Source organism: Nonomuraea sp. NPDC050394 (assembly GCF_044459065.1).
GTDB lineage: Bacteria > Actinomycetota > Actinomycetes > Streptosporangiales > Streptosporangiaceae > Nonomuraea.
On record NZ_JBITIO010000015.1, the window covers coordinates 111948 to 169618 of the forward strand.

55 protein-coding genes and 1 tRNA gene (1 of these 56 only partly in view) are annotated in these 57671 nt (G+C 68.1%); 30 read left to right on the forward strand and 26 right to left on the reverse strand.

The window, feature by feature from the left end; translation table 11 throughout:
- On the forward strand, window positions 1-78 hold the 3' portion of the coding sequence (locus tag ACIBKY_RS42530) for an Lrp/AsnC family transcriptional regulator (RefSeq protein ID WP_379613090.1). It extends 360 nt beyond the left edge of the window; only the last 78 of its 438 coding nucleotides appear in the window; the start codon falls outside the window, past its left edge; the stop codon is at window positions 76-78.
- Window positions 79-87: 9 nt separating this feature from the next.
- Window positions 88-573: a redox-sensitive transcriptional activator SoxR gene (gene soxR / locus ACIBKY_RS42535; protein ID WP_379613089.1), complete on the forward strand. Its 486-nt coding sequence runs from the start codon at window positions 88-90 to the stop codon at window positions 571-573.
- Here soxR and ACIBKY_RS42540 read toward each other — a convergent pair.
- From ACIBKY_RS42540 to dnaB, 3 genes are all read right to left on the reverse strand, one after another.
- Complete coding sequence (locus ACIBKY_RS42540) at window positions 570-1016, reverse strand: universal stress protein (RefSeq protein WP_397106215.1); 447 nt, start codon at window positions 1014-1016, stop codon at window positions 570-572. The two genes, soxR and ACIBKY_RS42540, sit on opposite strands and share 4 nt — an antisense overlap.
- A 78-nt stretch (window positions 1017-1094) precedes the next feature.
- Window positions 1095-2087: a small ribosomal subunit Rsm22 family protein gene (locus ACIBKY_RS42545; RefSeq protein ID WP_397106217.1), complete on the reverse strand. Its 993-nt coding sequence runs from the start codon at window positions 2085-2087 to the stop codon at window positions 1095-1097.
- Window positions 2088-2213: 126 nt separating this feature from the next.
- Complete coding sequence (dnaB, locus tag ACIBKY_RS42550; RefSeq protein ID WP_379613086.1) at window positions 2214-3572, reverse strand: replicative DNA helicase; 1359 nt, start codon at window positions 3570-3572, stop codon at window positions 2214-2216.
- Between the two features lie 286 nt (window positions 3573-3858).
- Between dnaB and ACIBKY_RS42555 the strand changes: the two genes are divergently transcribed.
- Together ACIBKY_RS42555 and ACIBKY_RS42560 are read left to right on the forward strand one after the other, a co-directional pair.
- Window positions 3859-5160 carry an MATE family efflux transporter gene (locus ACIBKY_RS42555; RefSeq protein WP_397106219.1) on the forward strand — a complete coding sequence of 434 codons (1302 nt, stop codon included), beginning with the start codon at window positions 3859-3861 and terminating at the stop codon, window positions 5158-5160.
- A gap of 38 nt (window positions 5161-5198) precedes the next feature.
- Window positions 5199-6698 carry an APC family permease gene (locus ACIBKY_RS42560; protein WP_397106221.1) on the forward strand — a complete coding sequence of 500 codons (1500 nt, stop codon included), beginning with the start codon at window positions 5199-5201 and terminating at the stop codon, window positions 6696-6698.
- Window positions 6699-6704: 6 nt separating this feature from the next.
- Here the strand turns inward: ACIBKY_RS42560 and ACIBKY_RS42565 are convergent, their stop codons facing one another.
- The 7 genes from ACIBKY_RS42565 to rpsF form a co-directional block, all read right to left on the reverse strand.
- Window positions 6705-7448, reverse strand: coding sequence for an amino acid ABC transporter ATP-binding protein (locus ACIBKY_RS42565; protein ID WP_397106223.1), 744 nt, complete (start codon window positions 7446-7448; stop codon window positions 6705-6707).
- Window positions 7445-8287, reverse strand: a complete 843-nt coding sequence (locus ACIBKY_RS42570) for an amino acid ABC transporter permease (protein WP_397106225.1) — start codon at window positions 8285-8287, stop codon at window positions 7445-7447. Before ACIBKY_RS42570 ends, ACIBKY_RS42565 begins: the two co-directional genes overlap by 4 nt.
- Window positions 8284-9147 (reverse strand): ABC transporter substrate-binding protein, encoded by an 864-nt coding sequence (locus tag ACIBKY_RS42575; protein ID WP_397106227.1) that lies wholly within the window; start codon window positions 9145-9147, stop codon window positions 8284-8286. Before ACIBKY_RS42575 ends, ACIBKY_RS42570 begins: the two co-directional genes overlap by 4 nt.
- 579 nt (window positions 9148-9726) lie before the next feature.
- Window positions 9727-10173, reverse strand: coding sequence for a 50S ribosomal protein L9 (gene rplI, locus ACIBKY_RS42580; protein ID WP_397106229.1), 447 nt, complete (start codon window positions 10171-10173; stop codon window positions 9727-9729).
- 16 nt (window positions 10174-10189) lie between these two features.
- On the reverse strand, window positions 10190-10426 hold the full coding sequence (gene rpsR, locus ACIBKY_RS42585) for a 30S ribosomal protein S18 (RefSeq protein ID WP_020543048.1): 237 nt from the start codon (window positions 10424-10426) through the stop codon (window positions 10190-10192).
- Between the two features lie 63 nt (window positions 10427-10489).
- Entirely contained in the window at window positions 10490-11038 is a 549-nt protein-coding gene (locus ACIBKY_RS42590) for a single-stranded DNA-binding protein (RefSeq protein WP_397106231.1), read from the reverse strand.
- 81 nt (window positions 11039-11119) lie between these two features.
- Window positions 11120-11410, reverse strand: coding sequence for a 30S ribosomal protein S6 (gene rpsF / locus ACIBKY_RS42595; RefSeq protein WP_184959149.1), 291 nt, complete (start codon window positions 11408-11410; stop codon window positions 11120-11122).
- 186 nt (window positions 11411-11596) lie between these two features.
- Here rpsF and ACIBKY_RS42600 point away from each other — a divergent pair, with 186 nt between their 5' ends.
- Window positions 11597-11899 carry a hypothetical protein gene (locus ACIBKY_RS42600; RefSeq protein ID WP_184959148.1) on the forward strand — a complete coding sequence of 101 codons (303 nt, stop codon included), beginning with the start codon at window positions 11597-11599 and terminating at the stop codon, window positions 11897-11899.
- Between the two features lie 35 nt (window positions 11900-11934).
- Here the strand turns inward: ACIBKY_RS42600 and ACIBKY_RS42605 are convergent, their stop codons facing one another.
- Window positions 11935-12096, reverse strand: coding sequence for a hypothetical protein (locus tag ACIBKY_RS42605; RefSeq protein ID WP_397106233.1), 162 nt, complete (start codon window positions 12094-12096; stop codon window positions 11935-11937).
- Between the two features lie 95 nt (window positions 12097-12191).
- On the opposite strand from ACIBKY_RS42605, the gene ACIBKY_RS42610 reads away from it, so the two are divergent.
- Window positions 12192-12938 (forward strand): deoxyribonuclease IV, encoded by a 747-nt coding sequence (locus ACIBKY_RS42610; protein WP_397106235.1) that lies wholly within the window; start codon window positions 12192-12194, stop codon window positions 12936-12938.
- Between the two features lie 57 nt (window positions 12939-12995).
- Here the strand turns inward: ACIBKY_RS42610 and ACIBKY_RS42615 are convergent, their stop codons facing one another.
- From ACIBKY_RS42615 to ACIBKY_RS42625, 3 genes are read right to left on the reverse strand one after another with little or no spacing between them, the layout of a single operon-like run.
- Entirely contained in the window at window positions 12996-14054 is a 1059-nt protein-coding gene (locus ACIBKY_RS42615) for a mannosyltransferase family protein (protein WP_397106237.1), read from the reverse strand.
- Window positions 14051-15355 carry a glycosyltransferase family 87 protein gene (locus tag ACIBKY_RS42620; protein ID WP_397106239.1) on the reverse strand — a complete coding sequence of 435 codons (1305 nt, stop codon included), beginning with the start codon at window positions 15353-15355 and terminating at the stop codon, window positions 14051-14053. Before ACIBKY_RS42620 ends, ACIBKY_RS42615 begins: the two co-directional genes overlap by 4 nt.
- On the reverse strand, window positions 15352-17664 hold the full coding sequence (locus ACIBKY_RS42625; protein WP_397106241.1) for a transglycosylase domain-containing protein: 2313 nt from the start codon (window positions 17662-17664) through the stop codon (window positions 15352-15354). The genes ACIBKY_RS42620 and ACIBKY_RS42625 overlap by 4 nt, the downstream gene beginning before the upstream one ends.
- Window positions 17665-17784: 120 nt before the next feature.
- On the opposite strand from ACIBKY_RS42625, the gene ACIBKY_RS42630 reads away from it, so the two are divergent.
- Entirely contained in the window at window positions 17785-18015 is a 231-nt protein-coding gene (locus ACIBKY_RS42630; protein WP_397106243.1) for a hypothetical protein, read from the forward strand.
- Window positions 18016-18145: 130 nt separating this feature from the next.
- On the opposite strand, the gene ACIBKY_RS42635 is transcribed toward ACIBKY_RS42630, so the two are convergent.
- Window positions 18146-18586: a DUF5318 family protein gene (locus tag ACIBKY_RS42635; RefSeq protein WP_397106245.1), complete on the reverse strand. Its 441-nt coding sequence runs from the start codon at window positions 18584-18586 to the stop codon at window positions 18146-18148.
- A gap of 80 nt (window positions 18587-18666) precedes the next feature.
- On the opposite strand from ACIBKY_RS42635, the gene ACIBKY_RS42640 reads away from it, so the two are divergent.
- Window positions 18667-19233, forward strand: a complete 567-nt coding sequence (locus ACIBKY_RS42640) for a helix-turn-helix transcriptional regulator (protein ID WP_379613071.1) — start codon at window positions 18667-18669, stop codon at window positions 19231-19233.
- Window positions 19234-19246: 13 nt separating this feature from the next.
- A complete protein-coding gene (locus tag ACIBKY_RS42645) occupies window positions 19247-20326 on the forward strand; it encodes an inositol-3-phosphate synthase (RefSeq protein ID WP_379613070.1) in 1080 nt (359 codons plus the stop codon).
- 1 nt (window position 20327) lies between these two features.
- On the opposite strand, the gene idi is transcribed toward ACIBKY_RS42645, so the two are convergent.
- A complete protein-coding gene (idi, locus tag ACIBKY_RS42650) occupies window positions 20328-20939 on the reverse strand; it encodes an isopentenyl-diphosphate Delta-isomerase (RefSeq protein ID WP_397106247.1) in 612 nt (203 codons plus the stop codon).
- Window positions 20940-21025: 86 nt separating this feature from the next.
- On the opposite strand from idi, the gene ACIBKY_RS42655 reads away from it, so the two are divergent.
- Complete coding sequence (locus ACIBKY_RS42655; protein ID WP_397106249.1) at window positions 21026-22315, forward strand: MFS transporter; 1290 nt, start codon at window positions 21026-21028, stop codon at window positions 22313-22315.
- Between the two features lie 19 nt (window positions 22316-22334).
- Here the strand turns inward: ACIBKY_RS42655 and ACIBKY_RS42660 are convergent, their stop codons facing one another.
- The gene (locus ACIBKY_RS42660) at window positions 22335-23741 is read right to left on the reverse strand and encodes a CCA tRNA nucleotidyltransferase (protein WP_397106251.1); all 1407 of its coding nucleotides are present in this window, start codon (window positions 23739-23741) and stop codon (window positions 22335-22337) included.
- 112 nt (window positions 23742-23853) lie between these two features.
- Here ACIBKY_RS42660 and ACIBKY_RS42665 point away from each other — a divergent pair, with 112 nt between their 5' ends.
- The 8 genes from ACIBKY_RS42665 to trxA all read left to right on the forward strand — a co-directional run bounded on the left by ACIBKY_RS42665 (window position 23854) and on the right by trxA (window position 32659).
- Complete coding sequence (locus tag ACIBKY_RS42665; RefSeq protein WP_397106253.1) at window positions 23854-24375, forward strand: aminoacyl-tRNA deacylase; 522 nt, start codon at window positions 23854-23856, stop codon at window positions 24373-24375.
- 47 nt (window positions 24376-24422) lie between these two features.
- On the forward strand, window positions 24423-26516 hold the full coding sequence (locus tag ACIBKY_RS42670) for a DUF6049 family protein (RefSeq protein WP_397106255.1): 2094 nt from the start codon (window positions 24423-24425) through the stop codon (window positions 26514-26516).
- A complete protein-coding gene (gene murJ / locus ACIBKY_RS42675) occupies window positions 26513-28108 on the forward strand; it encodes a murein biosynthesis integral membrane protein MurJ (protein WP_397106257.1) in 1596 nt (531 codons plus the stop codon). Before ACIBKY_RS42670 ends, murJ begins: the two co-directional genes overlap by 4 nt.
- 228 nt (window positions 28109-28336) lie before the next feature.
- A complete protein-coding gene (locus ACIBKY_RS42680) occupies window positions 28337-29779 on the forward strand; it encodes a protein kinase family protein (protein WP_397106259.1) in 1443 nt (480 codons plus the stop codon).
- 14 nt (window positions 29780-29793) lie between these two features.
- On the forward strand, window positions 29794-30420 hold the full coding sequence (sigM, locus tag ACIBKY_RS42685) for an RNA polymerase sigma factor SigM (protein WP_379613062.1): 627 nt from the start codon (window positions 29794-29796) through the stop codon (window positions 30418-30420).
- Complete coding sequence (locus tag ACIBKY_RS42690) at window positions 30410-31276, forward strand: anti-sigma factor family protein (protein ID WP_397106261.1); 867 nt, start codon at window positions 30410-30412, stop codon at window positions 31274-31276. The genes sigM and ACIBKY_RS42690 overlap by 11 nt, the downstream gene beginning before the upstream one ends.
- 124 nt (window positions 31277-31400) lie before the next feature.
- Window positions 31401-32333 (forward strand): thioredoxin-disulfide reductase, encoded by a 933-nt coding sequence (trxB, locus tag ACIBKY_RS42695; RefSeq protein ID WP_397106496.1) that lies wholly within the window; start codon window positions 31401-31403, stop codon window positions 32331-32333.
- An 11-nt stretch (window positions 32334-32344) separates the two neighbouring features.
- On the forward strand, window positions 32345-32659 hold the full coding sequence (gene trxA, locus ACIBKY_RS42700; RefSeq protein WP_184959129.1) for a thioredoxin: 315 nt from the start codon (window positions 32345-32347) through the stop codon (window positions 32657-32659).
- A 65-nt stretch (window positions 32660-32724) separates the two neighbouring features.
- On the opposite strand, the gene ACIBKY_RS42705 is transcribed toward trxA, so the two are convergent.
- A complete protein-coding gene (locus tag ACIBKY_RS42705) occupies window positions 32725-33342 on the reverse strand; it encodes a GNAT family N-acetyltransferase (RefSeq protein WP_379613058.1) in 618 nt (205 codons plus the stop codon).
- A 248-nt stretch (window positions 33343-33590) separates the two neighbouring features.
- Here ACIBKY_RS42705 and ACIBKY_RS42710 point away from each other — a divergent pair, with 248 nt between their 5' ends.
- The 3 genes from ACIBKY_RS42710 (at window position 33591) to ACIBKY_RS42720 (ending at window position 38162) form a co-directional block, all read left to right on the forward strand.
- A complete protein-coding gene (locus ACIBKY_RS42710) occupies window positions 33591-34823 on the forward strand; it encodes a PLP-dependent aminotransferase family protein (RefSeq protein ID WP_397106498.1) in 1233 nt (410 codons plus the stop codon).
- Window positions 34824-35513: 690 nt separating this feature from the next.
- Window positions 35514-36473 carry a D-alanine--D-alanine ligase gene (locus tag ACIBKY_RS42715; RefSeq protein ID WP_397106263.1) on the forward strand — a complete coding sequence of 320 codons (960 nt, stop codon included), beginning with the start codon at window positions 35514-35516 and terminating at the stop codon, window positions 36471-36473.
- Window positions 36474-37115: 642 nt separating this feature from the next.
- Window positions 37116-38162, forward strand: a complete 1047-nt coding sequence (locus ACIBKY_RS42720; protein ID WP_397106265.1) for a threonine aldolase family protein — start codon at window positions 37116-37118, stop codon at window positions 38160-38162.
- Window positions 38163-38595: 433 nt separating this feature from the next.
- On the opposite strand, the gene ACIBKY_RS42725 is transcribed toward ACIBKY_RS42720, so the two are convergent.
- The 8 genes from ACIBKY_RS42725 to rpmH form a co-directional block, all read right to left on the reverse strand.
- Window positions 38596-39555: a ParB/RepB/Spo0J family partition protein gene (locus ACIBKY_RS42725; RefSeq protein WP_379613055.1), complete on the reverse strand. Its 960-nt coding sequence runs from the start codon at window positions 39553-39555 to the stop codon at window positions 38596-38598.
- A 712-nt stretch (window positions 39556-40267) separates the two neighbouring features.
- Complete coding sequence (locus ACIBKY_RS42730; RefSeq protein ID WP_397106500.1) at window positions 40268-41203, reverse strand: ParA family protein; 936 nt, start codon at window positions 41201-41203, stop codon at window positions 40268-40270.
- 137 nt (window positions 41204-41340) lie between these two features.
- Complete coding sequence (rsmG, locus tag ACIBKY_RS42735; RefSeq protein ID WP_397106267.1) at window positions 41341-42012, reverse strand: 16S rRNA (guanine(527)-N(7))-methyltransferase RsmG; 672 nt, start codon at window positions 42010-42012, stop codon at window positions 41341-41343.
- A gap of 634 nt (window positions 42013-42646) precedes the next feature.
- The gene (locus ACIBKY_RS42740) at window positions 42647-43138 is read right to left on the reverse strand and encodes a R3H domain-containing nucleic acid-binding protein (protein ID WP_184959121.1); all 492 of its coding nucleotides are present in this window, start codon (window positions 43136-43138) and stop codon (window positions 42647-42649) included.
- Window positions 43139-43158: 20 nt separating this feature from the next.
- On the reverse strand, window positions 43159-44088 hold the full coding sequence (gene yidC, locus ACIBKY_RS42745; RefSeq protein ID WP_397106269.1) for a membrane protein insertase YidC: 930 nt from the start codon (window positions 44086-44088) through the stop codon (window positions 43159-43161).
- Window positions 44089-44092: 4 nt separating this feature from the next.
- Window positions 44093-44371 carry a membrane protein insertion efficiency factor YidD gene (gene yidD / locus ACIBKY_RS42750; protein ID WP_397106271.1) on the reverse strand — a complete coding sequence of 93 codons (279 nt, stop codon included), beginning with the start codon at window positions 44369-44371 and terminating at the stop codon, window positions 44093-44095.
- Window positions 44368-44730: a ribonuclease P protein component gene (gene rnpA / locus ACIBKY_RS42755; RefSeq protein WP_184959118.1), complete on the reverse strand. Its 363-nt coding sequence runs from the start codon at window positions 44728-44730 to the stop codon at window positions 44368-44370. The genes yidD and rnpA overlap by 4 nt, the downstream gene beginning before the upstream one ends.
- A gap of 65 nt (window positions 44731-44795) precedes the next feature.
- Window positions 44796-44933, reverse strand: coding sequence for a 50S ribosomal protein L34 (gene rpmH / locus ACIBKY_RS42760; protein WP_043614899.1), 138 nt, complete (start codon window positions 44931-44933; stop codon window positions 44796-44798).
- Window positions 44934-45374: 441 nt separating this feature from the next.
- Between rpmH and dnaA the strand changes: the two genes are divergently transcribed.
- The 9 genes from dnaA to ACIBKY_RS42805 all read left to right on the forward strand — a co-directional run bounded on the left by dnaA (window position 45375) and on the right by ACIBKY_RS42805 (window position 56973).
- Complete coding sequence (dnaA, locus tag ACIBKY_RS42765; protein WP_397106273.1) at window positions 45375-46913, forward strand: chromosomal replication initiator protein DnaA; 1539 nt, start codon at window positions 45375-45377, stop codon at window positions 46911-46913.
- Between the two features lie 522 nt (window positions 46914-47435).
- The gene (gene dnaN, locus ACIBKY_RS42770) at window positions 47436-48575 is read left to right on the forward strand and encodes a DNA polymerase III subunit beta (RefSeq protein WP_397106275.1); all 1140 of its coding nucleotides are present in this window, start codon (window positions 47436-47438) and stop codon (window positions 48573-48575) included.
- A gap of 33 nt (window positions 48576-48608) precedes the next feature.
- Window positions 48609-49550 carry a phosphogluconate dehydrogenase (NAD(+)-dependent, decarboxylating) gene (gene gnd / locus ACIBKY_RS42775; RefSeq protein ID WP_397106277.1) on the forward strand — a complete coding sequence of 314 codons (942 nt, stop codon included), beginning with the start codon at window positions 48609-48611 and terminating at the stop codon, window positions 49548-49550.
- 62 nt (window positions 49551-49612) lie between these two features.
- Window positions 49613-50845, forward strand: coding sequence for a DNA replication/repair protein RecF (gene recF / locus ACIBKY_RS42780; protein ID WP_397106279.1), 1233 nt, complete (start codon window positions 49613-49615; stop codon window positions 50843-50845).
- The gene (locus ACIBKY_RS42785; RefSeq protein WP_379613047.1) at window positions 50835-51335 is read left to right on the forward strand and encodes a DUF721 domain-containing protein; all 501 of its coding nucleotides are present in this window, start codon (window positions 50835-50837) and stop codon (window positions 51333-51335) included. The genes recF and ACIBKY_RS42785 overlap by 11 nt, the downstream gene beginning before the upstream one ends.
- Window positions 51336-51637: 302 nt before the next feature.
- Window positions 51638-53581, forward strand: a complete 1944-nt coding sequence (gene gyrB, locus ACIBKY_RS42790; RefSeq protein WP_397106282.1) for a DNA topoisomerase (ATP-hydrolyzing) subunit B — start codon at window positions 51638-51640, stop codon at window positions 53579-53581.
- 21 nt (window positions 53582-53602) lie between these two features.
- Window positions 53603-56104, forward strand: coding sequence for a DNA gyrase subunit A (gyrA, locus tag ACIBKY_RS42795; protein ID WP_397106284.1), 2502 nt, complete (start codon window positions 53603-53605; stop codon window positions 56102-56104).
- Window positions 56105-56107: 3 nt separating this feature from the next.
- On the forward strand, window positions 56108-56761 hold the full coding sequence (locus ACIBKY_RS42800) for a DUF3566 domain-containing protein (protein WP_397106286.1): 654 nt from the start codon (window positions 56108-56110) through the stop codon (window positions 56759-56761).
- A 138-nt stretch (window positions 56762-56899) separates the two neighbouring features.
- Window positions 56900-56973 (forward strand) — tRNA-Ile (locus ACIBKY_RS42805).
- The last annotated feature ends 698 nt before the right edge of the window (window positions 56974-57671 follow it).

Sequence of the window (57671 nt, forward strand, 5' to 3'; positions counted from 1 at the left end):
GACATCGACGGCGTCACCGGCACCCAGACCATCGTCGTGCTGGAGACCCTCTTCGATCGCCCGACACAGGTGACATAGGCTGCGCAGATGAGCAAGGCGCCGTGGAATTCAAAGGAGCTCACCGTCGGCCAGCTGTCCGAGCGCAGCGGGGTCGCGGTCTCCGCGCTGCACTTCTACGAGGCCAAGGGCCTGATCGACAGCCGCCGCACCACCGGCAACCAGCGCCGCTACTCGCGCGACACCCTGCGCAGGGTCGCCTTCATCCGGCTGGCTCAGCGCATCGGCATCCCGCTCAAGACCATCAAGGACGCCCTCGCCCAGCTCCCCGAGGAGCGCACGCCCAACCGCGAGGACTGGGCCAAGCTCTCCGCCGCGTGGCGCACCGAGCTCGACGACCGCATCGAGCAGCTCCAGCGGCTGCGCGACGACCTGACCGACTGCATCGGCTGCGGGTGCCTGTCGCTCGACCGGTGCGTCCTGGCCAACCCCTTCGACCGCCTGGGCGACGAAGGGCCGGGAGCCAGGCGCATCGACACCCGGCTCTCCCCGGCCTCCAACTGCGCGGCCTGCTAGCTCTTGGCCGGTGGCACGATGAGCGTCGGGCGGTGCGCGTGGTGCAGCACGTGGTTGGACACGCTGCCCAGCAACACCGAGCGCACCCCGGCCAGACCCCGCGAACCGGTCACGATGAGCGAGGCGTCGATCTCGTCGGCCACGTCCACGACGGTCTTCCAGATCGACTCGCGGTCGGCCACCGCGCGCGCCGTCACGTCGCTCAGACCGGCCTTCACGGCCAGCTCCGCACCCTCCTTGGCCTGCTGCTCGGCCAGTTCCTTCCACTCCTCGCCCTGGTCGGAAATCAGCGCGGGCCCGGCGATGGGGTGCCGCTTCAGCTGCACGAGCAGCGGCTCCCACACCGTGATCACGACGGTCGACTCGTGGGCGAGGTGCTTGCCGGCGAACTCGATGGCCGCCTTCGCGTCGGCAGAACCGTCATAGGCGATCAAGATGGTCATGGCTTCTTCCCTTCGCTGTAGTCATCTGCTAAAGCACCGCGAAGATCAGCCCGATTCCGCCGCCGCGTGTCTACTGGGTCACACCGGCGGCCACGCCTCGCCCCACGCGGTGTCGCGGGCCGCGCGGTAGAGCTCGCCGTCGCGCTTGGAGACGTTCTGGTTGGTGATGCCGTCGCCACACAACGTCAGCGTCACCAGCCCTTTGCGGGTACGCGGGTGGCGCAGCACCCGCGCTCCCGGCGGCGTGACCGGCGCCGGGGTCGCCACGACATAGGAGAACTTCTCGTCCTCGAAGCCCAGCGAGCCCGCCTTGAGCCGCCGGTGCAGGCTCTCGCGCGGCAGCCGGGCGGCGAAATGGCACCAGTCGCCGGGCGCGAGCGGGCACGCCCGATCATGGGGACAGGGAGCCGCGATGTTCATGCCCAGCTCGACCAGGAGATCACGGACGGCCAGCACCCGCGCGAACCCGTCCGGCGAACCCGGCTCGACCACGGCCAGCATCCCGGCCCGCCCGGCCAGCCGCCTGATCAGCGGCAGCCGGGCCGCCTCCGGCAACTCCCCCAGCACGTACGACACGGTCACCAGGTCGGCCGGCTCCATGGTGGCGTCCTTGGCGTCCTTGGCTTCCTTGGCTTCCTTGGCCAGATCGGCCTGGCGCCAGGTGGCCTGCCGTACCGCGGGATGGGCGGAACGGGCGGCCAGCGCCCGGCCGAGACCCGCGGCCGCGCGGTCGCGCTCAAGGACGGTCACCTCGCCCAGCTCAGGCCAGCAGTCGGCGGCCGCCCAGACCGCCGCGCCGGTGCCACCCCCGACATCCAGATGGGTACGCGGGCCGAAACCCGGCGCCACGGCCGCCGCCTGGGCCAGGGCGGACCGGACGGCGGCGAAGGTCGCCGGCATGCGGACCGCCGCGTAGGCGGCCACGTCGGTCGCCGACCGCAGCGCGGGCCGGTCGATGGGACGGTGGTAGCGCGCCGTGAGCTCGGCGGCCGAGGCGGCCAGGTCGTGCTCACGGTGGGACTCGAGCTCTTCGGTCAGGGCGTGCCTGAGCTCGGCAGGCAGGGCATACAAAAGGAGACTCCTCGGCTGGAGAAGGGACGCTGGGGCCGGATGACGTCCTTGACCTGCATGGGCACCTCCTGGGGTCGCCAGGCAGGCTAACTCCGCGGCGGCAGGCGCGTCATCCGGTTTTCCGCGTCAGTGCTGGGCCATGTCGACGAAGCGGCTGTAGTGGCCCTGGAAGGCCACGGTGACCGTGGCGGTGGGGCCGTTACGGTGCTTGCCCACGATCAGGTCGGCTTCTCCGGCACGCGGCGACTCCTTCTCGTAGGCGTCCTCACGATGCAGGAGGATCACCATGTCCGCGTCCTGCTCGATGGATCCGGACTCGCGCAGGTCACTGACCTGGGGGCGTTTGTCGGTGCGCTGTTCGGGGCCACGGTTGAGCTGCGACATCGCGATGACCGGGACCTCAAGCTCCTTCGCCAGCAGCTTGATGCCTCGCGAGATCTCCGAGACCTCGTTCTGGCGGCTTTCCGTCTTCTTCGGCGAGCTCATCAGCTGGAGGTAGTCGATGATGACGAAGCGCAGGTCGTGGCGCTGTTTGAGGCGCCGGCACTTGGCCCGGATCTCCATCATGGACATGTTGGGCGAGTCGTCGATGAACAGCGGCGCCTCGGCCACCTCGCTCATCCGCCGGGCCAGCCGGGTCCAGTCGTCGTCGCTCATCATGCCGGAGCGCATCGCGTGCAGCGCGACCCGTGCCTCGGCCGAGAGCAGACGCATGGTGATCTCGTTGCGCGACATTTCCAGCGAGAAGATGACCGTGGTCATCCCGTTCCTGATCGCCGCCGACCGCGCGAAATCCAGTCCGAGCGTAGACTTGCCCATGGCGGGGCGGGCGGCCACGACGATCATCTGGCCCGGGTGGAGGCCGTTGGTGAGCTGGTCGAGGTCCTGGAAGCCGGTGGGTACGCCGACCATGTGGCCGCCGCGGCTGCCGATGGCCTCCAGTTCGTCGAGGGCGCCGGGCATGATCTCCGACAGAGGGCGGTAGTCCTCGGAGGTGCGGCGCTCGGTGACCTTGTAGATCTCGGCCTGGGCGCGGTCGACCAGGTCGTCGACCTCTTCGTTCTGGCCGCCGTAGCCGTAGGAGACGATGCGGGTGCCGGCCTCGATGAGGCGGCGCAGGATGGCCTGTTCGCGGACGATCTTCGCGTAGTAGCCCGCGTTGGCGGCCGTCGGGACGACCGCGGTCAGCGTGTGGAGGTAGGCGGCGCCGCCGACCCTGGCCATCTCGCCGCGCTTCTGCAACTCGTCGAAGACGGTGACGGCGTCGGCCGGCTCGCCTCTGCCGTAGAGGTCGGTGATGACGTCGTGGATGATCTGGTGGGCGGGCCGGTAGAAGTCGTCGGAACGCAGGATCTCGATGACGTCGGCGATGGCGTCCTTGGACAGCAGCATGCCGCCCAGGACCGACTGCTCCGCCTCGATGTTGTGGGGCGGGGTACGTTCGAAACTCGGGCCGCCACCGCCGCCCGGCTCTTCGTCGTCCATGCTTACCGCGCCCCCTCGAACTAGCAGGCGGTCGCACCACCCCCACTTGTAGCCGACCGGTCTGACAGTTTCGCGGGTTCCGCGAGGTACGGCAACGCGGCCTGTGGACAAGGCTGTGGTCAAGCTGTGTACGACGCGCCTCAGGGTGTGGGAGCACTGTGGACAGCCCTGGGGATAACTCTGGACGGCACTCCCAGACAGCATCCTGACCTGGGGAAACAATGTCCACCGACTGTGGAGGAAAGAAAGTTGCCGCGCCACGCCGTGTAAGGCTCATACTAGACAAATGCCCATTACCTCCCAGGATCGGGAGATTCTCCGACTAGCCGTGCCCGCCTTCGGCGCGCTGGTCGCCGAACCGCTCTTCCTGCTCGCCGACTACGCCATCGTCGGCCACGGTCTGGGCACCACCGCGGTCGGCGCGCTGGGCGTCGCGGGCACCGTACTCGCGACCGTGGTGAACCTCTGCGTCTTCCTCGCCTACGGCACCACCGCCTCCGTCGCCCGCCTCACCGGGGCCGGGCAACACGCGCGCGCCATGCGCAGCGGCGTGGACGGCCTGTGGCTGGCGATCGGCATCGGCCTCGCCGTGATCCTGGTCGGCTGGCCGCTCGCGCCCGCCGTGGTCGGCCTGTTCGGCGCGGCCCCGGATCAGGCCGTGCAGGCCGTCGTCTATCTGCGCATCAGCCTGCTCGGCACTCCGGGCATGCTCGTGGTGCTGGCCGGCACCGGCGTACTGCGTGGCCTGCAGAACACGCTCGCCCCGCTCGTCGTCGCGATCGGCTCCTTCGCGCTGAACGCCGCGCTCAACGCCTGGTTCGTCCTCGGGCTCCACTGGGGCATCGCCGGTTCGGCCTGGGGAACGGTCGCCGCGCAGACGGCCGGTGCCGCCGTCTACCTCGTGATCGTGGTCAGGGGCGCGCGGGCCTGCGGCGTCTCGCTGCGCCCCGACTGGGCGGGGATCAGGCAGGCGGGCACGGCCGGCTTCGCGCTCCTGGTGCGGACCGTCTGCCTGCGCGTGGTGCTGGTCGTGGCGACCGTGGTGGCCACCCGCATGGGCCGGCCGGAACTGGCCGCGTACGCCATCGCCACCCAGGTCTGGACGCTGCTGGCCTTCGCCCTCGACGCGATCGCCATCGCCGGGCAGGCGATCACCGGACGGGCGCTGGGCGCCGGGGACGTCGCCGCGGCCAGGGCGGCCACCACCCGGATGGTGCGCTGGGGCCTGTGGTCGGGGGTGGTGCTGGGCGGACTGGTGCTGGTGGCCAGGCCGTGGGTGCCGGGGCTGTTCGCCGCCGACCAGCAGGTCACCGCGGAGTTGCTGGCCGTGTTGTGGCCGGTCGCGCTCTTCCAGCCGATCTGCGGGATCGTGTTCGTCCTCGACGGCGTGCTCATCGGCGCGGGCGACCAGAAGTATCTGGCGTGGGCGGGCGTGTGGACGACGCTCGCCTACCTTCCGGCCGCGCTGTTCGCCGCCGGATGGGGCATCGTTGCACTTTGGTGCGCGCTAGGGGTGTGGATGGTTGCACGACTGATCACGCTCGTACGGCGGGCCTCGGGCACTGCCTGGCTGGTGACCGGGGCGTAACCGTCCCGTGCTTGTCGTCGGGTGAGCGGTGAGGCACTGTGAGCGAGTTCACAGAGCTGAGTGGGTTGCCTTTGTCCACGATCACGCGCCGTTTACCACCGTCCGAGGCCACCGGGTTACGCACCGGTGCCCGGCACCGCCTCGCGCAACTTTACCGCCCCGCCGACCTCGTGGTCCTTGGCCTGGGCGCGACGATCGGTGCCGGCATCTTCAGCATCGCCGGCGTGCAGGCGGCGACCGCCGCCGGGCCGGGCGTCCTGCTGTCCTTCATGATCGCCGGCATCGCCTGCCTGCTCGCGGCCCTGTGCTACGCCGAGCTGTCGTCCACGATGCCGACCTCCGGCACCGCCTACACCTTCGCCTACGTGATCTTCGGCGAGGTCTGGGCGTGGGTCATCGGGTGGGCGCTCATCCTGGAGCTGCAGCTCGCCTCGGCGGTCGTGGCCAAGGCGTGGTCCCTGTACGCGGCGCAGCTGCTGACGGACTTCGGGATCCGCCTGCCGTACCCGGAGGCGTTCTCCAACGGGTTCGCCCTGTTCATCCTGGCGCTGCTGACCGGCATCGTCTCGCTGGGCGCGCACGTCGGGTTGCGGGCTTTGTGGGTGATCGTCGGCGCCAAGCTGCTGGCCATCGCGGCGGTGCTGGTCGTGGGCGCGATGCACATCGACGTGGCGAACTTCGGCGACTTCTTCGTCGAGGCCAAGCCCTCGCCCACACCGCCGGACACGGTACTGGAGGTGGTGTTCGGGCAGAGCCAGACGTTCGGCTGGTTCGGGGTGTTCGCCGCCGCCTCGGCGATCGCCTTCGCCTACATCGGCTTCGACCTGGTGACGACGGCGGCGGAGGAGACGGTCAACGCGCGGCGGGCCGTACCGAAAGGCGTCATCAGGAGCCTGGTGATCGCCACCGTCATCTACCTCGGTGTCGCGATCGTGATGATCGGTATGGTGCCGTACGCGCAGATCGACGTCGACGCACCCCTCTCCGGCGCGTTCAAGATCGCGGGCGTCGACTGGATGGTGCACGTCATCGACATCGGCGCGGTACTCGGGCTGACCACGGTCATCCTGGTCCTGCTGGTCGGGCAGACGCGCGTGATGTTCTCCATGGCCCGCGACGGCCTGCTCCCCCGCGGGCTGGCCACGATCAGCCGCCGCTTCCACACCCCGTCGCGGGTGACGTGGGTGATCGGCGTGATCGCGATGCTGCTCACCCAGTTCGTGCCGGTGTTCACGCTCCAGGAACTCGTGGTGCTGGGCGCGCTGTTCGCCTATCTGTTCGTGGCGGTGGGCGTGATCGTGATGCGCCGCCGCCTGCCCGACCTCGAGCGCGGCTTCACGGTGCCGCTCTCGCCGTGGCTGCCGGGCCTGTCGATCGTGGCGACCATCTGGCTGATGATCAACCTCCAGGTGCTCACCTGGGGGTGGTTCGCGTTGTGGATGGCCTTCGGCCTCGTGGCCTATCTCCTGTACGGCAAGCGCCACAGCCTCCTGGCGGCCAACCACGCCAAGGTCGGCCGGGGCCGTCACAGACGCTAGACCGGCTCAGAACCGCCCCGACTCCAGCACCGTGCTGAGAAATTCACGGGTGCGCGGATGCTCGGGATCGGTGAAGATCTTCTCCGGCGGGCCCTTCTCCACCAGCACGCCGTCGTCCAGGAAGCAGACCGTGTCGGCGATGTCGCGGCAGAAACCCATCTCGTGCGTGGTGAGGATCATCGTCATGCCCGTGTCCTTGAGCTCCCTGATGACCCCCAGCACCTCACGGACCAGGGCCGGGTCCAGCGCCGACGTCACCTCGTCCAGCAGCATCAGCCGAGGCTGCGTGGCCAGCGCCCGGATGATCGCCACACGCTGCTGCTGCCCGCCGGACAGCCGGTCGGGATAGGCCTCGGCCTTGTCCGCCAGCCCGAACCTGTCCAGCAGCCCCCGCGCCTGCTCCTCCGCCTCCCGCCTGCCGATCCCGTGGACCTGGCGGGGTGCGAGCGTGATGTTGTCGAGCACGCTCATGTGCGGGAACAGGTTGTACGCCTGGAACACCGTCCCGATCCGTTTACGCACGTCGTCGACGTCCACCCGCGGATCGGTGATCTCCCGCCCCTCCAGGTACACGGCGCCGTCGTCGACCGTTTCCAGCAGGTTGACGCAGCGCAGCAGGGTCGACTTGCCGGAACCCGAGGCCCCGATCAGGCAGACCACCTCGTGGGAGTGGACCTCCAGGTCGATGCCGCGCAGCACGTGGTGGCCGTCGAAGTTCTTCCAGACGCCCTCGATCGTCAGCACGCTCATGCCCCACGCCGCCTCTGTGATCGGGCGGCCAGGTAGTCGGTGAACCTGGCCATCGGGATGGTCAGCAGGATGAACAGCAGCGCCGCCACCAGGTAGGAGGTGTAGTTGAACGTCTTGGCCGCGTGGATCTGCGCGGCGCGCAGCGCCTCGATGGCGCCGATGGTCGCGACCAGCGACGTGTCCTTCTGCAGTGAGATGAAGTCGTTCAGCAGGGGCGGGATGACCCGCCGGGTGGCCTGCGGAATCACCACGAACCGCATCGTCTTCGCGTGACTCAGGCCCAGCGACCTGGCCGAGGCCACCTGGCTCGGATGGATGGACTCGATGCCCGACCGGAACACCTCGGCCACGTACGCGCTGTAGGACAGGGTCAGGGCGATGATGCCCAGCGTCGGGGCGTCGGAGGGAATCCCCTGCAGGTTGAGCGCCGGAAAGCCGAAGCCGACCATGTAGATCAGCAGAAGCGTGGGGATGCCGCGGAAGAAGTCGACGTAGAAGACCGCCAGCGCCCGCAGCGGAAGGAAGACCGGGGCCTTCAATCCCCGCACCAGCGCCAGCAGCAGACCGATCACCAGGATCAGCGGCTCGGCGATCAGGAAGATCTTCACGTTGAGCAGGAAGCCTTCGAAAACGTCCGGCAGCGCCCTGAGGAAGTGCTCGGGGCTGAAGAAGGTCTCCTGGACCCGCGGCCACCCCGGCGCGTTGACCACCACTCCCGCGATCAGCAGCAGGAAGATGATCGTCGATGCGGTGGCCACGGACGCCGAACGGCGGGCCCGCGACTTGCGGACCCGCTCGCGCTCGACCTGCCGACCGCTCTTGACCCAGGCGGTGGTCACTTCAGTTCCGGGGCCCCGGCGGCCGAGCCGAGCCACTGCTGCTCGATCTTGGCCAGCTCACCCTTGGACTTCAGCGTCTCGACGGCCTTGTCCACGCAGGGCTTCAGCGCGCTGCCCTTCTGCATGACCAGCCCGAACTCCTCCGGCGCGCCTCCGGTCGAACTGAACTGGCCGACGATCTTGGACTTCTCGACCTGGGCGGCGGTCACGTAGAAGGCGGTCGGCAGGTCCACCACCAGGGCGTCGACCTGCTTGTTCTTCAGCGCGGTGACCGCGTCGATCTGCTCGTTGAAGATGCTGGGGTCGTCGGCGGGCTGGATGACGTCCTTCACCGCGTCCAGCGAGGTGGTGCCGATCTGGACGCCGATCTTGGCGTCCTTGAGCTCGGCCAGGCTCTTCGCCCCGGCGTACTTGCTGCCCTCGACGGCCACGATCGCCTGCTTGACCGTGTAGTAGCCCTTGGAGAAGTCGACGACGTTGGCGCGGTCGGGCGTGATGGAGACCTGGTTGACGTCGAAGTCGAACTTCTTCGGCCCCGGAGCGAACGCCGAGTCGAACTTCACCGTGCTCCACTGCACCTCGTCACGGTCAAACCCCAGCTCACCGGCTACGGCGAACGCCACCGCGCTCTCGAACCCCTGCCCGTTGGCCGGATCGTCGTCCTTGAACCACGGGTCGTAGGCGGGCTTGTCGGTGCCGATGGTCAGCTTGCCGGCGGTGGTGAGCTTGAGCTGGTCCTTGGTGCAGGCGGTGGAGGTCGTGGGGGCAGCGGAGGCGCCCGTGGTGTTGTCTGCGGGGGCACACGCGACTGTTGCGGCCGCGAGCGCTCCGAGCGCGAACAGCATCGAGGGACGGACCATGGCTGAGCCTCCAGGGAGCACGGGGAAGAACGTTCCACATTCTACTAAGGTCAGCTAGGAAATAAGCCACGACCAGCCCTTACACCCCGTAACCCAACCACCCGCAATAGCTCACCCCGATCGCCCCTCACCAAGGGCCCAGAAACCCACCACCGAAGACACGACAACCACACCACCCCAGCCCAGCCCAGAGCACGCCCCTGCGAACGCACCGCTCCCGGACAGACGCCACACGGGACGACCGCAGAAGCCAGAGGCACTCCGGCGCCGGCAGCCGGGTTCGGGGGGCCGAGGTCCCGACGGCGTGGGCCATCGGGTGTCGCTACTTGACGGTCTGACGTCCGGGTGGCCGGGTGGATGCGGCGGTGAGTGGGCGACGTTGGCCGTTGCGGTGGGGACCACGTCCGACGTGAGAAGCGACCCCCACGATCGGCGCCCGCCGGCGTCGGCGGGTGGCGTGGGGAGGGCGGAGCCGTAACGGATAGAGGCGCTGTAGAGAGACGGCGGCGCGGATAAGGGACGCCAAAGGCCCTCGACCGCGAGCGGAAGAGGGCCTTGGGGAACGCGAAAGAGGCGCCGTCAGCCGGCGATGACCTCCACGTCGATGGAGGCGGAGACCTCCGGGTGCAGCTTGACGCTGACCTTGTGGCTGCCGAGGCTCTTGATCGGGTTGACGATCTCGATGCGGCGGCGGTCGAGGATCGGGCCGCCGGCGGCCTTGACCGCGTCGGCGACGTCGCCCGTGGTGACCGAGCCGAACAGGCGGCCGCTGTCGCCGGCGCGGGTGGCCAGCTTGACCCTGAGGGCGCCGAGCTGGCCGGCGACCTCCTTGGCGGTGCCGAGGTCGCGGATCTCGCGGGCGTCACGAGCCTTCTTGATGGACTCGATCTGCTTCTCGCCGCCACGCGACCAGCGGATCGCGAAGCCGCGCGGGATCAGGTAGTTACGGCCGTAGCCGTCCTTGACCTCGACGACGTCGCCGGGGGCGCCGAGGCCGGAGACCTCGTTGGTGAGGATGAGCTTCATATCGACGAAACCTCCCTTAGCGCGCGGTGCTCGTGTAAGGCAGCAGAGCCACCTCACGCGCGTTCTTGATCGCGGTCGCCACGTCGCGCTGGTGCTGGGTGCAGTTGCCCGTCACCCGGCGGGCACGGATCTTGCCGCGGTCGGAGATGAACTTCCGCAGCAGAGCCGTGTCCTTGTAGTCGACGTAGGAGATCTTGTCGTGGCAGAACAGGCAAACCTTCTTCTTGGGCTTGCGCAGTGCCGGCTTAGCCATCGTGGTGCTCCTTTCAGAGCCCCGCTGTGATGCGGGAATGGACTCGGGCTTGTGGACTGGTGATTAGAAAGGCGGTTCGTCGCTGAAGTCGTTGCCGCCGCCGCCGAAGCCGCCGCCGCCCTGCTGCTGCTGGCCGCCGCCACCGCCGCCACCGAAACCGCCGCCCTGGGACGGGGCCGGGGACGCGGAGGCCCACGGGTCGTCGGCGGGACCGCCGCCGAAGCCGCCACCGCCACCACCCTGCCGGGAGGTGCGGTTGACCTTGGCGGTCGCGTTGCGCAGGGACGGGCCGACCTCGTCGACCTCGACCTCGTAAACCGTGCGCTTCTCGCCTTCCTTGGTCTCGTAAGACCGCTGCTTGAGCCGCCCCTGAACGATGACCCGCATGCCGCGCTGCAGCGACTCGGCGGCGTTCTCGGCCGCCTGACGCCACACGTTGCAGGTCAGGAAGAGGCTTTCGCCGTCCTTCCACTCATTGGTCTGGCGGTCCATGAACCGCGGAGTGGACGCGACTCGGAAACGAGCCACGGCTTGACCCGTAGGGGTGAAGCGCAGCTCCGGGTCGTCGACAAGGTTGCCGACGATGGTGATGACGGTGTCGCCTGCTGCCATGGCTAGGAGCCTTCCTGAACTTCTTGGGTTACCGGCTCAGAGTACGGCCGCCGCCCGACAAAAGCCGGGAGACAAGCTTGGTTAGTGCACGTCGGGGCGGAGAACCTTGGTGCGCATGATGCCCTCGTTGAGGTTCATCTGCCGGTCGAGCTCCTTGACCGTCGCGGGCTCCGCGGACAGGTCGATGACGGCGTAGATGCCTTCCGACTTCTTGTCGATGTCGTAGGCCAGGCGGCGACGGCCCCAGACGTCGACCTTCTCCACGGTGCCGCCGTCGTTGCGGACGACGGTGAGGAACTGGTCGAGGGACGGTGCCACCGTACGCTCATCGAGCGAAGGGTCCAGGATGACCATTACTTCGTAACGACGCATGCGGGACTCCAACCTCCTCTGGACTCTTGCGGTCACGACGATCTGCCGTGACAGGAGGACGCTGACGTTTCTGCCCAGGCGCCCCTTTCGGCGCCAAAGGTCAATCACAACGCAGCCTGACCAGGTTACCAGCCGCTCACGGATGGGAAGGCCTGTAGGGACAAGGGGGTGGTGACCGTGCCACACATGCTGGAACCGTCCGACAGCGAACGCTCCATGCTCGCCCTCAACAGTGATGGACACGCGCATCCGCGTGAGAACGCTCTGGCCGTCGCCACCCTGGTCGTCGGCCTCGTGGCGTTCGTGGCGACGTTCTTCACCGGCGGGCACGCCGTGGCGTCGTGGGCCGGCGCGCTCGGCTTCGGCATGGGCCTGTACTCGCAGTACGTCTCGGTGACCACGGGCGAGCGGGTTCTCAACATCATCGGTATCGTCGCGGCGTTTGTCGGCGTGGCGCTCGGCATCGCCCGAGGCGGCTTTCTTCCGTAATGAAGGGTCTGGGGGCCGCGAAGGGCCCCGCAGACTCACCCGCCCAGGTGCAGATCGACACCGAGCAGGACCAGGAACCACAGGAATACGGCCAGCAGCGCCTCGGCCAGGTCTTTGAGCAGGGCCGGGGTGATGTAGTCGTGAATCCACGCAACGTAGATACCGACGAGCACGTAGATCAGGAATATCAGGCTCACGCCTCTGCGATACAGCGCCATCACGCTCCTCAGATGGTCGGGGGGCTCCTGGCGACTGCCCCGAGAACGTCGGACCAAACGGCTACCCTCAAGCCATGGTGCTCATCGGTGCTCATGTCGACCAGGACGATCCCGCCGCCCACGCCGCCGAGGTCGGCGCCGAGGTGGTGCAGTTCTTCCTCGGCGATCCCCAGGGCTACAAGGGCCCGGTGCTGCCGGACAAGCCGGTCGAGGGAGTGGAGATCTACATCCACGCCCCTTACCTGGTCAACGTGGCCACCACCAACAACAAGATCAGGATTCCCAGCCGCAAGCTGCTCACCCAGCATCTGACGGCCGCCGCCGACCTGGGCGCCAAGGGCCTGATCGTGCACGGCGGCCACGTCAACAACAGCGACGACCCCCAGGTCGGCTTCGACAACTGGCGCAAGGTGTTCGAGCGCCTGGAGGAGCGTCGCATCCCGGTCCTCATCGAGAACACCGCGGGCGGCGGCAACGCGATGGCCCGCAAGCTGGAGCGCATCGCCCGGCTGTGGGAGGCGCTCGACGGCTTCGACGTGGGCTTCTGCCTCGACACCTGCCACGCCCACGCCGGCGGCGAGGAGCTCGTCGACCTGGTCGACCGGGTCAAGGCCATCACCGGCCGCATCGACCTGGTCCACTGCAACGACTCGCGCGACGACTTCGACTCCGGCGCCGACCGGCACGCCAACCTCGGCGAGGGGAAGATCGACCCGGAGCTGATCCTCGCGGTCTGCCGGGCCGCCGGCGCCCCGGTCATCGTCGAGACCCCGGCGGCGGGCCAGGCGGAGGACATCGCCTTCCTCCGCAAGAACCTCTGATACACAGCCTGTGGATAACTTCCCTGGATTACCGAGCCATGGAAGTGGGTAAGGACGTCAGCCGGCCCACGCGCCCGTGAGGAACCGCACGGTGTTCAGCACCATCAACGGCCCCGACACCATCGCGTACGCAGCGATCACCCACCGGTGCCGCAACCGGGCGATCGCCACCCACAGGGGAAACCACAGCAGCAGCGAACGCGGGATCGACAGGTAGTAGGCCGAGGTCATCAGCGCCCCGGCCTGCAACCCGCAGTAGACGACCTCGCTCCAGCGCCGCAGGGCGAGCAGCCACACCAGCCCCAGCACGGCCACGGCGACCCCGGCGATCTCCATCCGGAACGCGACCGCGAAGTCGTCCTCGCCCATGGCCGCGCCCCACGTCTTGGCGAACGAATCCCAGGGCCACACCATCTCCCGGCCCCAGCCCGCCTCCTGCGCGTGCTTCCACGCGAACCAGTCGCCCGAGCGCGTGTAGTGGAAAAACGAATACCCCACCAACGGCAGAAACGGTACGGCCAGCCAAGGCGCCTGCCGGAGCGAGGGCCGCGACGAGGCGAACTCCACCCACAGGGCCAGCGCCAGGAACAGCCCGGTGATCCGCACACACGAGGCGCCCGCGGCCAGCACGACGGCCAGCGGCCAGCGCCGCTGCCTGGCGGCCAGCCACGCCGGCACCGCGAAGGCCAGGAAGAGCGACTCGCTGTAGCCGGCGGCCAGGAAGACGGCGGTCGGGAAGAGCAGCAGCGCCAGCACGGCCACCCAGCCGGTACCGCCTTCGAAGACGGCCAGCCTGGCCAGGAAGACCGTCGCCACCGCCCCCGCGACCAGCGAGATCAGCAGCCCGGCCAGCGCCCAGTCGGGTACGACCAGATGCACAAGCCGAAGCGCCATCGGCAGGCCGGGAAAGAACGCGGGCAGCCCCGCGTCCGGCGGCCGGCCGGGTACGCCGTCGTAACCATGCTCGGCGATGGTGACGAACAACCCGGCGTCCCAGGCCCGCCACTTGCCCAGATAGTCCTGAAGGGAGATGCCGAGCAGCGTCGCCACGAGCAGTCCGGCGCGCGAGCCGAGCCAGAGCAGCAGCGCGTCACGATCGGCCGAACGAGTGATCATCGAGAGGCGGGCAGCAGGGTGTAGCGGTCGCGGGCCTCGTCGAAGACGCCGCCGATCTGGTCGTCGACGCCGCCCTGCCGTACCACGTCCTTGTCGGGACGGAGGATGTCGCGCACGACGAAGGCCATCATGATGCCGATGGTGATCACACGTCCCCACACCGCGGTGAAGTACGTGTCGTCACCGATGCCCAGGTCGGCCCGATCCAGCGGCGGCTGGGCGAGCAGGTAGAGCCAGATGGCGAAGAAGTACCAGACCTCGGCCACCTGCCACAGGGCCAGCGGCTTCCAGTTGGGCCTGGCCAGCACGGCGAACGGCACCAGCCACAGCACGAACTGCGGCGACCACACCTTGTTCGTCATCATGAACGCGGCCAGCGCCAGGAAGCAGATCTGCGCCAGCCGGGGACGGCGCGGCGCGGCCAGCGTGAGCACGGCGATGCCGAGGCACAGCACGGCCAGCGAGGCGGTGCCGAGCAGGCTCACGTCGGCGGTGCCGAGCACGGGCCAGCCCTTGTTCTGGAAGAACAGCCAGGGTGAGCCCCAGTCGACGCCGCGCTCCTGGGAGAAGACGTAGAAGCGGCGCCAGCCGTCCCAGGCGAAGATCATGAACGGCAGGTTGACCAGGAGCCAGGCGGTCACCGCCGCGGCGACCGTGACGATGAACGGCCGCCATCGCGCGGTACGCACCGTGAGCAGGAAGAGCGCGCCCAGGAACATCAGCGGGTAGAACTTGGTGGCGATCGCCAGTCCGAGCAGAACACCTGCCAGGACCTGCCGTTTCCTCGCCCAGGCCAGCAGCATGCCCATCGACAGCGCGCCGGCCACCAGGTCCCAGTTGATGTAGGCGGCCAGGATCACCGACGGCGCGAGCGCGTACCAGAGGGCGTCCCAGCGGCGGGTCGGGCCGGCCACCGCGGCCATCAGCAGCACGCCGATCACCAGGCAGACGCCGAGCAGGACGACGGTGATGTCGTAGAAGCGCACGCCCTGCGCGGCCACGTCGCCGACGGGCCTGACCAGCCAGGCGATGGCCTGCATGACCTCGCCCAGCACGACCGGGTACTCGACCTGCTTGTCGAACGGAACCTGGGCGAAGTAGGGGTTCTCGGTCGACAGCTGCCGGTCGAAGTAGAGCGGGTAGATGTCGGTGTAGCAGAAGTTGGTGTAGGTGGTGACCTGGTCGTTCCACCCGCCGGTACGGCACGGCAGCCTGACCAGGTACGCCAGCGTCGCCCCCAGGGCGGCGAACAACCCCAGGGGCAGGTACGAAGCCGCTCTTATGTGGACAGGCGGTTTCATCCGTCCTCGCGGACGCTCGGCATCGGATCGGGAACCGTCGCGCCGCCGCCCATCATGCCGTCGTCGTCCCCCTCGGGGAAGCCCTGTTCGTTGGGGTCGACGTTGACGTTGCCGTCGTCCTCACAGGCCGGGTCGAGGAGCGGGCAGTCGGTCGGGTCCTCGAACGGGTTCTCCGGGTCGACCGTGCGCGTGGGCGTCGGGGTGGGCTTGGGCGCCAGGTTCTCCGGCACGCCGGTGTCCGCGCGCGGCGGGAACTGCTCGACCTTGTCGTTCTTGGTGGCCTCGGTCATGAAGGTCTTCCAGATGGCGGCCGGGTACGTGGCACCCTGGTATCCGCTCGGAAGCGGCGCCTCGGCCGCCGTGCTGTACGGCTTCTGCGGCGTGTACTTCTTCTCCTTGGCCGGGTCCTTGCCCCGGTACCACGGGCAGTTGTCGAACCTCGGCCGGACGATCTTTCCCGACTTGGTCACGCACTGCTGGCGGAAGATGCCCACGGCGGTGGAGATCTGCGGGGTGAATCCGACGAACCAGACGTCCTTGTTGTCGTTGTTGGTGCCGGTCTTGCCGGCGACCGGGCGGTTGTAGAGGGCGGCGTTCCTGCCGGTACCGCTCTTGACCACGGCCTGGAGCGCCACGGTCGCGTCCGCCGCGGCCTCAGGGGTGATCACCTTGACGGGGTTGATCCGCTTCTTGTCGTCCCAGAGGGTCTGGCCGTCCCGGTTGACGACCTTCATGATGACGTGGTTCTTGAAGTGCATGCCGGCGTTGGCGAAGATCGAGTAGCCCCCGGCCTGCTCGACCGCCGTCACCCCGCTCGAACCGATCGTGAGCTGGTACATCTGGCGTTCCTTGGTCGACACCAGGCGCTCCTTGTTGATGCCGGCGCGGGAGGCGATGTCGATGACGGCGTCGAGGCCGACCTTCTCCCCCATCTTCGCGAAAGCGGTGTTGACCGAGCTCGCGGTGGCGTTGACGACGTCGACCGCCGACGCCTTCGACGCGTGGTCGTTGTCGATGGGCTTGGTGCCCTCAAGCGTGATCGGTCCCTTGGCGGGCAGGTAGCTGCGCAGGCTGTAGCCCTGGTCCAGCCAGGCCGCCAGCACATAGGGCTTGAAGGCGGAGGCTGCCTGCTTCACCGACATGAACGCGTCGATCCACTGGTCGTTGGCGTAGTCGTCACCGCCGTAGAAGGCCTTGATCCGGCCGTCGCGCGGGTCCACCGCGGCCATGGTGGACATGACCTCGTCGGGTGCGTTCGCCGTGTGCTGGTTGACCGCCTTCTTCGCGGCCTCCATGAGGCCCGTGTCGAGGGTGGTCGTGATCCTGTAGCCGCCGGTCTTCAGGTCGTCCATGTCGATGCCGTGGTCACGTTCGAGCTCGTTGACCACGGCCATGATCATGTAGCCCTCGACGCCCTTGAAGTAGTCCTTCTCGCGGCTGCTGGTGAGCTTCGGCGCGGTGGGCGACTTGCTGAGCAGGTTGCCGTAGTTGGCCGGGTCGAGCTTGCCCAGCTGCTCGAGCACGTACTTGTACCGGAACTGGGTGGGGCCCTTGTCTCCCGACTTCTCCGACTGGTCGAAGGAGGAGGGGTTCTGGATGCGGCCGGCGAGGTAGGCGCCCTGCTCGGGGGTGAGGTCCTTGACGTCCTTCTTGAAGAAGGCCTCGGCGGCGGCGCCGATGCCGTAGGCCCCGCGGCCGAAGTAGATGGTGTTGAGGTACTGGGAGAGGATCTGTTCCTTCGGCAGCGACTTGTTCAGCTTGACCGCGACGAAGATCTCCTTGACCTTGCGCTCAAGCGAGCGCTCCTGGGACAGGCCGTCGTAGTAGTTGCGGGCCATCTGCTGGGTGATGGTCGAGGCGCCCTGGACCTGCTGGCCGGTGGCCGTGCTCCACAGCGAGCGGACCATGCCGGAGAAGGAGATGCCGGCGTCGTCGCGGAAGGAGCTGTTCTCCGCCGCGATCACCGCGTCCTGGACGTGCCGCGGGACCTGCTGGATCTGCACCTCTTTGCGCTTGGTGCCGAGCCTGGCGATCACCTTGTTGTTGGCGTCGCGGATGACGCTGGCCTGGTCGTCGACGCCGTCCTGCACCTGTGCCTGCGTGGGCATGGGCGTGAGGGAGTAGCCCACCATGATCATGCCGAACACGCCGGCGGCCACGACCACGACGCCGACCACGAGGATCTTCCAGCTGGGAAGGAACCTGCGCCAGTTGCGGCCCTCGCCGTCGCCCCTGCCGGGACCGGCGGGGGGCGGCGGGCCTTCCGGTCCGCCGCGTCCGCGTCCGCGGCGGGGCGGGGTGGGGCTCACGACGGTGTCCTGCTGCTCCTGGGGGCGACGGCGCGAGGTGCGCTGCGGGCCAGTGCCGGGCTGCTCCGGGTGCGCGCCGGGCTGTCCGGGGTACGCCCCAGGCCGCCCAGGTTGCCCCGGTTGCCCAGGCTGACCAGGGCGCGGGCCGGGCTGGCCCTGCTGACCCGGTTGGCCCTGCTGACCGGGCTGGCCGGGCTGGGCGCGGCGGGGCTGCGGCGGGTCGAAGCCCGGCCCCTGCCCCTGCTGCGCGGCCATCGCGCCGGTCTGCTCGTAAGCTGCCTCCGGACGACGTGGCGGCTGCGCCGTACCCCAGGAACCGGTCTGGGGTGTCTGCCCCTGAGAGGCAGCTGAACGGGGTGAGCCTGAGCGACGGCGCCTTCCTTGGCGTCCCGTTCCCTCGTTGCTGCTGTAACTCACACGTCCTCGCATCGTCGTCGGATGGCACGGCGGGTGGGCGTGAGGCTGCTCGCCGCCCTCGGTCTCACGGTTGGCCGACGAGGTCAGGCGGTCCGTTGCCGAGGACGTACGAGACCGCCAGGTGGTTCCAGGAACAACCTTGGCAGACCTCGACGACGTACACCCTGAACTCGTCGTAATCATGGGCCATGTCGACGAGTTCTGACGTGGCCTTTGCTTGACCAGCATGGCGACCCAGGGAATCCCCATAGACATAGGTCACGTTGGTGACGTTCTCCCTCTCGCATACCGGGCAGGTGCGTTCGGTGGGCTCGCCGAGGTGGCGTGCCGCGCGGAGGAGGTACGGCTGTGCGTCACAGACGTCGCGGGGCACAGTGCGCCCTGAGCGCACCGAGCGGACCACCGCCCGCTTGGCGAGGCCGTAATCCACCACCCTTCGCTGTGACCACATGCGCGCCAGACTACGGCTTTTTACCGATTCATCCCAACGCCTTGGCAAAGTCATTAATTGCGGCCATATAGCGGAGCGACGTATCCTCAAGATGTATCGAGCCGATACATCGACGCGAGAGGAGGGCGGTTCCAATGGTCAGCGGACAGGGCAGAGTGCTGGAACTCGCCGTGCTCGGGTCGCTGCACGAGACGCCGCTTCATGGCTACGAGCTGCGCAAACGGCTCAACGAGCTGCTCGGCATGTTCCGTGCGTTCTCCTACGGTTCGCTGTACCCCTGCTTGAGGTCGCTCCTGGAGCAGGGTCTTATCGTGGAAGAGCAACCCACTCGGGTGAGCGGCAGATCGAAGATCGTCTACAAGCTCACCGCCGAAGGCAAGGAGCGGCTCCAGGAGCTGCTGACCCAGGCCGGGCCGTCCGCGTGGGAGGACGAGAGCTTCGGCATCCACTTCGCCTTCTTCCGCCATACCGAGGCCGAGGTGCGCCTGCGCATCCTCGAAGGCCGCCGCAGCCGGCTCGAGGAACGACTCGACGCCGTCCGCACCGCGCTCGCACGTACCAGGGAACGGCTCGATGCCTACACCCTGGAGTTGCAGCGTCACGGTCTGGAATCGGTCGAACGCGAGGTGCGTTGGCTGAATGAGCTGATCGCGACAGAGAGACGGGCCTCGGAGCCCGCGAGAAATAACACAGATGAGTAAGGGAGCGAGTGCGATGGGTTCGGTTCGCGTGGCCGTTGTCGGTGTCGGCAACTGCGCGGCATCGCTGGTCCAGGGCGTGCACTACTACAAGGACGCCGACCCGGACGCCAGGGTCCCCGGCCTGATGCACGTCAAGTTCGGCGAATACCACGTCGGTGACGTCGAGTTCGTCGCCGCCTTCGACGTGGACGCCAAGAAGGTCGGGCGCGACCTGTCCGAAGCGATCGTGGCCAGTGAGAACAACACGATCAAGATTACGGATGTGCCGCCCACGGGTGTGATCGTGCAGAGGGGCCACACCTTCGACGGTCTCGGCGAGTTCTACCGCGAGATCATCGAGGAGTCCGACGAGGCCCCGGTGGACGTCGTGAAGGTCCTCAAGGAGAACCGGGTGGACGTCCTCGTCTCCTACCTGCCGGTCGGCTCGGAGGAGGCCGACCGCTTCTACGCGCAGTGCGCCATCGACGCCAAGGTCGCCTTCGTCAACGCGCTGCCGGTCTTCATCGCCTCCGACCCCGAGTGGGCGGAGAAGTTCGAGGAGGCGGGCGTCCCGATCATCGGCGACGACATCAAGTCTCAGGTCGGCGCCACCATCACGCACCGCGTCATGGCCAAGCTCTTCGAGGACCGCGGGGTCGAGCTGCTGCGCACGTACCAGCTCAACTTCGGCGGCAACATGGACTTCATGAACATGCTGGAGCGCAAGCGCCTCCAGTCCAAGAAGATCTCCAAGACGCAGTCGGTCACCTCGCAGATCCCGCACGAGATGGGCAAGGCCGACGTGCACATCGGCCCGTCCGACCACGTGCCGTGGCTCGACGACCGCAAGTGGGCCTACGTGCGCCTGGAGGGCCGCTCGTTCGGCGACACCCCGCTGAATCTGGAGTACAAGCTCGAGGTCTGGGACTCCCCCAACTCGGCCGGCATCATCATCGACGCCGTCCGCGCCGCCAAGATCGCCCTTGACCGGGGCATCGGCGGCCCGATCCTGAGCGCCTCCTCGTACTTCATGAAGTCCCCGCCCGTCCAGCACAGCGACGACGAGGCGCGCGACTACGTCGAGAAGTTCATCCGCGGCGAGGTGTCCCGGTAGGTCACGGCTGGGCGCCGTGACGGCGCCCAGCCACCCGCGCGGCCGGAGGCAGCCCGTCCTCCGGCGCCGTCTCCCACGCCAGCGGATCGTCACCCAGGGCCGTGAGCAGCGGAACCTGCTCCTTGCACCACGGCGAGATCGCCAGCAGGCCGTTGCCCACACCCTCGGCGAACTCCCTCCACGGCATCCACAGGACCTCGCCCACCTCGTCGGGGTTGGCGTCGACCTGACCCTTCACCGTGACCCGGTAGACCGGGCACAGCTCGTGCTCCACGACGCCGTTGGGCATGGCCGCCCGGTAGGAGAAGGCCGGCAGCATCAGGTCGGCACGCTCGGCGTCCAGGCCCAGTTCGTAGGAGAGCCTGCGCAGCACCGCGTGCTCGACGGCCTCGCCGGGCAGCGGGTGGCCGCAGCAGCTGTTGGTCCAGACTCCCGGCCAGGTCAGCTTGTGCCCGGCCCGCCTGGTCAGCAGGATCCGGCCGGCGGGGTCGAAGACGTAGCTGGAGAAGGCCAGGTGGAGAGGGGTGTCCCGGCCGTGTACCGACGTTTTGGGGGCGGCGCCGATCGCGTTTCCCTCGCCGTCGACCAACACCACGTGTTCCTCAGTCGTCACAGAACGAAGCGTACGGGAACCTGTCCCCCCGGAGAACGGGCAGAACCAGAAGCGGCGCGGCAGCCGGCGGCGGCTAGGCTGGCTGCGTGTCTTTTGTCGCCGATCTCCGTGTGGTCCTGCAGGGCCGGGACTACCGACGGTTGTTCGGCACCCGCCTGGTCTCCCAGTTCTCCGACGGCATCTTCCAGTTCGGCGTGGCCGGATTCGCCTTCTTCAGCCCCGAGAAGCAGACCACCGCACTGCAGGTGGCGGCGGGCATGGCGGTCCTGTTCCTGCCCTACAGCATCCTGGGGCCGTTCGTCGGCGTCTTCATCGACAGGTGGTCGCGCCGCCAGATCCTGGTGATCGCGCCGGTGGTCCGCGGGGTGCTGCTGCTGATCGCCGCCGCCCTCGTCGCCCTCGACACCCCTGACGAGTTCTTCTACGCGGCCGCGCTGGGCGTGCTCGGCGTCAACCGCTTCTTCCTGGCCGCTCTGGGCGCCTCGCTGCCGCACGTGGTGCCCAGGGACCAGCTGATGGCGGCCAACGCGGTCACGCCGACCTCCGGCACGGTCATCACCTTCGTCGGCGTCGGCGTCGCCACGCTGATGCGCGGCGTGTTCGGACCGGGCGACTCCGGCGTCGCCCTCGTGCTGGTCACCTCGGGCGTGCTGTTCAGCCTGAGCGCCCTGGTCGCCAGGACCATGCGCCGCGACCTGCTCGGCCCCGACTTCGACCCCAACCGGCCGCAGGTCAAGGAGGCCGTGCGCAACGTGCTCAAGGGCCTGGTGGAGGGCGCCCGGCACCTCGCGCACCGGCGCAGGGCCGCCGCGGCGATGGGCGCCATGGCCGCGCACCGCTTCATGTACGGCATGGCTACCGCGCTCGGCATCATCCTCTACCGCTACTACTTCACCAACGGCGACTCCGAGGCCGCGCTGAGGGGCATCGGCATCGTCGTGGCCACCTCGGCCGTCGGCTACGCCCTGGCCGTGATCGTCACGCCCCTGGCCACCGAACGCATGCCCGTCGAGCGCTGGGTGCCGCTGATGCTGGTCACGGCCGGCGTCCTGTCCGCGATCCTGGTGACGCCCTTCCAGGAGTGGGGTCTGTGGATCTCCGGCTTCGTCCTGGGCCTGGCCGGGCAGAGCGTCAAGATCTGCGCCGACACCTCCGTCCAGCGCGACGTCGAGGACGCCTACCTGGGCCGGGCCTTCTCCCTCTACGACATGTTGTTCAACGGCATGTTCGTGCTGGCCGCCGGGCTCTCGGCGGCGATCCTGCCCGCCAACGGCAAGTCCTACCTGGCCGTCGGCATCATCGCCGTCGGCTACCTGGTCAGCGCACTGGTGTACCGGCTGGTCACGGCGCCGTCGCGCGTCCCCTCCGCGCACTGAGGAGAGGACGCGCCGGAGACTAGCCCTTGCGCTGCTCGCCGGCCCACGTCAGCAACGCCTCCGTGGCCGCTTCCTTGCCGAGCACGCCCTGGTCGAGGCGGAGGTCGAGCAGAAACTTGTAGGCCTTGCCCACCATCGGACCCGGGCCGATGCCGAGGACCCGCTGGATCTCGTTGCCGTCGAGCTCCGGCCGGATCTTGGCCAGCTCCTCCTCGTCGGCCAGCCGGGCGATGCGCTCTTCGAGCTGGTCGTAGGTACGCGAGAGGTGGGCCGCCTTCCGCTTGTTGCGCGTGGTGCAGTCGGCCCTGGTCAGCTTGTGGAGGCGGTCGAGCAGGTGACCGGCGTCGCGTACGTAGCGGCGTACGGCGCTGTCGGTCCACTCCCCCGAGCCGTAGCCGTGGAAGCGCAGGTGCAGCTCGACCAGGCGGGCCACGTCGGCCACCACGTCCTTGGGGAACCTGAGCTCGGTCATGCGCTTCTTGGTCATCTGCGCGCCGACGAGCTCGTGGTGGTGGAAGGAGACCCGGCCCCCGGCCTCGTGCCGCCTGGTCTTGGGCTTGCCCACGTCGTGCAGAAGCGCCGCCCAGCGCAGGATGCGGTCGGCCTTGCCGTCCTCCTCCTGGGCGATGGCCTGGTCGAGGACGGTCAGGGAGTGCTCGTACACGTCCTTGTGCCGGTGGTGCTCGTCGATCTCCAGGCGGAGCATGGGCAGCTCGGGCAGCACGTGCGCGGCCAGACCCGTCTCCACCAGAAGCCCCAGCCCCTCACGCGGGTACGCGCCGCAGACCAGCTTGTCGAGCTCTTCGCGGATGCGTTCGGCGGAGACGATCTCGATCCGCTCGGCCATCTCGGTCATCGCCCTGAGCGCCTCGGGCGCCACCGTGAACCCCAGCTGGGAGGCGAAGCGGGCGGCGCGCAGCATGCGCAGCGGGTCGTCGTCGAAGGACTGCTCGGGCGTGCCCGGCGTGCGCAGCAGCTTCGCGGTCAGGTCGGAGACGCCGCCGTAGGGGTCGACGAACTCGTGGTCGGGCAGCCGCACCGCCATCGCGTTGATCGCGAAGTCACGGCGCTCCAGGTCGGCCTCAAGCGTGTCGCCGTAGACGACCTCGGGCTTGCGCGACTTGGGGTCGTAGGACTCGCTCCGGTAGGTGGTGATCTCCAGCAGCCAGTTGCCCTTGCGGACGCCGACCGTGCCGAAGTCGATCCCGATGGTCCAGACGGAGTCGGCCCAGTCCTTGACGATCTCGAGCACCCGCTCCGGCCGGGCCTCCGTCGTCAGGTCGAGGTCGTTGCCGATGCGCCCGAGGAGGATGTCGCGCACCGAGCCGCCCACCAGGGCCAGCTCGTGCCCTCGGGCGGCGAACAGCTCGCCGAGCTCGTCGGCGACCGGGGCGATCTTGTGAAAGTGCTGATTTGAGTCCGGCAAGCTGGGTAGGTCCTTCACGCATTACGGAACATATCCCCCGAGCCACACCAGGTCCGGGTTACCGTCGGTCAGAGACCGTCGGGGGCCATGGAACGAGGCTAGGAGCTCATCTATGAAGGACGCCCTCGCGATCCACCGCTGGCTCCTCGCACACCAGGTCCATCATGAGATCGTACGCCTTCCGCGCCCCATGACATGCGCGGACGAGCTGCCCGAGACGATCTCCGCAGCCCCCTCCCGCTGCGTGGCCGTGACGATGTTCGAGGCGGTCACCAGGCTGGGCCGGGAGGCCGTCGCCGTCGTGTCCACCGTCGCCGCACCGCCCAGGCCTGGAGTGGTCGGGGGACTGCTCGGGGCCAGGAAAGTACACCCTGCCCCGGCCTTCGTGGTCAACGAGGTTACCGACTACGCCGCCGGGCTGGTCTGCCCGCTGCTGCTGCCGCCCACGCTCTCCGTCCTCATCGACGACCGCATCAAGCCCGATCATCAGTCCGTCTTCCTCGCCACGGGTGAACGCCACACGGCCCTCACCTTGCGCGCGTACGACCTGCTGTCACTCATGTCTGGCAAGTCCATGGACCTCCGGGCGCCGAGGCCCAGAGGTTCCCGCCAGGCGGTCGCGCTACGGCACTGAGCCCGTACCATTGCGGGCGTGCGCCGTACTCCACCCCGGACTGACGCGTGATCGGAAAGGCCACGCTTCTCGCAGTCCTCTCCGCCGCGTTGCTCGCCCCCGTGGTCGCGACAACGCCGGGTACGGCTGCCGCCATGACGGCCAAGCAGGAGCTGACCCTCAGCGTCAAGGCGATCACCCCTGAGCTGCCGACCAGGCCCACCGACCAGATCAAGCTGTCGGGCACCTTCCGCAACGGCACGGGGACGCCGCTGACCGGCCTGCAGGTGCAGGTGCGCTACGGCTTCCAGCGCCTCACCGACCGCGCCTCGATCAAGGCGTTCGCCGAGGACCAGGCGGCCCAGCTGCCCCAGCGTTCACCAACCTCCCTCATGAACATTCCGGCGGTCGGCGCCGGCGCGAGCGCCGACTGGAGTCTCACCGTCACGCCCATGCAGCTCGGCATGAACACCTTCGGCGTCTACCCGATCACGGTCGAAGTCGTGCCGGTCGCGGCGTCCTGGCAGCCGCTGGCCAAGGCCCACACCTTCCTCACCTACATGCCGCCGACCACGCCCAAGCTCCCGCGCAACCGTCTGTCGGTGGCGCTGCCGATCGTCGACGCGCCGCACCGCTCCGACGACGTCACGTTCATCGACGACAAGCTCGCCACCGCGCTCAAGCCCGGCGGGCGCCTGGCCGACCTCGCCGCCCTCGCCAAGACGGCGCCGAAGAACGTTACCTGGTTCGTCGAGCCCGGCCTGCTCGACGACGTGCAGGCGATGACCAAGGGCTACACGCTCAGAAACGGCAAGAAGCAGCCCGCCGACCCGGCCGCCGCGCCGTGGCTGGACTCCCTGCGCACCTCGCTGACCGGCGCGCCCGTCGTGGCGATCCCCTACGGCGACCCCGACGTGGCCGCGCTGGCCCACCAAGGTCTCGACAACGGCGTGAGAACGGCGATCGCGGCCGCCGACGTGGCCGCCGCCCGGCACTTCAAGCGCGACATCCCCACCGCGGTCAACTGGCCGGTGGCGGGCAAGCTCGACGACGACGCCCTCGACCTTCTGGCGGTCGGCGATGTCGGCACCGTCCTGCTCAACCCGGCCAACGTGCCGCCCCAGACACCAGTGGTGGCCACGCTCGACGCGGCCACCACGCTCGACAGCGTCTCGGGCCCGGTCACCGCGCTCCTGCCGGACGAGGAGCTGAGCCGCATGTTCGAGCTCGACTCGGCCGCGGGGCGCACCGCCGTACTCAACAGGCAGCGTTTCATCGCCGAGACGGCGATGATCGCCGCCGAGCCCGGCCAGGTCAGGCCGAGAAACCTGGTCGTGGCGCCGTCGCGGCGCTGGGACCCGGACCCGGCGTTCGTCTCGGCGCTGCTCAAGACCGCGGCCCGGCTGCCGTGGCTGGCCTCCGGCGAGCTCGGCTCGATCAAGCCGGCCAAGGTGCAGACGCCGCGTACCGGGCTCGTCTACACCGAGCAGGACCGCAAGGAAGAGCTCAGCGAGAAGTACCTCGAACCGGTCAAGGAGGCCGCCGCCGAGGCCGATCTGGCCACGCGGATCACCACCGACAAGCGCTCGGCCGGGTTCGAGAACGCCGTGCTCCGCCTGGCCTCCTCCGCCTGGCGTAACAGCACGCGGGCCGGGCGCTCGGCCACCAAGCAGATCGACGCCGCGCTGGACAAGCGGCTCGGCCTCATCACGATCAGCGGGGCCAACCGCGACAAGCCGGTCACGGTGGCCGGCGTCGACGGCCAGGTGCCGATCAGCGTGCGCAACCAGCTCAGCACGTCGGTCACGCTCATGGTCGACGTGTCCTCCAACAATCGTGAGCTGCTGCAGATCGACCCGAAGTACGTCAAGAGACTCATGAGGGTGGGCAAGGGCGAGGTCGGCACCGTGCAGGTGCCGATGCTGGTCAAGACCAGCGGCGACGCGTCCATCACCGTTCAGCTGGAGACGGCCGACGGCGTGCCGTACGGTGATCCCGTCAAGCTGACCATCAGGACCACCGGCTACACCGGCATCGCCCTCGTCATCGTGGGCGGCGCGTTGTCGGTCATGCTCGCCGCCGTGGTCACCCGCATCCTGCGGCGGCGCTCGCAGAAGCGTCCGGCGCGAGCGGCGCAGGCCCGGGAGAGTGAGAAGGTATGAGCCGCCTGATGAGGGCGAGCGCGATCATGGCCGCCGGCACGATGGTCTCGCGCGTCACCGGCTTCGTACGCACGATGGTGCTGGCGTCGGCGGTCGGCACCGCGCTGCTCGGCGACGCCTACAACGTCGCCTACGCCATCCCCTACTCCATCCTCGACCTGCTGCTGCTCGGCGTGCTGAGCAGCGTCATCGTGCCGATGATCGTGCAGGCGCAGCAGCGCGACGCCGACGGCGGCCGGGCCTTCGAGCAGCGGCTGCTCACACTGGCCACGCTCGCGCTCATCGTGGTGGCCGCCGTCGCGGTGCTGGCCGCCCCCCTGCTCATCGACCTCTACACCACCTGGCGGCCCGGATCCCGGCAGTACGAGGTCGCGGTCCTGCTGGCCCGGCTGATCCTGCCGCAGCTCGCCTTCTTCGGCCTCGGCGCGGTGGCCGGCGCCATCCTCAACACCCGCGACCGCTTCGCCGCCCCCATGTGGGCGCCGGTGCTCAACAACATCGTGGTCATCGGCGTGTTCCTCGCCTACTCCGGCGGCAAGGACCCGGCGACCGTCAGCGACGGGCAGCTCGCGCTGCTCGGCCTCGGCACCACCGCGGGCATCGTCGCGCAGGCGGTCGTCCTGGTCATCGCGCTCAAGCGGGCGCGCTTCCAGTTCCGGCCCCGCCTCGACGTGCGCAACGCCCGGCTCGGCGAGATGGCCAAGGCCGGCGGCTGGACGATCGGCTACGTCGTCATCACCCAGCTCGGCTTCATGCTGATCACCAACCTGGCCAGCGCCGCCGGCGACGCGGTGCCCAACCACGGCGTCAGCCCGTACACCTACGCCTTCCAGCTCTTCCAGCTGCCCTACGGCATCATCGGCGTCTCGGTGATCACCGCGATGCTGCCCAAGATGAGCCGCGCGGTCACCGACGGGCGCATGGAGGACCTGCGGTCGGAGTTCGGCTCCGGGGTGCGGCTGATCTCGTGCGTGATGGTTCCGGCCTCGCTGCTGCTCATGGTGCTCGGCCCCGCGATCACCGTGCCGATCTACGCCCACGGCGAGGTGTCCGTCGCCGCCGCCGTCTACATCGGCAACGTCCTTCAGGTGTACGGCCTGGCCCTCATGCCCTTCGCCGTCTTCCAGCTCCTGCTCCGGGTCTTCTACAGCTTCGGCGACACCCGCACGCCCGTCTTCATCGGGGCCGGGACCACCGCCGCGAGCGCCGTGCTGATGCTGGTGGCCAACGCGCTGCTGCCGCCGGCCTACGTGGTGATGGGACTCGCGTTCGCCTACGCGTGCGCGTACGCGCTGGGTGCGGTGGTCGCCTGGATGATGGCCTCGCGGCGCGCGGCCGGGCTGGGCGGCTGGACCATCGGCACCGCCCTGACCCGCATGTATCTGGCCGCGATGCCCACCGCGGTGCTCGCGCTCGCCTCGGTCTGGGTCAGCCAGCGGGTCTTCGGCGAGCTCGCCTTCCTCAACTCGCTGATCATCCTGGCGGTCGGCGGCGGACTCGGGGGGCTGCTCTACTTGGCCATTGCCCATAAGATGCGCATCCCCGAGGTCAACTCAATCGTTGGAATGGTCGCGGGACGGGTAGGCCGGTAAAGAACGCGGGCGTACACGGCGCGGCACTACGATGGTGCGGACACGCGCGAATGGCAGCAGGAGGGGCGTGGGCGGATCCACCCGACATAGCGTGCCTACGTGGGATTCCTCCACGAAGGTGTGTCGAGGCACGGACTCGCCCGATCGGCTGAGCGGAGAAGGTCAGTGAGCACGTCGGCGGTCGAACCGGGCACGCGCCTCGCTGAGCGTTTCCGGCTGGAGGACCGCGTGAGCGAGTCCGACGGTGCAACCCTGTGGAAGGCCATCGACGAGATCCTCGCCCGTCCCGTGGCCGTCCTGACCTTCGCCCCCGACTTCCCGCGTGTCCACGAGGTCGTCACCGCCGCCCGTGCCGCCAGCCGCCTCACCGATCCCCGGCTGACGCAGGTCTTCGACGCCGCCCAGGACGACGACCACGCGTACGTCGTGAGCGAGTGGGTGACCGGCGAGTCGCTGTCGGACCTGCTGGCCGCCGGGCCGCTGGACCCGGAGCGCGCCGCCGGCCTGGTCGCCGAGGCGGCCGAGGCCCTGGCCCACGCGCACGAGGCCGACCTCTACCACCTCTGCCTGCGCCCCGCCCACCTGGTGTGGACCACCGGCAACACGGTCAAGGTGCTCGGCGTGGCGGTCGACGCCGCGCTGGCCGGGCTCACCGCCGACCACCCGGCCCACGAGGACGCCGAGGGCCTCGGCCGGCTGCTGTACGCCGGTCTGACCGGGCACTGGCCCGGCGACGAGGACGAGGGCGGGCTGCCGGCCGCACCCATGATCGACGGCCACTTCGCCACGCCCCGGCAGGTGACCGCGGGCCTGCCCGGCTACCTCGACACGATCACCGTCCGGGCGGTGCTGCCCGAGTCGCGCAAGGGCCATCCGGCGCTGACCACACCGGCCGAGGTCGCCGAGGAGCTGTCCGGCGTCCCGCGGCCCATGCCCATCTCCATCTCCTACGCCTCGCCCGCGCCGTCGGTCACCACGACCTCGCGCTCCGAGGGCCTCGACACCCGGCACGACACCCCGCCGCCGCAGACCGTGATCTCCAACCGCCCGCAGAACAACGGCGGCGGCCTGCTCAACCGGCTGCTGATGACCGTGGTCGTGCTCCTGGTCATCGCCGCGGTCGGCGTGGGCGCGTGGACGGTCGGCCGCAGCCTCGGCAGCCCGTCAGCGCCCGAGGCGGGCGGCGGCGAGCCGAGCACGTCGAAGACGGCCGCGGCCGAGATCCAGCCGATCAAGCCGGCCAAGGCCGACGGCTTCGACCCTCTCGGCGACGGCTCGGAGAAGCCGGACCGGGCCTCGGCGGCCATCGACGGCAAACCGAGCACGTTCTGGAAGACCGAGAACTACAACGACGCCGACCTCGGCGGGCTCAAGGACGGCGTCGGCCTGCTGCTCGACATGGGCAAGCCGGTCCAGGTGAGCGACGTGGTGGCCACGCTGTCCGGGGCCTCGGGCGCCGACGTCGAGTTGAAGGTGGGCGACTCACGCGAGCTGGGTTCGCTGAAGACGGTGGCGCGTCACAAGGACGGCTCCGGAAAGATCACTCTGACGCCTGAGCAGCCCGCAAGCGGCCAGTACGTTTTGATCTGGTTTACGCGTCTTCCTGCGGACGATGGCGGGTTTCATGGCACCATCTATGACGTAGTAGTGCATTCTCCCGGATCAGCATAATCAGGAACCCCCTTGTGAACTCCCCACCCGAGACACCCTCAGGCGCAGAGCATTCCGATGCGGAGCTGCTCGCCGCGCACATCGACGGGGATCCACATGCGTTCAGCGAGATAGTCAAGAGGCACCGGGACCGCATGTGGGCGGTTGCCCTCCGCACCCTGGGCGACCCGGACGAAGCGGCCGACGCCGTCCAGGACGCCTTCGTCTCCGCATACCGCAAGGCCGCCACCTTCCGCGGCGAGGCCGCGGTCACCACCTGGCTCCACCGCATCGTGGTCAACGCGTGCCTCGACCGGATGCGCCGCAAGTCGGTCCGGCCGGTCGCCGACGACGAGCTCATCGAAGCCGCCGAACGTGACACGCCGATGCCCGACCAGACACTCGAACGTGAAGTTTCCATGGAGGTTTCGGCTGCTCTCAAACTCCTGCCCGCCGATCAGCGAGCTGCTCTTGTGCTGGTCGACATGATGGGCTATTCGGTCGAAGACGCAGCTCAAGTGCTCGAAGTCCCCAGTGGGACGGTGAAAAGCCGCTGTGCGCGGGGACGCGCGAAACTTGCCCCAATTCTTTCGCATCTGCGGAACCGTTCGGACCTCGGTCGCGTCTCATCCGCGAAGGGAGCAGAACTTCGTGACGGGTGATACGCACTACGATCTTGAGATCCTGGCCGAGCTGGCCGAGGGTCTTCTAGACGTCGGCACGGCGCGCCAAGTACGCGAACACCTCGCGGTGTGCACTCCTTGCGGGGCGCTACTGGCGGACCTGGCGGCGGTTCGCGAGGTGCTCGCGGCGACCCCCACACCGGCGATGCCGATGGGAGTCGCGCTACGCATCGACAAGGCGCTGGCGGCCGAGGCCTCCAGAGGCTCCAGGGGCGGAGTCGGCCTGGCGGAAGCGCCCGACTGGGACGAGCTCATGCGGGACGCGCCGTGGGAAACGGCCGCTGAGCCGCCGGTTCGCCTCGGGGTGGTCGCCGATGACGGCTCGATCGTCCCTGCTCGGCCGAGGGCCTCGCGACGGCGCCGGTGGGCTATGCCCGCGGTCGCCTCGGCCGCGGCTGCTGTGGTAGTCGGCACCGCCGTACTGTCGAGTGGGGTGCTCACGGCTTCCGGCGGGAACGGCGGTGGCGGCCCGCAGGTCGCTCAGCCCGCGCCGTCCGCGCCCACGCGCACCGAAGCCAGGAGCCGTGGCTACGCGCTGACCGACAGCACTCACAACTACAGCGACCAGGACCTGCGCCAGCCGATGGTGGGCTTCATGGGCAACGCGCAGGCACTGGGCGGCGACGAGACGCCGACCGGCGTCTCCAAGTGTGTCAACCAGGTCTCCTCGCGCACCAAGCTCAAGGTGTTCGCCGTCGACCAGGGCCAGTACAACGGTCAGGAGGCGCTCGTCGTCGCCTCCTGGAAGAACCAGCCGAAGAACAAGCTCAGGCTCGACGTCGTGGACCCGTTCAACTGCAAGAACCTCCGCAAGCCAACGGTCGGCCGCTGGTAAGCGAAACCCCACGTCAGAGCCCACTTCGGTGGGCTCTTTCGTTTTGTGGGCAGGGAAGGGAATCACGCGGGCCTAGGATCTGTTGACGCGACAGGCGACAGCAGAAGAGGAAGGCGTGAGAGCGTTGAGCGACGTCCGTAACGTGATCATCATCGGGTCCGGCCCGGCTGGATACACCGCGGCCGTCTACTCCGCACGCGCCGAACTCAAGCCGCTCGTCTTCGAAGGATCCGTCACCGCGGGCGGTGCGCTGATGAACACCACCGACGTGGAGAACTTCCCGGGCTTCCCGGACGGCATCATGGGCCCCGACCTCATGGACAACCTGCGCAAGCAGGCCGAGCGCTTCGGCGCCGAGCTGGTCGCCGACGACGTGATCGAGGTCGACCTCGAAGCCAACCCCAAGGTCATCAAGACCTACTCCGATACGTACTACGCCAAGTCGGTCATCCTGGCGATGGGCTCCGGTTACCGCGAGCTCGGCCTGGAGAACGAGAAGCGGCTGTCCGGACGCGGCGTTTCGTGGTGCGCCACCTGCGACGGGTTCTTCTTCCGGCAGAAGGACATCGTGGTCGTCGGCGGCGGTGACACCGCCATGGAGGAGGCCACGTTCCTGACCCGGTTCGGGCGGATGGTCACGGTCGTCCACCGTCGTGATGAGCTGCGCGCCAGCAAGATCATGCAGGAGCGCGCGTTCGCCAACGACAAGATCCGCTTCATCTGGGACACCGAGGTCGTGGACGTCCTCGGCACCGACAAGGTCGAAGCCGTCAAGCTGCGCAACGTCAAGACCGGCGAGGAGAGCGAACTGGCGACAGACGCGCTGTTCCTCGCGATCGGGCACGACCCGCGCACCGACCTGGTCAAGGGCCAGATCGACCTCGACGAGGACGGCTACGTCCAGGTCTCCGCGCCGACGACCGAGACCAACATCGAAGGCGTCTTCGCCGCGGGCGACGTCGTCGACCACATCTACCGCCAGGCCATCACCGCGGCCGGCACCGGTTGCTCGGCGTCCCTGGACTCCGAGCGCTGGCTGGCCACCCACGAGAACTAAGGAGCGCAATCGTGAAGGCTGTAACCGACGCCACCTTCGAGGCCGAAGTCCTCAAGAGCGACAAGCCGGTGCTGGTCGACTTCTGGGCCGAGTGGTGCGGACCTTGCCGTCAGGTCGCGCCCATCCTTGAGGAGATCGCCAAGGAGCACGGCGACAAGCTGGAGATCGTCAAGCTGAACATCGACGAGAACCCCGAGGTCCCGCGCAACTACGGCGTGCTGCAGATCCCGACCCTGAACGTCTACAAGGGCGGTGAGGTGGTCAAGCAGATCATCGGCGCCAAGCCCAAGGCGATGCTGATGCGCGAGCTCGAAGGCATCATCTAGCCGACTTCGCGGCCCGGGAGACCTGGTTCTCCCGGGCCTTCGCCTTTCGTGGCCCCAGAACGCCCTCAGACGGGACGCAATGCTCTTTCCGGGCTCATTGACCCGAGGAGCCTCTCCAGCGCCACCTCGACGTCCTCACGCCACGAGACGGCCGTCTTGAGCTCAAGCCGCAACCGTGGGAAGCGGAGATGCGGCCGCACCGTTTTAAAGCCGACCGAAAGCAGATACTCGGCGGGCACCACGCAGCCCGGCTTCTCCCACTTCAGGTCCCCGAACGCCTCGATGGCCTTGACCCCGCGCCGGGTGAGGTCCTTGGCCACGCCCTGGATCAGCATGCGCCCCAGCCCGCCCCCGGAGAACTCCGGAATGATGTGGGCCGTCATCAGCAAGACCGCGTCCGCGCTGACCGGCGAGGTGGGGAAGGCCACGGAGCGGGGGCTGTAGAGCGGCGGGCTGTAGAGCACGAACCCCGCCGGAACCCCGTCTACATAAAGAATCTTCCCGCAACTGCCCCACTCCAGGAGCGTTCCGGAAATCCACGCTTCTTTCTCAAGCCCAGGGTCGCCCGCGTCGGCCGCGCGCTCGCCGCTGACCGGGTCAAGCTCCCAGAAAACACACCGCCGGCAACGGCGCGGCAGATCGTCGAGATTGTCCAGGGTGATGTTGACCAGCCGACGCGACAACTACGGCCCCAATCGTTGACCCGGAAAAACGCGCGAAATCCGCGTCCCCAGCTGGCATCGTAGCCCAGTGACGAAGCGGGGAGCGGGTGCACGGCGATCGTGGCCAGTCACGTACTCTGGTCTCTCGGCTCCATTTGACACCTAGGAGGTGGACCGTGACAGAAGAGACGGATCACGGTCAGACGCCCGCGACCCAAGGGTCGCGCATCGACGCCTACGTCGATCGGTACGCCGCGCGAGCTACCGGGATGGTCGCCTCCGAGATCCGAGCTCTTTTCGCCGTCGCATCGAGGCCCGAGGTGGTCTCGCTGGCCGGCGGCATGCCGTACGTCACGGCCCTCCCGCTCGACATGGTCGGCGAGCTGGTCTCCGATCTGGTCACCAGGCGTGGCCCGGTCGCGCTCCAGTACGGCTCCGGCCAGGGCGACCCGCATCTGCGCGAGCAGATCTGCGAGGTCATGCGCCTGGAGGGAATCGAGGCCGGGGCGGACGACGTGGTCGTCACGGTCGGCTCCCAGCAGGCCCTCGATCTGATCACCCGCATCTTCATCGACCCGGGTGACGTCGTGCTGGCCGAGGGACCTTCGTATGTGGGCGCCCTAGGCACATTCAGCGCATACCAGGCGAAAGTCGTCCATATCACCATGGATGATCAGGGGCTCGTGCCCGAATCCCTGGCCCAGACCATCTACGCGCTGCAGGCCGCCGGCAACACGATCAAGTTCCTCTACACGATCCCGACCTTCCACAACCCCGGCGGCGTCACTCTCAACGCCGCCCGCCGCCAGCAGGTGCTCGACATCTGCCAGCGCGCCGGGGTGCTGATCGTCGAGGACAACCCGTACGGACTGCTCGGCTTCGACGGCGAGCCCATGCGCGCCCTGCGCGCCGACAACCCCGACGGGGTCGTGTATCTGGGCTCGTTCTCCAAAACTCTGGCCCCGGGTTTCCGTGTGGGCTGGGCCCTGGCCCCCCACGCCATCCGCGACAAGCTGGTCCTCGCCATGGAGTCGGCCGTCCTGTCCCACTCCTCCTTCACCCAGCTGGCCGTGGGCCAGTACCTGGCCACCCAGCCGTGGCGCGAGCAGATCAAGACGTTCAAGGAGCTCTACCGCGAACGCCGCGACGCCCTCCTGAACGCGCTGACCGACCTCATGCCCTCCGGCGTCACGTGGACCCGGCCCGCGGGCGGCTTCTTCGTCTGGGCCAGCCTTCCCGAGGGCCTGGACTCCAAGGCGATTCTGCCCCGGGCGGTGGCGGAGCGGGTGGCGTTCGTCCCCGGCACCGGCTTCTTCTCCGACGGCAGCGGTAGCCGTCAGATGCGGCTGTCGTACTGCTACCCGGAACCGGATCGGATCCGGGAAGGGGTGCGACGGTTGGCCGGCGTCATCGAAGGCGAACTCCAGCTCCGCGACACCTTCGGCACCACCTCACCACCTGGCCACCCCGGCGTGGACACCCCGGGCCCGGACCTCGCCTAACCCCACCGGGGCCGAGCCACCCTTACCGGTAGCCTCGGCCCCGCCCTCCCTCCCGCACGCGCACCTCAACGCCGCACTCCCCCACCCTCTCCTTCACCCTTTCCGTCTTCCCTTTCCCGTCGCCACCTTCCCGTCGCCACCTTCCCGGCGCGCGCCTTCGCCTCTGCGCTCCCACACCCCAGAGCTCCCGCGTCTCAGCGCTTCCCCTGCCTCAGCGCTTCCCGTGTCTCCGTCCGCCCCGTGTGTCCGTCCGCCCTCTGCCTCCGCGCTCTCTCCCGAGAGCCGCCTCTCAACGCCGCGATCTGATGGGGCTCCCCGTCTGTTCTCCCCGCGCTGTTTCTTTCCACGTTGTCCTTCCCGCGCCTCTGCGCCTGCGCTCTCGGCGCTGCTCCTCCCCTTGCCGATCCCCCGCCGGTCTTCCTGAGCGCCTCTGTCTCAGCGCTCACTGTCCCGTTGATTTTTCGCTGCACGCTCCTGCCCGCTCCTGACGCCGCATCTCCCCCGCCTTCCCTGCCCCGGCGAGCCCTCGCACGCGCTCCCGACACGAGATCGAACCGCCGGGCGGGGAGGGCAAGCTGGCTGGCTCATCAACGCGTCAGAAATGAGCGATGCCCCGCCCTCGCAGGGAAACGAATGGCCGAGCCGAACCGGTACGGTTGGACGGCGTGCTTTTCGGCAGAGGGGAAAGAGATGGGCGAACTGGGTCACGTGCTCGTGCTGGCCGGTGGGCTCTCCTATGAGCGGGAGGTGTCCCTGCGCTCCGGTCGCCGGGTGAGTGAGGTACTGCGGGCGGCGGGTGTCGACGTCGAGACGCGTGACACCGATGCCTCCCTGGTGCCGACGGTGCTCGCCGACCGCCCGGACGCCGTGTTCGTCACACTGCATGGCGGGGCCGGCGAGGACGGCGCGATCCGTTCTGTACTGGAACTGCTGAACGTCCCCTACGTAGGCGCCGATCCTGACGCGTGCCGGGTGGCGTTCGACAAGCCGACGGCCAAAGCGGTAGTACGTTCCGTCGGCCTGCGCACCCCCGACTCCATCACGCTGCCCAAGGAGACCTTCCACGACCTGGGCGCCTCGGTGGTTCTGGGACGCATCGTGGACCGCCTCGGCCTGCCCCTGTTCGTCAAGCCCGCCAGAGGCGGTTCCGCGCTGGGGGCCTCGATCGTGCGTACCGCCGAGGAGTTGCCGGCGGCGATGGTGGGCTGCTTCGCGTACGGCGACACCGCGCTCATCGAGCGTTGCATCGAAGGTGTGGAGGTGGCCGTCTCGGTGGTGGACCTGGGCGACGGTCCGGTGGCACTGCCCGCCGTGGAGATCGTCCCAGACGAAGGCGTCTACGATTACGCCGCCCGCTACACCGCCGGCCACACCGAGTTCTTCGCCCCGGCCCGCCTGTCGGAAGCGGCGGCCGCCGCCTGCGCGGAAACCGCCGTCACCGCTCACACCGCCCTGGGCTTGCGCGACATCTCCCGCACCGACCTGATCGTCGACGCCACCGGCCGCCCCCACTTCCTCGAAGTGAACGTCGCCCCCGGCATGACCGAGACGTCCCTCCTCCCCATGGCCGTCGAATCCGCCGGCCGCGACCTCGGCACCCTATGCCGCGGCCTCCTGGAAATAGCCGCCACCCGCCACTCCTCCACCTGACCCAGCACCTCCCCGAGCAACCTTGCTCACCTCTCCCCAGCCCCCCGCAACACCTCCCCGACACACTCGCCCCACCCCTCCCCCTGTTGCCCACCCTTCCGCCCGCCGTTCTGCTCGGCCTTCCGCCGACCCTTCCGCGCACCCTCCCGGCCACCCTTCCGCCCGCCGTTCTGCTCGGCCTTCCCCCGACCCTTCCGGCCACCCTGTCACCCGCGGTCTGCTCGGGCTTCCGCCCATCCCGCCCACCCTGCTGCCCGCCGCCCTTCCGGCCATCCTGCCGCCCGCCGTTCGGCTCCCCTTCTGCACGCGCTCGCTCTCTCTCCTCTCCGCTCTCCCAGCCCCAGCGACCACCCCCTCCACTCCCCCACGCGGTGCGCCCAGCACTCCGTGGCCTCCCGCGCCCAGTGACCCGTGGCCCGCTCCCTGTCGCCTCCGGGCTCTTCGGACGCCCGACCCCACGCCCGGAGACCGTCGGTAGGTGAACCCACGCGGCCCTCCCGGAGCGGTGAGCCCAAGTGCCAACCCGCTGGGCCAAGCACCAACCCTCTGAGCACAGGTGTCAACGCTCTGGGCGCAGGTGTCAACGCTCACGCGTGGGTACGCACGCCGAGCTCACCAACACCGTCTGAGTAGCCTTGCCGTGTGCTGATCGACACGACCTACCCCAAGAGTTTCGCCAGCGACAACCACGCGGGCGTCCACCCGACCGTCCTGGAGGCGATGGCATCCGCCAACGCGGGGGACGCCCCGGCCTACGGTGGCGATGACTGGACCTCCGCCTTCGAGCGTCAGATCAAACACATCTTCGGCGAGCAGGCGAACGGCTTCGCCGTGCTGAACGGAGCGGGCGCCAACCTGATCGGCCTGGCGCTGTCCCTGGGCCGGTACGACAGCATCATCTGTCCCGAGAGCGCCCACATCGCCATCCACGAGACCGGCGCCGCCGAACGACTCCTCGGCGTCAAGCTAACCCCCGTGCCTACAACCGACGGCAAGCTGCGCCCGGGCGACATCACCGACCGCCTCCACGTACTCGGTGCCCACCACGAGGTCCAGCCGACAGTCGTCTCCATCTCCCAGGTAACCGAACTGGGGACGTGCTACACCCCCGACGAAATCGCCGCCCTGGCCGAAACCGCACACAGCGCGAACCTGCGTCTCCACGTGGACGGCGCCCGCCTGTCCAACGCCGCCGCGCACCTCGGCTGCGACCTCCGCACGATCACAACGGACGCCGGTGTGGACATCTTCAGTTTCGGCGGCACGAAGAACGGCGCGATGGCCGCCGAGGCGGTCATCCTTCTCGACCCCACCCTGAGCAAGGCGGTCCCGTACCTCCGAAGGCAGTCCTTGCAACTGGCTTCGAAGATGCGTTTCATCTCCGCCCAGCTGACCGCTCTCCTGACCGACGACCTCTGGCACCAGAACGCCATCCACGCGAACACGATGGCGCACCGCCTGGCCGATGGCGTAAGAGACCTCCCGGAGGTCGGCATCGCCTTCCCCGTAGAGTCGAACGCCGTCTTCGCCACACTCCCCCGCGACGCCGTACGGACGCTCAAGGAGCACTTCCGTTTCGAGTACTGGGACGAGAACCTCAGCCTCGTCCGCTGGATGACCGCCTTCGACACGACATCAGATCACGTGGACGACTTCCTAGCAGCCATCCGCAAAGCCGTCTCCCGCTAGCCTCCCCAGGCAACGCGGCGCCTCTGCCGCTCACCGTTTCACGTGAAACAGCGCCGGTCCTCCACTCCATGTTTCACGTGAAACGCCCCGCAAGGCGTCGGCCGCTCGACCTGTTTCACGTGAAACAAAGCCCTCCAGCGCCGAGCCTTGCCTGCCTCTGACGGTCCTCTGCGGTAGGGGCATAGCAGAGGACCGTCAGAGGGCATCGGCAGAAGGACTCCCAAGGATCTGGCCCAGCCAGCGCCAGCCGCGCTCGTGGTTTCACGTGAAACAGCGCATCAACAAAGCCAGCCGTCACCTGCAGACGCGCTCTGCACTACGCGTGGAGGCGGAAGCATTGCCTCACGGGTCCTGCCAGGCATAGGTGGGCGGCGCGCAAGCGGACGCCGACGTACAGCCGAACCCAGAGGGCAGCAGAGTTGCCGGGTGGGCGTTAGGACTCGTGGTCGCGGATGGCGCGGGCGGCTTCTGGCGCCATCGTGCCGATGATGCGCTCCAGGTCGTCGATCGTGGCGAACTCGACCACGATGCGCCCCTTCCGACGCCCCAGGTCGACCTTGACCTTGGTCTCGAAATGGTCGGAGAGGCGGTCGGCCAGATGCGTCAGGCCGGGGGCAGTCGGCTTGTTGGGCTGGCGTTCACGGGGAGCCTTGCCGGATCCCTTGGAGCCGCCCAGGGCGACGATCTCTTCGACCGCGCGCACTGACAGAAGCTCCGCCACGATTCGCTTGGCCAGCTGAATCTGCTCGTCGGCGCTGTCCAGTCCGAGAAGAGCGCGTGCGTGGCCCGCGCTGACCGTGCCGGCGGCGACCTTCAACTGAACGTCCGGCGGGAGGTTCAGGAGGCGCAGGGTGTTGGTGATGTGGGAACGGGAGCGGCCGACCTTCTGGGCCAGCTGTTCGTGTGTGGCCTGGAAGTCGTCTAGAAGCTGTTGGTAGGCGGCGGCCTCTTCGAGTGCGTTCAGCTGCTCGCGCTGAAGGTTCTCGATGAGGGCGTCACGGAGGAGCTCGTTGTCCTGGGTGTTCCGGACGATGGCGGGGACGAACTCCAAACCGGCCAGCTTGGAAGCGCGCCAGCGCCGTTCTCCCATGATCAGCTCGTAGCGGCCACCACCGACCGAACGGACCACGATCGGCTGGAGAAGTCCGACCTCCTTGATGGAGGCGGCCAGCTCTTCCAAACGCTCCTCGTCGAAGACCTCACGCGGCTGACGCGGGTTGCGGACGATGGCGGTAAGAGCGATCTCCTTGAAGTACGCGCCCGCGATCGGCCGCGGACCGGACTCCGGGGCCGTCCCGTTGTCGGCCGCCACAGCTCCGGTGCCGTCAACGATGGGACCGGTCGGGATCAGCGCCCCGAGCCCCTTGCCCAATCCCCGCCGCTGCTGACTCACTGCGTCTCCTCACCGTCCCGGCCGTTTCCGGTCACACCAGGAGAGGTTACCGGTGCGAACGCCACACGGTGTCCCGTCGCCACACGCGCTTCACCGCATTTACTCCCGAAGCCCCCAGATTTCCCTCCACCGCCCGACTGTCCGCTCCGGTGGGGCACCCATGGCCGTGTGAAGCGAACGCCGGCATAGGGCGTACGCGACAGGTGGAGCACGCATGACAAGACGGGCTGCGCGGCAGGGGGCCGTCGTAGGCGAGGGGACCGCCAGCGCCCCAAGGAGGGCGGCGAGAGCGGGACAACCGCCGGTTGGACGGTGCGAGAGTGGGAGCGACTGCGGGTGCGGGGTGCCGACGGCCCGGGCCCGGGTGCCAGGGGCCAGGGGGCCGGAGGCCAGGGGGCCGGAGGCCAGGGGGCCGGAGGCCAGGGGGCCGGAGGCCAGGGGGCCGGAGGCCAGGGGGCCGGAGGCCAGGGGGCCGGAGGCCGGCGGCCGGCGGCCGGCGGCCGGCGGCCAGGGGGCCGGGGGTGCTCAGGATGCCATGGGGCTCGGGATGCCCGGGAGGGTGCCCGGGACGCGGATCGGGGAGTCCGGGGTGGACGCAGGTCGAAGGTTGCCGCGGTGGGGGTGCGCGGGCGCGGGGGCGCGGATGGAGGTTGCGAAGGTGGGGTGCGCGCGGGTGGGGGGTGCGGGCAGGGGCGGAAGGTGTGGCCGGAGGTCAGACCTTGCTGGCGCGGTAGGCGATCTCGCGGCTGGCGTCCATGTAGGCCATCGCGCCGCTGGAGCCCGGGTCGTATGTCATGACGGACTGGCCATAGCTGGGCGCCTCGGACAGTCGGACGCTGCGAGGGATGACGGTGTTGAGGACCGTTTCGCCGAAGTGGGCGCGGACCTCGTCCGCCACCTGTGAAGCCAGGCGGGTGCGGCCGTCGTACATCGTCAGCAGGATGGTGGAGAGGTTGAGCGTCGGGTTGAGGTGGGCCTTGATGAGGTCGACGTTGCGGAGCAACTGGCCGAGGCCCTCCAGGGCGTAGTACTCGCACTGGATCGGGATCATCACCTCGTCGGCCGCCACGAGCGCGTTGACGGTCAGGAGGCCGAGTGACGGCGGGCAGTCGATGATGATGTAGTCGAACTCGAGGGCGTCGTACGCGGCCAGGGCGCGGCGGAGGCGGGCTTCGCGGGCGACGAGTGAGACGAGTTCGATCTCGGCGCCGGCGAGGTCGATGGTGGCGGGGGCGCAGTATAGGCCGGGCATTTCCGGCACTTCCTTGATGATGTCCGCCATCGGGAGGTCGTCCACCAGGACCTGGTATACGTCAGGGACGTCACCCCGGTGTTCGGTGGCCAGGGCCGTGGAGGCGTTGCCCTGGGGGTCGAGGTCGACGACGAGGACGCGCTGGCCGTTCATCGAGAGGGCGGCGGCGATGTTGACCGATGTGGTCGTTTTGCCGACTCCGCCCTTCTGGTTGGCCACGGCGATCACGCGGGTTTTGGACGGTCTTGGCCAGGCGCCTCGGGCATCGCCGGGCGCCTCACCCGCGGCGGGGGCCGATTGGACAGCAGATGTTTCACGTGAAACCACTGAGCTGAGCGCCTCTCGTACCAACGGCGAATCACCGGGGTTAAGGGGGGTCTGGGTCACGATGGCCATCCTTTCAACCAGAGGCACGGTCGTGTCGGGAATTCGCTGTCGCGACACGCCCATTTCGGGCCAACCAACCCCCGCTGGGCTGTCCGAAGAAGGGACGGCGGGCCAGCCAAGGCCACATGCGGCCACTGGCACAACGGTCACCTCCTTCGTCGACGCCTACCACGTTCCGGCGTACGACCTGCTACCACCCGAACCAATGTTGCAGGCGGCTCGACCTTACCGTGCCCAACGGTCACAAGCTCAGCCGTTCGGGCCCCGCTCGCCCGCAACTGCGCGTTGGCTTCGGCAAGTTCCTCGGCCGCGCGCTCCCCCTTCATGGCAATGAGCTCGCCACCTTCACGAAGAAGCGGCATCGCCCACTTCAAGAGCCGATCAAGCGGCGCCACCGCCCGTGCGCTCGCCACGTCGAACTCACGCTTGCCGGCCAGCTCCTCGGCCCGCCCGCGCAACACCTCGACGTTGTCCAGCTTGAGCGCCTCGACGCTCTCCTCCAGGAAGACGGTACGGCGCAGCAGCGGCTCCAGCAGCGTCACCCGGATGTCCGGCCGCACGATCGCCAGCACCAAACCGGGCAATCCCGCCCCCGACCCGATGTCCACCAACCTGACATCCTCCGGTACGGCTTCCGCCACCACCGCGCAATTCAGCAGGTGCCGATCCCAGATCCGCGGCACCTCCCGCGGGCCGAGCAGCCCACGCACCACACCGGGCCCGGCCAGAATCTCGGCGAAAGCACTCGCCCGATCCCATGCCTCTCCGGTGAATACTTCCCGTGCGATGTCGGGCGGAGCCGGTAGCTCTTCGCTCACTGGTTGGTGGCCCTTCCAATAACGCCGATGTCGATGGATACAAGGCTAGGGGTCACAGAGGGGTGCGACGTCGCGGACAGCCCAGCGCCGCCCGGCGTTCTCACACCCCGCCCCCGCGCTCCCGTCGCCAGCCACGAGATCACGAGGTTGTCGGGGGCGCATGTATGTGGGCGGTCGACAAGATCGTGGATCGCCGGACCGGCCACATACAGCTGACCAGGGTGACGGGGCGCCGTCCCGAGCGCCAGATGTCGGGTGGCAGGGGGCAAGGGGGGCAGGCCGAGTTGCTGGTGCTGGACCAGGTCGCGGGTAGAGGGCCGAATGCCAGGTGGCGAGTGCCGGGTCCGGGCGGCGGGTCGGGTCCGGGCGGCGGGTCGGGAGGAGGGTGGCGGATCGGGAGGAGGGTGGTAGGTCGGAGGGAGGTGGTAGGTCGGGTGGCAGAGGGATCATGGGGTGGGGGCACGGCGTGACGGTGCCGTGCCTGGGGAAGGCGGTGCCGTGCCTGGGGAAGGCGGTGCCGTGCCTGGGGAAGGCGGTGCCGTACTCGGGAGAAAGGGTGGATAGGGGACGTAGGGCAAGGAAAAGGCCGCCATGTCCACAGCGGGACAGACGGCCTTTAGGGGTGGAAACCGGGTTAGACAGGTAGAACCACTACGAAGCGCAGCGGCTCCTCCCCCTCAGACTCGCTGCGCAGCCCAGCCGCCGCCACCGCGTCATGCACGATCTTCCGCTCGAACGGCGTCATGGGCTGCAGCGACTTCGGCTCGCCATTCCGCTTGACCTGAGCCGCGATCTCGTTGCCAAGCTTGCTGAGCTCCGCCCGGCGCTTCTCGCGGTACCCGGCGACGTCCAGCATCAGCCGCGACCGCTCCCCCGTCTGCCGATGCACCGCCAGCCGGGTCAGCTCCTGCAGGGCCTCCAGGACCTCTCCCCCGGGCCCGACCAAGTCATCGCCTTTGACCCCGACGACGGAGACGAGCGCGCGGTCGCCCTCGACGTCCATGTCGATGTCGCCGTCGATGTCGGCGATGTCCAGCAGCCCCTCGACGTAGTCGGCGGCGATCTCGCCCTCCTGCTCCAGGGCGTTGAGGTCGGGTGCCGCCTTCTCCTGCTCAGCCTCGGTCATGGCGAGCGTCTCCTTTATGATCAAGACTTCTTGCTGCCGGTGCGCTTGCTGCGAGACTGCCGGCTGGGCTGGTTCCGCACGATCTTAGGCTGCTCGGGCTCCGGTTCGGGAGCCTCCTCCACGGGAGGGGTCTTCCGGAACCTGGCGAGCAGTCCGGGCTTGGCCTTCTCGGGGATCACGTTGCCCTTGGCATCGAACTGCGGCATCGGGTGCCGGCTGTAGAACCAGTGCTGCTGACCGAGCGTCCACAGGTTGGTGGTGACCCAGTAGAGGATCAGACCGAGCGGGAAGTTCAGGCTGAAGAAGGCGAACAGCGGCGAGATGTACATCAGGATCTTCTGCTGCTGCGCCATGGGGTTGTCCGGCATCTGCTGCATGGAGCGGGTGACGCTCTGCCGGACGGTGAGGAAGGTGGTCAGCGAGCTGACCGCGACGAAGACGCCGATGATGACCTTGCTCGTGACAGCCTGGGCGGAGAAGAAGGTCTCCGAGATGCCGGCGCTGAAGATGTGCGCCTGCTTGGCGCTGTCGACGACGGCCTGGGTCATGCCGTACTTGGTCGCCGTGCCGTTGGCGATCGCCTGGAGCACCGTGAACATCGAGATGAAGATCGGGAACTGCGCCAGGATCGGCAGGCAGCCGCCGAGGGGGTTGGCGCCCGCTCCCTGGTACAGCGCCATGACTTCCTGGTTCATGCGCTGCTTGTCGTTCTTGTAGCGCTTGCGCAGCTCCTGCACCTTCGGCGCGAGCTCCTGCATCTTCTTCGACGAGCGCATCTGCTTGAGGAAGAGCGGGAAGATCAGGATCCGCATGATGACGGTGAGCGTGATGATGGTCAGCGCCCAGTTCAAGCCGCTTGCGGGGTTGATGAAGGTGCTGTAAGCCTGGTGAATCCAGGTGATGACTTGCGCGATGGCTGTGTACAGCCAGTTCAGCCAGGCGAAATCCACCGAGCTAGCTCCCTTGCGTTTCGTGTGACCGGACCGGGCGTGGAGGGACCGGATCCAGTCCTCCGGGGTTGAACGGATGACAACGCCCGATGCGCCGGACGGTCAGCCAGGCGCCCCGAAGAGCACCGTGTACGGCTATCGCCTCGAGTCCATAGGCACTGCATGAGGGGTAGAAACGGCAGCGCGGACCCAGCATCGGGCTGATGAAGGCCCGATAGAACCGGATCGGGGCGATTAGGACCCGGGCCGGGAGGCTCGGCTCGCCCTGCGGCTGCTCCGTCATCTGTGTCCATCCGTCGCGGACTCGCGCCTCTTCAGCAAACGATTCAGCGCGGTGTCGAGTTCTCCGGCGAGAACCTCGCTTGGCGCTGACGCCGCCGGTGGGTTGGCGCGTATCACCAGCAGGCTACCTCGCGGGAGGCGGTCGAGACGCTCGCGCATCAGGTGTCGAAGGCGGCGCTTGACCCTGTTGCGCACGACAGCCCCGCCGACCGCACGGCTGACCACGAAACCCACCAGAGGTTCTTCTTCACCAGAAACCCTCAGATGAGCCACCAAAGTGGGGCGACCGGCACGCTGGCCGCGCTTGACCGCAGCGGCGAAATCCTCGCCACGCCGCATCCGGGAGCTTGGGGATAGCACTGAAGACGCCTATCGCCCGCCGGCGAAGGTCACCGGCGGGCGGACGAATCGGGCGCAGCGAGCCGTCAGGCCGACAGCTTCTCGCGGCCCTTGCGACGCCGGGCGGCAAGGATGGCGCGGCCGGCGCGCGTACGCATGCGCAGCCGGAAGCCGTGGGTCTTCGCGCGGCGGCGGTTGTTCGGCTGGAAAGTACGCTTGCTCACGGGTGGGCTCCAGGCTTGATGATGCGCCCGAGCTGGGCGCCTAACACTCATGGACGGGCCCGCCACGGGCATGCAGAAGCGCCGTCGTGTGGCAAGCCGACCGTCGTACGTTACGGGTCATATATGGCCCAGGTCAAACCAGCACCGGTTATCCACGTATCCACATGTGGGTTTTCCACCGCCCCGGCCGTGTCCACAGTATGTGCACCGAGGTACCACTAGGCTGTGGACAACGTCTTGAACACAGCTGTGCACATCGATACTGTCGGCCCTTCTAGGCCCGCCGTGAGCCTGTGCACATCTTGTGGATCACTTGTGGAGACTGTGCGGACAACACACGGCCACCCTGTTGTGGACGGTGAGGGCTGATCACCGAGCGAGCGGCCATCGTGTGTGGATAAACGATCGCGGGGGGCCGCGACAGGGAGGAGCAGCCGGACTATGGACCTCGGCGGCGTATGGGCGAAGGCACTGGACAACTTCCTCAACGAGAGCGTGCCGGTCCAGCAGCGAACCTGGCTGTCCATGGTCCGGCCGATCGCCCTGGCGGACGACACGATCGTGCTCGGCGTGCCCAATGACTTCCTGAAGGACCTCATCGAGGGCAAGTTGCGGCCGCTGGTGGCGCACGCGCTGTCGCAGGAGCTCGGCCGGGCGATGCGGCTGGCGGTGATGATCGACACCACGGCGCCGGCGCGCCCGGCGCCCGAGGCCCATCCCCAGCCTGTGACTCAGAGTTATCCCCAGAGTGTGGATCACTTTCCACAGCCTCCGCAAACCCCGAGTTACCAGGTCTCGGAGCCGCCTCAGTTCTATTCTCCACAGCCTGAGGCACAGCCGGTATCCACCGACTATCCACAGCGCCAGTTCGGTTATGAACAGGAGAAGGCACCGGAGCCCGCTCAGCCCCGTTGGGAAGCGAAAAGCAGCAAACCCAGCGAACCGGCCAGGCTCAATCAGAAGTACACCTTTGAGACATTTGTTATCGGCGCCAGCAACCGGTTCGCCCACGCGGCCGCCGTGGCGGTGGCCGAGTCTCCGGCCAAGGCGTACAACCCGCTGTTCATCTACGGCGACTCGGGCCTGGGGAAAACCCACCTTCTCCACGCCATCGGGCATTACGCGCAATCCCTGTACGACGGCGCGCGGGTCAGATACGTGAGCTCCGAGGAGTTCACCAACGACTTCATCAACAGCATCCGCGACCACAAGGCCGACGGGTTCCGCAGCCGCTACCGCGCGATCGACATCCTGCTCGTGGACGACATCCAGTTCTTGGAGGGCAAGGAGCAGACGCAGGAGGAGTTCTTCCACACCTTCAACACGCTCCACAACGCCAACAAGCAGATCGTCATCTCCAGCGACCGGGCGCCCAAGCAGCTGATCACCCTGGAGGACCGGCTGCGCAACCGGTTCGAGTGGGGCCTGATCACCGACGTCCAGCCGCCCGAGCTGGAGACCCGCATCGCGATCCTCAGGAAGAAGGCCATCCAGGAGGGCCTGGCCGCGCCGCCCGAGGTGCTCGAGTACATCGCCAGCCGGATCTCCACCAACATCCGTGAGCTGGAGGGCGCGCTGATCCGGGTCACGGCGTTCGCCAGCCTCAACCGGCAGGGTGTGGATCTCCAGCTGGCCGAGGTCGTGCTCAAGGACCTCATCACCTCGGAGTCCGGCCCCGAGATCACGATCGCCAACATCATGGCCAAGACCGCCGAGTACTTCGGCATCAGCATCGACGACCTCTGCGGAAGCTCGCGCAGCCGCGCGCTCGTCAACGCCAGGCAGATCGCGATGTACCTCGCCCGCGAGCTGACGGACCTGAGCCTGCCGAAGATCGGGCAGCAGTTCGGCGGCCGCGACCACACCACGGTCATGCACGCCGAGCGCAAGATCCGCTCGCTCATCGCGGAGCGCCGGTCGATGTACAACCAGGTCAACGAGCTGACAATGCGTATAAAGCAGACGTCGCACGGGTCCTAGTCGTCATGCACACCCTGTGGATAACACTGTGGATCAGCGGAAACTCCCGAAGAACCGGGGTTCGCCGCCGGAATGAGCCCGAAAAGTCCGCACGATGCCTGGGGATAAATCTGGGGACATCCTGCGGACAACTTGGGGACTACCGGTGGACGACTTGGGGACAGCCTGTGCACAGTGGTTTCAGGGGTCACCTGGAGCTCCGTTTACCCCGTGGATAACCGGTGGAAACCCAGTGGATAACCCGTGGATGAACACCCTGTGATCTGGGGACGGCCTGTGGGGAACGACTGTTCATCCCCAGGCTCGCGAGTTACCCCCAGGCGTCACCCACACGGGGGGTGGATGAAAATCGGGCCGCTGAGCTGCGGGAACTCGGGTTGTCCACAGTATCCACCGCCCCTAGTGTGATGACCTCTTATCTCTCTTACAAAGAAACTCAAGACCCATAGAGGGGTTCCGCCCGTCCAGAGGTGCGGGAGAGTGAACACTTGAATCAGCGACGAAACCAGGAGGTTGATCACCGTGATGTTCCGAATCGAGCGAGACGTCCTCGCTGAGGCGGTGGCATGGACGGCACGCAGCCTCCCGGCGCGACCGTCGGTGCCCGTCCTGGCCGGCATGCGCCTGGAGGTCACCGGGGAGCAGAAGCTCAAGCTGTCCGGCTTCGACTACGAGGTCTCCGCGGAGGTGACGCTCGAACTACAGACCGGTGAAGCGGGCGTCGTCCTGGTGAGCGGCAAGCTGCTCGCCGAGATCACCCGCGCGCTTCCCGCACAGCCTGTGGACTTCGTGGTGGATGGCGCGAAGGCCGTGGTCACGTGCGGCAGCGCGCGCTTCACCCTGTTGACCATGCCGGTGGAGGACTACCCGTCCCTGCCGACGATGCCGCCGGCCGCGGGCCGGGTGGGCAGCGACGTGTTCGCCTCGGCCGTCGGTCAGGTCGCCGTCGCCGCCGGGCGTGACGACACGCTGCCCATGCTCACGGGCGTGCGCATGGAGATCGAGGGCGACACCGTGACCCTCGCGGCCACCGACCGCTACCGCCTCGCCGTACGCGAGCTGAGGTGGCAGCCTGGGCAGCCGGACTTCGCGGCGATCGCGATGATCCCCGGCAAGACGCTCGCCGACACGGCCAAGGCTCTCGGTTCCACGGGCGCCGAGGTGGAGATCGCGCTAAGCTCGGCCGGCGGCACCGGCGAGGGCATGATCGGGTTCTCCAGCGCCGGGCGCAGGACCACGACGCGGCTGCTCGACCCCGAGTTCCCCAAGTACCGCTCCCTGCTGCCGACGGAGTTCGCGGCCAAGGCCGAGTTGTCCACAGGCCCGTTCGTCGAGGCGGTCAAGCGCGTGGCCCTGGTGGCCGAGCGCAACACCCCGGTGCGCATGGCGTTCAGGGAGGGCGAGGTCGTGCTTGAGGCGGGCAGCGGCGACGAGGCGCAGGCCGTGGAGGTCCTTCCCGTCGACTACGAGGGCGAGGAGATGAACATCGCCTTCAACCACCAGTTCCTGCTCGAAGGCCTCGGCGCCATCGACTCCGACGTGGCCAGGCTCCAGATGACCACGTCCACCAAGCCCGCTATCCTCACCGGCGGCAAGCCTGTGGATGGAGACGCGGCGCCCGACTACCGATACCTGATCATGCCCATCCGCTTGTCGAGCTGAAATGATGGAAGCCTGACAAGGGGGTTGTAACCAATGCAGATCGGCATGGTCGGACTCGGCAAGATGGGCGGCAACATGGCCGAGCGGCTCCGCCGCGGTGGCCACGACGTGGTCGGCTACGACCGCGACCCGTCCGTCAGCGACGTGGGGAGCCTCAAGGAGCTCGTCGGGCGGCTGCAGGCGCCGCGCGTGGTGTGGGTCATGGTGCCCGCGGGCGCGCCCACCCAGCAGACCGTCGACGAGCTGGGCGAACTGCTGGCCGAGGGCGACATCGTCGTCGACGGCGGGAATTCACACTATGTGGATGACCAGAAGCACGCCGAGGAGCTCGCCAAGCGCGGCGTCGGTTTCGTCGACTGCGGCGTGAGCGGCGGCGTCTGGGGGCTGCAGAACGGCTACGCCCTCATGTGCGGCGGCGAGAAGTCCCATGTGGACAAGGTCATGCCGATCTTCGAGACGCTCAAGCCGGAGGGCGAGGACGGCTTCGTCCACGCCGGCGAGGTGGGCGCGGGTCATTTCGCCAAGATGGTCCACAACGGCATCGAGTACGGCATGATGCAGGCCTTCGCCGAAGGCTGGGAGCTGCTGGAGGCCTCCGACGTCGTCAAGGACGTGCGCGGCAGCTTCAGCAGCTGGCGCACCGGCACCGTCATCCGCTCGTGGCTGCTCGACCTGATGGTCCGCGCTCTCGACGACGACGAGCACCTGGACGAGCTCAAGGGTTATGCACAGGACTCCGGCGAGGGCCGGTGGACGGTGCAGGCGGCTGTGGACCACGCCGTGCCGCTGCCGGTGATCACCGCCGCCCTGTACGCCCGCTTCGCCTCCCGCCAGGACGACTCGCCGGCGATGAAGGTCGTGGCCGCGCTCCGCAACCAGTTCGGCGGCCACGCGGTCACCGGGACGGCGGGCTCGGACGAAAAGGGAGCGGACTCCCCCGGCGCCGACGTCAAGCCGCCCAAGGAAGCCGGTTAGGTTTTCCACAGGCGGCACGGCGGTGACCCCAGGGACCGGTGTGGCCCACTAACCTTCCTTGGGTGCATGTCGCCCATCTCTCGCTGACCGACTTCCGGTCCTACGCGTCGGTGGAGCTCGGCCTGGAGCCGGGCATCACCGCCCTCGTGGGGCCGAACGGCCAGGGCAAGACCAACCTGGTCGAGGCCCTGGGCTATGTGGCGACGCACTCCAGCCACCGCGTCGCCAACGACGCTCCCCTGGTACGGCAGGGCGCCGCGCGGGCCATCGTCCGCTGCGCCGTACACAGGGATGAGCGGCGGGCACTGGTCGAGCTGGAGATCAACCCGGGCAAGGCCAACCGGGCCAGGCTCAACCGCTCCCCCGTCTCCCGGCCCAGGGACGTGGTCGGGCTGCTGCGGACGGTGCTGTTCGCGCCGGAGGACCTGGCGCTGGTCAAGGGTGACCCGTCGGAGCGGCGGCGCTTCCTCGACGACCTGCTGGTGTCCAGGGCGCCGCGGTTCGCCGGGGTGCGGGCCGACTACGACCGGGTGCTCAAGCAGCGCGGCGCGCTGCTGCGCACGGCCGCGCAGGCCCGCAGAGGCTCCAGGAGCGCCCGTCGGGCGGAAAGCGACACCGCGTTCGCGTCGGCGGGCGCCGGGGACGTCCTGAGCACTCTGGAGGTCTGGGACGCGCATCTCGCGCGGCACGGGGCCGAGTTGCTTCAGGCGCGGCTCGATCTCGTGGAGGCGCTGCGGCCGCTGGTCGCCGGAGCCTATGCCGCGCTGGCTCCGGCGAGCGGTGCGGCGACCCTGTCGTACCGCAGCACGTTGTCCACAGGTGGGGATGATCCTGAGGGCGAAGAGCCCGGCGGACGTGGATCTTCTGATACACAGACGTTATCCACAGACTTGGGGAAAACCCTAGAAGAGCGGCTGCGCGAGCGGCTACAAGAGGTGCGCTCCGCGGAGCTGGAGCGGGGGGTCACGCTCGTCGGCCCGCACCGCGATGATCTTGTTCTCGGCCTCGGCGAGCTGCCCGCGCGCGGCTACGCCAGCCATGGCGAGTCGTGGTCGTTCGCGCTGGCGCTGCGTCTGGCCGCCTACGACCTGTTGAAGGCCGACGGCGGCGATCCGGTGCTGATCCTGGACGACGTCTTCGCCGAGCTCGACACCCAGCGCAGGCGCCGGCTGGCCGAGATCGTGGCACCGGCCGAGCAGGTCCTGATCACGGCGGCTGTGGACGACGACGTGCCCGGCGAGCTGGTCGGAGCCCGCTACGACGTCGCCGAAGGGAGTGTGAGCCGTGTCCGATGAGGAGAACCCGGCGGCGCGTGGCGCCGCGATGGCCAGGGAGAAGCTGGCCCAGGCCAAGGCGGACGCGGCCAAGCGCGGCCAGCTCCCCCGGCGCGAACCGCGCCGCAGAGCCGCGGGGCCGTCGCGTGGAGCAGGCGATCCCCAGCTTTTCGGCCGGGCCATCATGGATCTGCTGTCCGACCGCGGCTGGGAGCGCTCCGCCGCGGTCGGCGGGGTTTTCGGCCGCTGGGCGGACATCGTCGGCACCGATCTCGCCGCGCACACCAAACCGGAGTCCTTCGAGGACGGCGAGGTGCTCGTCGTGGCCGACTCCACGGCATGGGCGACGCAGGTCAGGCTGCTCGCGCGCACCCTCGTACGCAGGCTGAACGAGGAGCTCGGTGACAACACGGTCACAAAAGTGAAGGTCAGGGGTCCGCAGAACGCGCCACGCCCCAGCGGCGGCCTGCGCGTGACCGGCAGCCGGGGCCCCGGAGACACCTATGGCTAGCCCGCTCCGGGCGATCAGAGAGCCACAGACGCGATGAGCCCCCCACGCAAAGGGGGGATGCTTAAGCGGGGGGAAAACGAGCTAGAGAGCACCACAGGCGCGTTCAATGCCACCTTCGGCGCTCCGAGCCGGTAGAATGAAAGCGGATTCCGGACACGTCCGCTTGCGTGTCACCCCGGCAGCAAGCCGACTCCCCCGGGTGACCGCGCATCGGGGCACTCACGACGGTGACGGGCACGGCAGGGGCAGCTCGTAGTTGACTGCTTACCCAGCCGCGTGTCCGCGGCAGGAGGATTTCGCACTTGTCCTACGACGCTAGCTCAATCACCGTACTCGAAGGGCTTGAGGCGGTCCGCAAGCGCCCGGGTATGTATATCGGCTCCACCGGCGAGCGCGGCCTGCACCACCTTGTCCAGGAGATCGTGGACAACGCTGTGGACGAGGCCCTCGCGGGTTATGCCAAACACATCGACGTCACCCTACTCGCCGACAACGGCGTGCGCGTCGTGGACGACGGCCGCGGCATCCCGACGGGCATCCACCCGGTCGAGAAGCGGTCCGCTGTCGAGGTCGTCCTGACCACGCTGCACGCCGGCGGCAAGTTCGACGGCAGCTCGTACGCCGTCTCCGGCGGCCTGCACGGCGTGGGTTCAGCCGTGGTCAACGCGTTGTCCACGGCCATGGACGTGGTGGTCAAGCAGAACGGCTACTACCACCACCTGCGCCTGGAGAACTCCAAGCCGCTGGCGCCGCTGCAGCAGGGCGAGGCGACCGACGAGACCGGGACCGAGATCACCTTCTGGGCCGACGGCACGATCTTCGAGACCACCACGTGGAACTTCGAGCTGCTCTCGCGCCGCTTCCAGGAGATGGCCTTCCTCAACAAGGGCCTGACGATCACGCTCACCGACGAGCGGCCCGACCACATCAACGGTGAGGTGCACCAGGTCGAGTACCTCTACGAGGGCGGCCTGTCCGACTTCGTCAAGCACCTCAACGGCAAGAAGGAGCCGGCGCACGCCTCGATCATCGCCTTCGAGGAAGAGGGCGACGGCATCTCGGTCGAGATCGCGATGCAGTGGAACAACTCCTACTCGGAGTCGGTCTACTCCTTCGCCAACGTCATCAACACCGCCGAGGGCGGCACCCACGAGGAGGGCTTCCGCGCGGCGCTGACGTCGATCGTCAACCGCTACGCGCGCGAGCAGAAGTTCCTCAAGGAGGGCAAGGACGAGAACCTCTCCGGCGAGGACGTCCGCGAGGGCCTGACCGCGATCATCTCGGTGAAGCTGGCCGACCCGCAGTTCGAGGGCCAGACCAAGACCAAGCTGGGCAACACCGAGGCCAAGTCGTTCGTGCAGAAGGCCTGCAACGACCACCTGCGCGACTGGTTCGAGCGCAACCCGGGCGAGGCCAAGGACGTCATCAACAAGTCGCTGCAGGCCGCCCGCGCCCGCGTCGCCGCCCGCCAGGCCCGCGACCTGACCCGGCGCAAGTCGCTGCTGGAGTCCGGCAGCGGCCTGCCGGGCAAGCTGGCCGACTGCCAGTGGAACGACCCGGAGAAGTGCGAGCTCTACATCGTCGAGGGCGACTCGGCCGGCGGCTCCGCCAAGGGCGGGCGCGACTCGCGCTACCAGGCGATCCTCCCGATCCGCGGCAAGATCCTCAACGTGGAGAAGGCCCGGATCGACAAGGTTCTCAAGAACAACGAGGTCCAGGCGCTCATCACCGCGCTCGGCACGGGTGTGCACGACGAGTTCGACATCTCGAAGCTGCGCTACCACAAGGTGATCCTGATGGCCGACGCCGACGTCGACGGCCAGCACATCAACACGCTGCTGCTGACGTTGCTGTTCCGCTTCATGCGGCCGCTGATCGAGGCCGGGCACGTCTACCTGTCCTGCCCGCCGCTGTACAAGATCAAGTGGAACCGCAGCGGTGACGACGCCTCGTACGCCTACTCCGACACCGAGCGCGACGCGGTCATCCAGGCCGGCATCGAAGCGGGCAAGCCCGACCCGCGGCCGCGCGACAACGTCCAGCGCTTCAAGGGTCTCGGCGAGATGAACGCCGGCCAGCTCTGGGAGACCACGATGAACCCGGAGACCCGGCTGCTTCGCCTGGTCACGCTCGATGACGCCGCGCAGGCCGACGACCTGTTCAGCGTGCTGATGGGCGAGGACGTCGAAGCAAGGCGCGACTTCATCATCCGTAACGCCCGCGACGTCCGCTTCCTCGACGTTTAGCCAGAATAAGGATCACCACCTGTGACGGAAGTGAACACCAGTTTCCCGGCTGAGCGCATCGAGCCGGTAGACATCCAGTCCGAGATGCAGCGCAGCTACATGGACTACGCGATGTCCGTCATCGTGTCCCGTGCGCTGCCTGACGTCCGCGACGGCCTCAAGCCGGTGCACCGCCGGGTCCTCTACGCGATGTACGACGGCGGCTACCGTCCCGATCGCGGCTACTTCAAGTGCGCGCGCGTCGTCGGTGACGTGATGGGCACCTACCATCCCCACGGCGACACGTCGATCTACGACGCGCTGGTACGGCTGGCGCAGCCCTGGTCGCTGCGCTACCCGCTGGTCGACGGGCAGGGCAACTTCGGCTCGCCGGGCAACGACCCGGCGGCGGCGATGCGCTACACCGAGTGCAAGCTCGCGCCCATCGCCATGGAGATGCTGCGCGACATCGACAAGGACACCGTCGACTTCCGCCCCAACTACGACGGCAAGTCGCAGGAGCCGGACGTCCTGCCGGCGCGGTTCCCGCAGCTGCTGGTCAACGGTTCGGGCGGCATCGCCGTCGGCATGGCCACCAACATCCCGCCGCACAACCTGCGCGAGGTGGCTGCCGCGGTCAAGTGGTGCCTGGAAAACCCCGAGGCCCCCGACGAGGAGCTGCTCGAAGCGGCGATCGGGCTGGTCAAGGGGCCCGACTTCCCGACCCGCGCGCTCATCGTGGGCCGCCGGGGCATCGAGGACGCCTACCGCACCGGCCGTGGTTCGATCACCATGCGCGCGGTGGTCGAGGTCGAGGAGGACGGCAAGGGCCGCCAGGCGCTGGTCGTCACCGAGCTGCCCTATCAGGTCAACCCGGACAACCTGGCGCTGAAGATCGCCGAGCTGGTCCGGGAAGGCAAGCTGACGGGGATCGCCGACGTACGCGATGAGAGCTCTTCGCGGGTCGGGCAGCGGCTGGTGATCGTGCTCAAGCGCGACGCGGTCGCCAAGGTGGTGCTGAACAACCTCTACAAGCACACCCAGCTGCAGGACACCTTCGGGGCCAACATGCTGGCCCTGGTCGACGGCGTGCCGCGTACGCTGCGGCTCGACCAGTTCGTCCGGCACTACGTGGCCCACCAGATCGAGGTCATCGTCCGCCGGACGCGCTACCTGCTGCGTAAGGCCGAGGAGCGCGCGCACATCCTGCGCGCGCTGCTGAAGGCGCTCGACCGGCTGGACGAGGTCATCGCCCTCATCCGCGCGTCCGAGTCGGCCTCGCATGCCCAGCAGGGCCTGATGTCGCTGCTGGACATCGACGAGGTGCAGGCGCAGGCCATCCTCGACATGCAGTTGCGCAAGCTCGCCGCCCTGGAGCGCCGGTCGATCCAGGACGAGTACGACCAGCTGATGGCCATGATCGCCGAGTACAACGCGATCCTGGCCAGCGAGGCACGCCAGCGGGAGATCGTCAACGAAGAGCTGACGGAGATTGTCAACAAGTTCGGCGACGAGCGGCGTACCGAGATCATCGCCTACGACGGCGACATGTCGATCGAGGACCTCATCGCCGAGGAGGGCGTGGTCGTCTCGATCACGCGCGACGGCTACGCCAAGCGCACCAAGACCGACCTCTACCGTCAGCAGAAGCGCGGCGGCAAGGGCGTGCGCGGCGCGCAGCTGCGCCAGGACGACATCGTCGACCACTTCTTCGTCACCACGACGCACCACTGGCTGCTGTTCTTCACGAACAAGGGGCGCGTGTACCGGGTCAAGGCGTATGAGCTGCCTGACGTGGCACGGGACGCGCGGGGCATGCATCTCGCGAACCTTCTTGCCATGCAGCCCGACGAAACAGTCATGGAAGTTCTGGATTTGCGTGACTACGACGTCGCGCAGTACCTGGTGCTGGCAACGCGCAGCGGCCTGGTGAAGAAGACGCGCCTGGCGGAGTACGACTCCCCCAGGACCGGCGGCCTCATCGCGATCAACCTCCGCGACGACGACGAGGTCATCGCCGCCCGGCTGGTGTCGGAGGAGGATGACCTGCTGCTCGTGTCGAAGGGGGCGCAGTCGATCAGGTTCACCGCCTCCGACGACGCGCTGCGCCCGATGGGCCGCGCGACCAGCGGTGTCATCGGGATGAGGTTCCTCGAAGGCGACGAACTTCTCGCCATGAATCGCATCGCAGACGGTCAAGATGTGCTTATTGCCACCAAGGCTGGGTACGCGAAGCGGACGCCCGTGGACCAGTATCCAGTTCAGGGCCGTGGCGGTAAGGGCGTGCTGACGGCGAAAATTGTCAGCGCACGTGGCAAGCTGGTTGGAGCCGTCATGGTCAACCCGGAGGACGAGGTCTTCGCGATCACGTCAGCGGGCGGGGTGATCCGGACGAGTGCCGGGCAGATCAAGCAGTCCGGCCGCCAGACCATGGGAGTGCGCTTGATGAATCTCGCCGAAGGCGACAGCGTGGTGGCTCTCGCCCGAAACGCCGAGTCGTTGGAGGCTTCGGTCGAGGCAGAGGAAGACGGGGGAGGAGAGTAACGGATGAGCGCCGCCCAGGGTGGTCCCGCCAAGACCAAGCCGGTCGTTCGTGAGAACGGCCAGTCGCAGCAGCAGCCTCAGAAGAACAAGCCGGCGGAGACCGTCGACTCGGTCAGGGAAGAGCAGAGGGCGCCGGAGGCACCGGCCAAGGCTCCGGAAGAGGGCAACGACACGGTCCGCGTCCGGCCGTCCCTCGCCACCGAGGCTCCCCCTCCGCCACCCAAGATCGAGCTACCCACCAAGAAGAAGGCCGCGGGAGGCGCCGCCGGGGCCAGGCTGCCGCGCAAGGCCCACCTGGTCCTGCGCCGGATCGAGCCCTGGTCGGCCATGAAGTTCAGCTTCGTGGTGTCCCTGGTCTGCTTCGTGGTGCTGTTCGTGGCGGTCGCCGTACTGTACGGCGTGCTGTCGGCCCTGGGCGTGTTCGACTCACTGGTCGACCTGGTCAACCAGCTCGGCAAGGGCGAGCAGGGCCAGAACGCCATCCCGATCAACATCGCCTCCTGGTTCGAGCCGGTGCGCATCCTGGGCTACACGGCGCTGATCGGCGCGGTGAACGTCGTGCTGATCACGGCGCTGGCCACGTTGGGCGCGGTCATCTACAACATCGCCTCCGATCTGGTGGGCGGCGTCGAGGTGACCTTCAGCGAGGCCGAGTAGCCACCGCTTGTCTTCGCCGCCCCCGTGCGTCTTCTGGCTGGGGGCGGCGCGAGCAGTGGGGCGGGCACGGTAAGCTTTTCCTCGTCCGAACAACCGGTTCGCACCCGTTCGGCGGATGCGATAACGTTCGGTGTGCGCGGGGCTATAGCTCAGACGGTTAGAGCGCTTCCCTGATAAGGAAGAGGTCCCAGGTTCAAGTCCTGGTAGCCCCACCCAGTCTGAACAGGCAAGAGGCCGCTATTCGATCTTCGGGTAGCGGTCTTTGCGTATGGTGAGTGTCTAACTGCGCTATTACCGTCCTGGATCTATCCAGCGAAGAGCAGGTTGGGGGCGCCATATGGCGGAGACACATCCTGAGCCGTCTGTCCACCAGGTGTTCCTGCAAGACAGCGCTGGTGTTTACGAGTCGCTGGTGGCCGATGGCTATGGCGATGACGGAACCGAGGCGATACGTGTCCATCGCGGTGGCCCAGATGGCCGGTCAGCCAGTGCGGATGCCACTTCTGATGGCCGCATTTCCGACTACATCGGAGGTAGAGCATCAGGGAAGGAACAGCGTGAACTCCGTACCGCACAGACCTTGGTGCTGGCCCTCAACCAGCGTGGCGCCAAATGGAGCGATCCGGAGGTCTTGAGCGCCGGCGCTCGCGACGAACGGGGTGTGGACTGTGTCGCCCAGGACGATGCTGGCTTGACGCTACAAATCCAAGTCACAACGATCGAGCGGCACGCGTGGAGGACTCTAGACCGTCAACCTTCGTACGCTCGTAGTGAGGATTACGAGGTGGTGGTGGAGGCCATACGCCTCGCAATAGCGGCGAAGGCTACACGAGCTGATCCCCGAGTGATACTTGCCTTGGATGCTACAGACAGTGTGAGAGCAGCCCTGCGATCTGTTGTGGCTCGATTC

Coding starts and splice junctions, on each gene's coding strand:
- soxR (WP_379613089.1), top strand. CDS start 88: ATGAGCAAGGCGCCGTGGAATTCAAAGGAGCTCACCGTCGGCCAGCTG.
- ACIBKY_RS42540 (WP_397106215.1), bottom strand. CDS start 1,016: ATGACCATCTTGATCGCCTATGACGGTTCTGCCGACGCGAAGGCGGCC.
- dnaB (WP_379613086.1), bottom strand. CDS start 3,572: ATGGACGACGAAGAGCCGGGCGGCGGTGGCGGCCCGAGTTTCGAACGT.
- ACIBKY_RS42555 (WP_397106219.1), top strand. CDS start 3,859: ATGCCCATTACCTCCCAGGATCGGGAGATTCTCCGACTAGCCGTGCCC.
- ACIBKY_RS42565 (WP_397106223.1), bottom strand. CDS start 7,448: ATGAGCGTGCTGACGATCGAGGGCGTCTGGAAGAACTTCGACGGCCAC.
- ACIBKY_RS42575 (WP_397106227.1), bottom strand. CDS start 9,147: ATGGTCCGTCCCTCGATGCTGTTCGCGCTCGGAGCGCTCGCGGCCGCA.
- rplI (WP_397106229.1), bottom strand. CDS start 10,173: ATGAAGCTCATCCTCACCAACGAGGTCTCCGGCCTCGGCGCCCCCGGC.
- rpsR (WP_020543048.1), bottom strand. CDS start 10,426: ATGGCTAAGCCGGCACTGCGCAAGCCCAAGAAGAAGGTTTGCCTGTTC.
- ACIBKY_RS42590 (WP_397106231.1), bottom strand. CDS start 11,038: ATGGCAGCAGGCGACACCGTCATCACCATCGTCGGCAACCTTGTCGAC.
- rpsF (WP_184959149.1), bottom strand. CDS start 11,410: ATGCGTCGTTACGAAGTAATGGTCATCCTGGACCCTTCGCTCGATGAG.
- ACIBKY_RS42600 (WP_184959148.1), top strand. CDS start 11,597: ATGCTGGAACCGTCCGACAGCGAACGCTCCATGCTCGCCCTCAACAGT.
- ACIBKY_RS42610 (WP_397106235.1), top strand. CDS start 12,192: ATGGTGCTCATCGGTGCTCATGTCGACCAGGACGATCCCGCCGCCCAC.
- ACIBKY_RS42615 (WP_397106237.1), bottom strand. CDS start 14,054: ATGATCACTCGTTCGGCCGATCGTGACGCGCTGCTGCTCTGGCTCGGC.
- ACIBKY_RS42620 (WP_397106239.1), bottom strand. CDS start 15,355: ATGAAACCGCCTGTCCACATAAGAGCGGCTTCGTACCTGCCCCTGGGG.
- ACIBKY_RS42635 (WP_397106245.1), bottom strand. CDS start 18,586: ATGACTTTGCCAAGGCGTTGGGATGAATCGGTAAAAAGCCGTAGTCTG.
- ACIBKY_RS42640 (WP_379613071.1), top strand. CDS start 18,667: ATGGTCAGCGGACAGGGCAGAGTGCTGGAACTCGCCGTGCTCGGGTCG.
- ACIBKY_RS42645 (WP_379613070.1), top strand. CDS start 19,247: ATGGGTTCGGTTCGCGTGGCCGTTGTCGGTGTCGGCAACTGCGCGGCA.
- ACIBKY_RS42665 (WP_397106253.1), top strand. CDS start 23,854: ATGAAGGACGCCCTCGCGATCCACCGCTGGCTCCTCGCACACCAGGTC.
- murJ (WP_397106257.1), top strand. CDS start 26,513: ATGAGCCGCCTGATGAGGGCGAGCGCGATCATGGCCGCCGGCACGATG.
- ACIBKY_RS42710 (WP_397106498.1), top strand. CDS start 33,591: ATGGTCGCCTCCGAGATCCGAGCTCTTTTCGCCGTCGCATCGAGGCCC.
- ACIBKY_RS42715 (WP_397106263.1), top strand. CDS start 35,514: ATGGGCGAACTGGGTCACGTGCTCGTGCTGGCCGGTGGGCTCTCCTAT.
- ACIBKY_RS42730 (WP_397106500.1), bottom strand. CDS start 41,203: ATGGCCATCGTGACCCAGACCCCCCTTAACCCCGGTGATTCGCCGTTG.
- ACIBKY_RS42740 (WP_184959121.1), bottom strand. CDS start 43,138: ATGACCGAGGCTGAGCAGGAGAAGGCGGCACCCGACCTCAACGCCCTG.
- yidD (WP_397106271.1), bottom strand. CDS start 44,371: ATGACGGAGCAGCCGCAGGGCGAGCCGAGCCTCCCGGCCCGGGTCCTA.
- dnaA (WP_397106273.1), top strand. CDS start 45,375: ATGGACCTCGGCGGCGTATGGGCGAAGGCACTGGACAACTTCCTCAAC.
- gnd (WP_397106277.1), top strand. CDS start 48,609: ATGCAGATCGGCATGGTCGGACTCGGCAAGATGGGCGGCAACATGGCC.
- ACIBKY_RS42800 (WP_397106286.1), top strand. CDS start 56,108: ATGAGCGCCGCCCAGGGTGGTCCCGCCAAGACCAAGCCGGTCGTTCGT.